The sequence below is a fragment of the Bacillus sp. E214 genome (genome assembly GCF_008087365.1).
Lineage (GTDB): Bacteria > Bacillota > Bacilli > Bacillales > Pradoshiaceae > Pradoshia.
Genome location: NZ_VENN01000004.1, coordinates 115,343 through 173,013 on the forward strand (window position 1 = coordinate 115,343; position 57,671 = coordinate 173,013).

Below are 57,671 nucleotides of genomic sequence, written 5' to 3' on the forward strand. Positions count from 1 at the left end.
GGCTACGGTCTTTATCCACTCGATAAAATCTTTCAAATATACGAGGAAACTCCTTTTCCTCTATGCCAATTCCGGTATCCTCGATAGCAATATAAATTTTATCAGATTCTTCTTTTGCAGTTATTTGTACTTTCCCATATGACGGGGTATAGGAAATCGCGTTACTAACAAGATTAAGGCATACTTGTTTAAGCCTGAATGTATCTGCTTCACACATAATAGGCTTTTTAAAATCCTGGATCTCGAACTGAATATGTTTCTTCGATGCTTTTTTCTCAAGCATGGCATACGTATCGGATAAAACAGGAACAATATCAATTTCCTGTATATCGAGCCGGAAGCCTTGTTGCTCCACTTTTGAAAGCTCCAGTAATTCCTTTATTAAAGCCTGCAGCCTGTCGCTTTCCTTTAAAATAATAGATAAGAAGTGCTCTAATGCCTGCGGATCATGCATGGCTCCATCAAGGAGCGTTTCCGAAAATCCCTTAATAGATGTAACCGGTGTATTCAGTTCATGAGACACATTGGCAACAAATTGTTTCCTTACTGACTCTAATTTCTTTAGCTCAGTGATATCATGGAAAACAAGTAGAATACCCTTCCATTCTCCCTTAGGTCCCATAATTGGTGCACCGTATACCTCAAAATTCTTCCGCTCAATTCCAATCGTCAATACGATTTGTTTCTTTAATTTTTGTTCAGCCATAAAGATCTCTTCAATAATCGCATTAATTTCTTCATGTTTGATCACTTTATAATAGAGTTCAGATAAATATTCTTCTTCCTCTACCTTGAAAAGATCAATATAGGCATGGTTAATCATACTGATAAACCCTTTATCATCGATTAATAACAGGGCGCTACCCATATTTTCAATCAGTGTACTCAATCTGTCTTTTTGGATTTCATGAGCAATTTTCATTTCCTGCAAATTTCGGGCAACAGTATTAATAGAATGATTAAGAATTCCATTTTCATTATTTCTACCGACATAAGAACGGGCCCGATAGTTACCTCTCGTTAATTCCAGAGCAGCTTTTGTAGCACTTTCTATAGGAATCGCAAACTTCTTGATTAACTGAAATACAAACAGGACGATCATCACACAGGCGAATCCCAAACAGCCCAAGAGTATAAACCATACTTTTGTATATAGAGAGGAATCTTCATTTGAAACCAATATGAAATGGCCTGTTTCCCCAGTATCCAACGAATAATCGTCCATATAGTAATAGGATGGCCCTGTTCTGATATCGGATTTCTTTCCTATTTGCTTGTCCGTTCTTATATCTCCCATATATTCTGTAAGGGATGCTGAATCATCCCAGTTTTTCCAGCCCGAAGGCTTGTCTGTTTTATACAGGATACGCCCTTCCTTATTCATGATTAGAAAGGATGAGCGCAAATGATTGTTCAACTTATTAGACTTCATCTCTAAATCATTGCCGTTATCAGCATCACCCAGGTATAGAGTTACCAATTGCCCTTCTTCCTTAAGGTGATTCATTACAGACTTATCATAATAATAAAGAAGTAATTTCCCAATTAACAAACCAAAGCATAGAAGTATAATAATAGTGATGGCTGCTATCTCTGCAGTTATTTTAAGCTTGAACTTTTTCATTGCCTTGGTTCCTCAAGTTTATATCCCAACCCGCGTACGGTTTTAATATAATCAGGCTTTTTCGTATCTTGTTCAATTTTTTCACGCAAGTGACTAATATGAACATCGACAATTCGAGTATCTCCGGCAAAATCATAGTTCCATATCACATTAAGGAGCTGATCTCTTGTCAGAACTCTGGATTTATTCCTCGCAAGATACTCTAACAGCTCAAATTCCTTCGGAGTTAGCTCAAGTAACTCCTCTCTCATATATGCTTCATATCTGTCCGGATATATTTGTAACTCTCCAATTCTCAAATTGCTTGTTTCTTGTTTTTCTAAAGAAGTATCCTGCCCGGAATTTCCCATCCCAGCTCTCCTAAGGAGAGCCTTCACTCTGGCCACAACTTCTCTCGGGCTAAATGGCTTTGTCATATAATCATCTGCTCCCAATTCTAGCCCAAGCACTTTATCAAATTCCTCATCCTTTGCTGTTAACATAAGAATTGGAGTCATAATTTTATTTTGTCTCAAGATTTTACATACCTCAATGCCATCCAGTTTAGGCAGCATCAAATCTAGAATAATGATATCTGGTGACTCAGCTATAGCCATTCTTTTACCTGTCTCACCATCCATTGCTTTAATAACCTGATAGCCGGCTTGTTCCAGATTATAGGTTAGTAAGGTAATAATTGATTGTTCGTCTTCCACTACAAGGACTTTTTTACTCATTGGCCCCTCCTGCTATTTTTTCACTATACTAACCATTATATATGAACATACGCTTTTGGGTAGTCTAGGATACGTCACTAACCGATTGCATTATTTGGGATACCCCCATATAGTCTCTCCTGGAAAATGCAAAAAAAAATCGGAAAGTAATACTCTCCGATTTATATAATAAGACTATTAAGCAAGTACAGACATAACGTTTCGAACTGCTTCAGCAGATTGATCCAATGCTGCTTTTTCTTCATCAAGTAATTCAAGCTCAATTACTTTCTCTATGCCATTTGCCCCCAAAATAGTTGGAACACCTAAGTATATTCCGCTATATCCATATTCACCTTCCAAATAGGCTATTGCAGGAATCACTCTCCGCTGATCCTTTAATACAGCTTCTGCCATTTCTACAAGTGAAGCAGCAGGGGCATAATATGCACTTCCATTACCAAGAAGACTAACAATTTCTCCGCCGCCTTTTCTCGTCCGTTCGACTATTTGCTCTAGACGTTCCTTTGGCAGAAGAGCTTCTAAAGGAATGCCGCCAGCATATGAATATCGAACAAGTGGTACCATATCATCGCCGTGTCCACCCAACACAAAACCTGTTATATCCTTAACTGACAAATTTAATTCCTGAGCGATAAATGTACGGAATCTAGCCGTATCCAATACACCCGATTGACCGATCACACGATTTTTGGGGAATCCGGTTTCCTTAAATACCGTATAGGTCATTGCATCAACTGGATTAGTAAGAACAATAATATAACTGTCAGGAGAATATTTTACAATCTCTTTAGCTACTGAGCGCATAATGTTTTGGTTCGTTTGAACTAGATCATCCCGGCTCATCCCTGGCTTACGCGCAATTCCTGCAGTAATAATAACCAGATCAGAATCCTTTGTATCCTCGTAATTTGATGTTCCAGTAATGGATGCATCAAATCCCATTACAGGGCCTGCTTCTGCCATATCTAAAGCTTTGCCCTTTGTGGGATTTTCCAATTGCGGAATATCAACCAACACTACATCCCCAAGTTCTTTTTGAGCTAAAAGAAACGCGGTCGTTGCTCCTGTAAAACCACTGCCAATGACAGATATTTTTTTTCGGTTAAATACCATTCGAATTTACCCCCAGTTTTTAAAAGGGGTAACCTTTTTCGAGATTACCCCTTTCGTGAATTATTAATCCATATTTTTTATGAGCTCATCAGCAAATTCAGAACATTTCACTTCACTCGCTCCATCCATTAAACGGGCGAAGTCATATGTAACCACTTTTGTTTCTATCGTTTTTTCCATTGATTGTGTAATCAAATTAGCAGCTTCAGTCCAGCCCAGATGCTCAAGCATCAATACACCTGATAGGATTACTGATGAAGGATTCACCTTATCAAGACCAGCATATTTAGGTGCTGTTCCGTGTGTTGCTTCAAAAATTGCATGTCCTGTAACATAGTTGATATTGGCACCAGGCGCAATACCTATTCCACCAACCTGTGCTGCAAGAGCGTCAGAGATATAATCTCCATTTAGATTCATGGTTGCAACTACATCAAATTCTCTTGGTCTTGTTAAGATTTGCTGCAGGAAGATATCTGCAATGGAATCTTTAACAATAATTTTACCAGCTGCCTCTGCATCTGCCTGTGCTTTGTTTGCAGCCTCTGTACCTTCTGCTTCTTTAATGCGGTCATACTGTGCCCAAGTGAATACTTGATCACCGAATTCTTCTTCAGCAACTTCATAACCCCAGTTTTTGAAGGCTCCCTCTGTAAACTTCATGATATTTCCTTTATGAACAAGCGTGAGGGATTTACGTCCTTCTTTAATTATATAATTAAGTGCAGCTCTGACAAGACGTTTTGTGCCTTCTTCAGAAATCGGCTTGATTCCAAGTCCGGAAGTCTCAGGGAAACGGATTTTGGAAACACCCATTTCTTCACGCAGGAAGGTTAATAATTTTTTAACGTCATCAGATCCTTTTGCATATTCAATTCCTGCATAAATGTCTTCTGTATTTTCACGGAAGATAACCATATCCGTGTCCTGTGGTCTTTTAACCGGTGATGGAACTCCATTAAAATAACGAACCGGGCGCAAGCAAGTATATAAATCAAGTTCTTGGCGCAAAGCTACATTTAAAGAACGAATACCTCCGCCAACCGGTGTTGTAAGCGGTCCTTTAATCGCGATTAAATATTCTTTAATAACGTCAAGCGTTTCTTTAGGAAGCCATTCTCCTGTTTGATTAAATGCTTTCTCACCAGCAAGTACTTCTTTCCAAACTATTTCTTTTTCCCCATTGTATGCTTTGTTTACTGCCGCTTCCAACACTCTTGATGCAGCTGCCCAAATATCAGGACCTGTTCCATCCCCTTCAATAAATGGTATAATCGCCTGGTTTGGCACTTGCAGTACTCCATCGACAACTGTGATTTTTTCTCCCATACTCATTCAAATCCCCTCCAACATCAATATACAAGGTTAGTGAAACAGTCCGTTTCAGCTAACCTTTTCTCTAAATCTATAAATTTAAGTATAACTATCCAGAAGTTAATTAACAAATCATCCTACTATTAATTTTCAGATAATTTGACCTCTTATTAACGATTATTAACTGGTATATATTTTTGCATTCCTGGTCCCACATATTCAGCACGCGGGCGAATCAATCGGTTGTTTTCATATTGCTCCAGAATATGGGCAATCCATCCTGACATACGGCTAACCGCAAAGATAGGTGTAAATAAATCATGATCAATCCCCAGACTGTGGTATACAGAAGCAGAATAAAAATCTACATTTGGAGGAAGCGGTTTTTTTGAAGTAACTAGCTCTTCAATTTTGGAAGATATTTCATACCACTTCGGTTCACCCGTTAAGTTCGTGAGTCTTTGGGACATTTCACGAAGATGCTTTGCACGTGGATCTCCTTTTCTGTAGACACGATGTCCAAAGCCCATTATCTTTTCTTTATTTGCTAATTTATTACTTATATAGCTATCAACATTTTCAACAGAGCCTATTTCAGATAGCATTTTCATAACTGCTTCATTAGCCCCGCCATGCAATGGTCCCTTTAAGGCACCAATTGCTGCTGTGACACCCGAATAAATATCCGACAATGTAGCTACACATACACGCGCAGTAAATGTAGATGCATTTAATTCATGGTCCGCATGTAAAACTAATGCTTTGTTAAATGCCTCAATTTCAATCTGTTCAGGTTCTTTGCCATTCAGCATATAAAGAAAATTCTGTGCATAGCCAAAATCTTTACGTGGCGCAATAGGTTCTTCGCCTTTACGAATGCGTGAAAAAGCCGTCACAATGGATAGGATTTTAGCTTGCAAACGTATTGCTTTTCTGAAATTTGCTTCTTCATCCATAATATCGGCTTCCTCATCATATAACCCCAATAAAGATACAGCTGTTCTTAATGCTCCCATTGGATGAATCGTATCAATCGGATACATTTTGAAATGTTCAATCATTTCATTAGGAAGTCCTGCATTTGCAGCAAGTTGATTCTTCAAATCTTCCAATTCTAGCTTGTTGGGTAATCTGCGATGCCATAACAAATAAATAACCTCTTCGAAACTTGCGTTTTCAGCCAAATCATCGATATCATAACCGACATATGTCAATGTGTCATCGATAATAGAACTGATTGAAGATGATGTAGCCACTACTCCTTCAAGACCCTTTGTAACAGACATGGTTTTTCTCTCCTTTGCTAGAAATCTCCCCTATGTTCCTGATTTTGGTTGACGAATTGGGTTACCGCTTCACTGTAATGTATGTATTGCCTATATGCTTTCATCACATTTATATCTCTTACTTGTAAGTAAGCGTTATCATAAGAGCGTAAATTTCACCCAGCATCTCCCTCGTTGAACGATTGCTCAGAATAACAATAGATTTCACAAGAAATTTTTTACAAATCTGTGAAATCTATGCCCTGTTTTCAATTATAAACAATTATTTAAAATTTGTGAAACAAAAACACCTTATAAAAATCCAAAAGTATTTTATCTTAATAATTATCTGAAAAAATCAATAAGCTGCATGGCAAGATATGCAATCCCAGCTCCGATTAATGGACCTACTGCTACCCCATTAAAAAGACCGACAGCTAGGATCGTTCCAAAAACGAGTGCCACCGTAATATGAGGATCACTTACCAAAAGCTGCACACCATTCTTCGCAATTAATGCAACGGCTATTCCAGATAACATAGCAATCCAGGCATACGGCGATTTCATTGCTTCCGTCAGTTGCTTAAACCCTATATGGCCTGTGGCAATCGGCACTAATACAGCAATGGTAATAATCGTAACACCCCAATTAATCCCCTTAGACTGAATATAACTGAACATTTTTCCATCTAAACCGACAATTTTAAATACAAGCAAAAAAAGAACTGCAAATGTAAGGGAACTGTTTTTCGCAAATATCCCTATCGCCAAAAGAATAACTAAAAATATGTATGGACCATACATGATGTTTCATCCTTCCTGTTGAAAATGTATATCAAGTATAAAAAGACTGATAATTTCAAAAAATACCACTTGTGGTTAATATATGAACTTTCTTTTAATGATCTTAAAGAATATAATTAAATTCAGAAAGCCAAATAAAGGAGGCTTATATGAACCTTGAACACCTTTATAGAGTTTTACGCTTCTTAGTCGTTATTATCGGGATTTATCTATCCGTTTATTTACTGCTTATCATAGCTAAATATACATACCCATTTATCATAGGTTTTTCGTTTGCCTACTTGCTTAAACCTTTTGTTACGTTCTTAACGAATAAACTTAAAATACCAAAAAGTTTATCTGTTATTCTCTCTATGCTTGTTACGGTTGCGCTTATTGCTGGTTTGATTACCTTTCTTGTAGCTGAAATGGTTTCCGGGATAACCTATCTGTCAGAAGCATTGCCTGAACATTTAAATACGATGGTAGTATATACACAAAATTACATTACAAATCACTTCATCCCATTCTACGAGAAAATCATATCCTTCTTTAATACTCTTGATACAGGGCAACAGGATACCATTTTGTCAAATATAGAACAGCTAGGGAAAGAAGCTGGTAATACCATTGTGTCGATTCTACAATCGTTTTTAGCTTTTTTGCCTGTTGTTATTGGCTGGCTTCCAAGTGTAGGAACAGGGGCTATCTTTACTTTACTGGCCACATTTTTTATTGCGAAGGAATGGGATAGATTTATTAATTACAGTAAAAAAATGCTACCGAATAAAACCATGTACAATCTTAAGAACGTCATGAAAGAGTTGGAGAAAGCATTATTCGGTTTTATAAGAGCACAGCTGACGTTAATATCAATAACAGCCTTAATTGTTCTGGTTGGTTTATTAATTCTGCGGGTTGATTATGCCATTACAATCGCCCTTATAATTGGATTTGTTGATTTATTGCCCTATCTGGGTACAGGTTTAGTTTTCGTTCCATGGATTATATACGAGTTGATTATCGGCAACTTCGGATTTGCACTTGGTCTTGGTATTTTATATACGGTAGTGATTGTTCAAAGGCAATTCATGGAACCGAAAATCCTTTCCTCAAGCATCGGTCTGGATCCATTGGCTACTTTAGTTGCTATCTTTGTCGGATTTAAGCTAATTGGGTTTTTAGGTTTTATTTTAGGTCCCATTATCTTAGTGATATTGAGTACATTATATAAATTGCATATCCTTCATGATTTAAAAGATTATATTATGGGAGTTCAGCCCCCTCCTCCTAAATAAAAGGAGGAGGCTGCATCCAACGATTTTTCCATCGTCAGAAGCAGCCCCTCATTTATCGAATAATCGTAATCGTTTTGCGTGATTTACTCATATACTTTGTAAGCAGTGCATAGAGGATTGGCTTAAAGGCTTTCCTTGTAAATGGCATTAGCAGCAGGAACCCCACTATATCACTGATAAAACCAGGCAGTAATAACAGGAAGCCTCCAATTAGAATACAGATCCCGCTGTATACTTCTTCACCAGGCATAAATCCTTTACTCATCTGGTCCTTTGCGCGCTGGATGACCTGCAAGCCTTGTTTCTTGGCCAAGAATACTCCGATGATCCCAGTAAAAAAGATGAGGAAAACCGTCCAGCCAATACCCAAATAAGAACCCGACACCAACAAAACAATAATTTCAATAATTGGTATCAGAATGAAAAATATGGTTGAGAGCTTCATTAGGAACCTCCTTATTGCAAAGTGTCTGGCATTTTCCTTTAGTTTAGCATAATTGATAGAAGTGGATAGAAAAAAGAGCTGTTTAAATTAGCAAACAGCTAAGCAAACAGCTCCATCATGTTTATTACAGAATTCCTGTATTACCTTCGTAAATACGGCCGCTTCGGCTATCTACAGTAATAACCTGGTTGTCCTGTAACACTGTTGTAGCATTTTCAAATCCAACAATAACCGGAATACCCTGGCTTAAACCAACTACTGCAGCATGGCTTGTTAAACCGCCTTCTACAGTTACCAATGCTGCGCATTTTTCAATCGCTGGCATCATATCTTTGTCCGTTGCATTTGTAACTAAAATACAACCTTCTTTTGCTTTAGCAATCGCTTCTTCAGCGTTGTTAGCAATAACTACACGGCCTGAAGCAGACTTTCTTCCAATTCCTTGAGCACTTGCTAAAACAGAACCGATCAAGTGGATTTTCATAATATTAGTTGTGCCTGATTCATTCACTGGTACACCCGCTGTGATAATAACCAATTCACCAGGTTTTACTAAGTTTTTCTCAGTTGCTGCTTGAACTGCATTTTCAAGCATATCATCTGTAGTAGTAGTACTAGTTCCTAGAATTGGATATACACCAGATACCAACGCTAATCTTCTCATCACTCTTTCATCAGATGTGATTGCGATGATAGGTGTTTTAGGACGGTAACGGGAAATTACACGTGCTGTTGATCCACTTTGTGTCGGTGTAATAATAGCTGAAACATTTAAGTTTAATGCTGTATGTGCTACAGATTGCCCAATTGCATCAGTTACATTATAATCATGATCTTTACTGCGGGCAGAAAGAATTGCTTTATAATTTAAAGCTGTTTCTGCTTTACTAGCAATGTTGTGCATAGTTTGAACAGCTTCAACTGGATATTGGCCAGCTGCTGTTTCACCTGAAAGCATGATTGCATCTGTTCCATCAAAAATTGCATTCGCTACGTCACTTGCTTCCGCACGAGTTGGACGAGGATTACGTTGCATTGAATCTAACATTTGCGTTGCTGTAATAACCGGTTTACCCACTGTATTGCAGCGTTTAATTAAATCTTTTTGAACAAGAGGTACATCTTCGGCAGGAATTTCAACGCCAAGGTCCCCACGCGCAACCATTAAACCATCAGAAACCGCTAAGATCTCTTCAATATTTTCTACACCTTCGTGGTTTTCGATTTTCGGGATGATTTGGATATGACCTGCATTATGATTTTCAAGCAATTCTCTGATTTCAAGAACGTCCGCTCCTCTTCTTACAAAGGAAGCTGCAATGAAATCAACATCTTCTTGAATACCGAATACGATATCTTCCGCATCTTTTTGTGTAATTCCTGGTAATTTGACAGAAACTCCTGGTACGTTAACACCTTTTTTATTCTTAATCATTCCTGTGTTAAGAACTTTTGTATAGATTTCTTTTTTATCTTTATCTAAACCAGTTACTTCAAGACCAATTAAACCATCATCAACAAGGATTCTGGATCCTTCATGAACATCATCAATTAAGCCTTCATAAGTGATTGAGAATTTCTCCGGAGTACCAAGTACTTCAGTCATAGAAATGGTAACATCTTGACCTGCTACTAATTCGAACCCACCATTTTCCATGTTGTGAGTGCGAATTTCCGGTCCTTTTGTATCAAGTAAAATCCCAACTGTTTTACCAGTTTCTTCTGCAGCCTGGCGAATAGTTTGAATTCTTGCACGGTGCTCTTCATGGCTACCATGAGAAAAGTTTAGACGGGCAACATTCATTCCTGCTTCCATTAATGCTTTTAACTTTTCTAATGATTCACTGGCTGGTCCAATTGTACATACGATTTTTGTTTTACGCACGTTGTATCCTCCTATTTACTATTTCTTAATTAAATTGAAAGCTCCTGAGATAATTCATACATTTTTTTGTCAACCACATGAGGTATCTTTAATGCCTCAATAATGTCATAATCAACCAATTTATTGTTAACGATCCCTACTGCGCGGCCGCCTTTTCCATCAAGGAGCAATTCAACTGCATTAGCAGCCAATCGACTGGCTAATACGCGATCTGTCGCTGTTGGTGATCCACCGCGCTGAACATGTCCTAGAACTGTCACACGCGTTTCGAAGCCAGTGCGTTTCTGGATATCTTCACCGATTTCCATACCACTGCCAACACCTTCAGCAACAATAATAATACTATGTTTCTTTCCTCTATCATGCCCACGCTTCAGCTTATTAATGATATCATTCATATCATAGTTTTCTTCGGGGATAAGAATAGATTCCGCTCCGCCTGCAAGTCCTGCCCATAGTGCAAGATCTCCGGCATTTCTTCCCATTACCTCAATAACGTATGTTCTTTCGTGTGAAGTAGCTGTATCTCTGATTTTATCAATAGAATCAATAACGGTATTCAAGGCAGTATCGAATCCAATTGTGAATTCGGTTCCTGGAATATCATTATCAATCGTGCCCGGTACACCTATACATGGAAATCCATGTTCTGTTAAAGCTTTGGCTCCACGATAAGAACCATCTCCACCTATAACAACAAGTCCTTCAATTCCAAATTTCTTCAATTGTTCTATACCTTGCAATTGAACATCTCTTTCCTTGAATTCCGGACAACGAGCCGTATACAGCATCGTTCCGCCTCTATGTATAATATCTCCTACAGATCCGATCTCAAGCTTTTTTATGTTCCCATTTAAAAGACCTTGGTATCCGTTGTAAATCCCATAAACCTCAATATTATGGTAAATCGCTTTTCTTACAACGGCACGTACTGCGGCATTCATGCCTGGTGAATCTCCCCCACTTGTTAATACACCTATTCTTTTCATGATATCACCCCAAGTTTAGTATTATCTTCATTGAGTACACATCTGTTTATAGCATCTGTATATAGACAGACAGAAACACAATCACGAAATATAGTTGTTTCCGTTTATTCATAATCGCATCCTTATTCTATGATAACAAAATCCTTTCGTAAAGCCCTTTGTACCAAGGAATTTTATATGAAAACGCTATCACATTGAGAGATTCTCATTATTATCAAGGGATTAAAAAAAATTGTACATCGTGTGTATTTTTCCCTATTGAACAAAAAAGAAACGTACATTTTCATGTACGTTTAATGATTCTTTACAAATTGAGTCGAAAATCCGTACTTGCCAATATTTTTATATTTTTCATATCTTTTATTGACTAGCTCTTCCTCACTCATATTTTTTAATGTATCAAGCGAATTTTTTAATATTTTATCAATCTCTTCAGCCTGATCTTTAACCGAGCGATGAGCACCGCCAAGTACTTCAGGAATAATTTGATCTATAATGCCTAACTCTTTTAAATCTGGTGCCGTAATTTTCATGGATTCCGCTGCCTTCTTTGCCATGGATGCATCTTTCCAGAGGATGGATGCAGCTCCTTCAGGAGAAATAACTGAGTAAGTTGAATTTTCAAGCATATGAATATGGTCTCCCACACCAAGTGCTAAAGCTCCGCCACTTCCTCCTTCTCCAATTACTATACAAACGATTGGCACCTTTAAACCGGCCATTTCGAATAAATTTCTAGCAATAGCTTCACTTTGACCTCTTTCTTCTGCCGCTTTACCAGGATAGGCTCCCTTTGTATCAATAAAACAAATAATTGGCCTCCTGAATTTTTCCGCTTGCTTCATGAGTCGTAAAGCTTTTCTATATCCTTCTGGATGAGGCATGCCAAAATTCCGTCGTATATTATCCTTTGTATCCTTACCTCGCTGATGACCAATAACAGTCACCGGCATCCCATGATACTTAGCTATGCCGCCCACTATTGCTTCATCATCACCAAAAAGTCGATCCCCATGACATTCAAAGAACGATGTAAATAAGTGTTCTATGTAATCGCAGGTTGTAGGGCGTAATGAGTGCCGGGCTATTTCAACTCGATCCCAAGGCTTAATATCTAGATACAGCTCTTTTTCCAATTGGCCCAAGCGTTCCTCCAGCTTATTAATTTCCTCTGTAAACTCTCCATCAGAGTGTGAAGTCATTTTCTTTAATTCATCTATTTTTTTTTGTAAATCCTGTATTGGTTTTTCAAATGACAATTCACCCGGCATTATTTACTCCCCCCTGATGTATGAATATCGATAATTGCAGCCAGTGTATCTTTCATTTTATTTCTCGGCACTACTGCATCCAGTTGACCATGTTTTAGAAGGAATTCAGCAGTTTGAAAATCTTCCGGTAACTTTTCATGGATTGTTTGCTCGATTATTCGACGGCCGGCAAATCCAATTAAAGCTTTAGGTTCTGCAAGGTTATAATCTCCGAGAGAAGCAAAACTCGCTGATACCCCACCGGTAGTTGGATGAGTCATAACCGATATAATCAAACCGCTATGCTCACTGAAACGTTTTAAGGCTGCACTTGTTTTTGCCATTTGCATGAGACTTATAACTCCCTCTTGCATTCTGGCTCCTCCGGATGCGGTAAATATAATAAAAGGTGCCTTTAATTCATCAGCTTTTTCAATGGCCCGGGTTATCTTTTCACCAACTACAGAGCCCATACTGCCCATACGAAATGTAGAATCCATTACAGCAATCACAGTGGTATGACCACTAATTCGACCTATTCCTGTTACTACAGCTTCATTTTGTTTTGTCTTATTTCGATCTCTATCGAGCTTTTCTGTATAATCGGGAAAGTTCAGTGGATTTTCCGATATCATCCCCCGATCGTACTCCTCAAAAGACCCTTTATCCATTAAATTGCTTAAACGTTCAACTGCACTCATCGGGTGGTGATAACCACATTTAGGACAAACTTTATCATTTTTTAATATTTCTTTAGAGTATTTAATAGTTTTACAAGACGGACATTTCATCATAATTCCTTCAGGCACATCTTGATTTGCTTTATCAGAAGGAATGGTTGCATACTTTTTCTTTTTTGTACGAGAAAACATGTCTTTCAACAAAACTCTCGATCCCCTTTCGTAATACAGTACATCAATGGTTCATAAATAAACCTTACTGATTTTCTCATCAGCCAGTGATTACCGAAACCACCTTGTCCATTATACCTGCCATCCCATCAGATATATACAGACTATGGTAATAGGACAAACTACTTGCAAATTATTGAAGTCCTATCTTATCTACATACAAGAAACACATCTTTGAAAAATCATATCCTTACCGACCAATAGGACAAATCATATGCATCTTCATTAACCCTTATGTCTTAGTAAATCTATAAACCTTAATTGCAAGCAATGGAAAGTTTATAAAATTGGCCTTATATAGTTTACAAAACGTACCTATATAAGGCCAATATACTACAGATATCTATTATTCACTTTTCGCAGTAGCTCTGATTTTTGTATCATATATTTCAAGTGCTTGATCTTTTTCCCCGTTTTCCATTAAAGCAGCTAAAATAATATATTGCTTTCGGTCTTGAATGGAGAATTCATAGCCAGATGCTTTACAGTAACTGTTTACCGTTTTCCAAATTCTTTCCATCAATCGATTGTCAGTCAAACTGGCTAATTGAGAGAAGTAAGCCTCGTCCGTAAATGAGTTGGTTCTAGCCCAATTATATAGATCTTTAATAGTCTCAGGATTTTTACGGTTGTATTCGGACATTATACGTATACAATCTTTTTCTAACAACAATTTCACTTCAATCAAATCTTCTTTTGTTTTACCTTCTAAAATGAAAAATGAGCCAAGTAATTCAACAAGCTTATGCTCTTGAAAATCATGAATGAATGTTCCTTCTCCTCTTCTTGTTTCAATCAATCCCAAAAGCTCCAACGCTCTTAAAGCTTCTCTGACTGAGGAACGGCCAACATTTAAGCGGTCAGACAGCTCCCGTTCAGAGGGGATTTTATCACCTGGAACAAGATGATCCTCTTCAATCATTCTTTGCAGCTTGCGAACTATTTCTAAATATACTTTTGGCTGTCCTTCAGTTTGTAATTCCATCTGTCATCACTCACTTTTTCCAATGGATGATAGTAATTCTGTCTTCTTTCTGATTTCTTCCGGATCAACTTTTAATCTTGCAACCCCTGTTTCCATCGCCGCTTTTGCTACTGCAGCAGCTACTGCCGGAGCAACTCGCGGGTCAAAAGGAGCAGGGATTACATAATCCGTTTGCAGCTCTTCATCTGTAATTAGATTTGCAATCGCCTCAACGGCTGCAACTTTCATTTTCTCATTAATATGAGTTGCTCTTACATCCAGAGCCCCTCGAAAAATTCCCGGAAAGGCTAAAACATTGTTTACCTGGTTGGGGAAATCGGATCTACCAGTTCCTACGACTGCCGCACCTGCTTCTTTAGCCAATTCCGGCATAATTTCGGGAACTGGATTGGCCATCGCAAAAATGACTGGATCTGAGGCCATTGATTTAATCATTTCAGGAGTTAGCGCGCCTGCAACCGAAACACCGATAAAAACATCTGCATCTTTAATGACGTCCTCAAGACTGCCTTCCAAATGATCACGATTTGTATATTTAGCCACCTCTGCTTTTACAGCATTCATACCATATGGGCGTTCTTCATAAATCGCACCCTTGCTATCACACATAATTAAATCGCGTACACCAAAGTGATATAGTAGCTTAATAATGGCAATACCGGCAGCACCAGCGCCATTTGCAACCACTTTAATCTCAGACATTTTCTTATTGGAAAGCTTCAAGGCATTAACAAGACCTGCAACCGTTACAATTGCTGTACCGTGCTGATCGTCATGGAAAACAGGGATATTCGTTTCTTTTTTCAATCTTTCTTCAATGACAAAACAATTTGGAGCCGCAATATCTTCTAAATTAATTCCGCCAAAAGTTGGTTCAAGTAATTTTACTGTCTCCACAATTTTATCTACGTCGTTCGTATTTAGACAGATTGGAAAAGCATCGACTCCTGCAAACCCCTTAAATAATAATGCTTTTCCTTCCATCACAGGGAGGGCAGCTTCCGGACCAATATTGCCGAGTCCAAGCACTGCTGTACCATCTGATACTACGGCTACCATATTGCCCTTGAAAGTATATTCATATACTGTTTCCGGTTTATCATGTATAGCTTTACACGGTTCAGCTACACCTGGAGAATATGCCAGGCTTAAATCGTGTGCATTCCGCAGAGGTACCTTGGCCACTGTTTCCAATTTCCCCTTATTTAAACGGTGCATATGCAACGCTTCTTCTCTTAAAGTCAATTACCCACACCCCACTTTTTATCATACGATACATTTTATCCCACTTCTGGTATGACCAAAATTATACTGTAAATATATCACAATATTCTGTCTTGTACATAGTTAATCTTCTTTAATCAGGACATTTCCTTCTCCTATAATTCTTTCTAAATCTTTCAGTAGGGCGGGAGTAGGGTTCACCCAGTTTTCCTTGGATAATTGAATAGTTTTTGTATCTTTTTCGTAATATATATACACCTTTGTGTTCCCACGATATTGAATCAAAACATTACGAATAGCTGTTAAGGTTTTATTGGTTTGAACATTTGGAGCAACCTTAATATAGACGGATTTAAAAAGTTCCTTTATTTTCGGTATATCATTCTCTAAATCATAAAGATTTTGTGTGATAAATTGTTTCTTCCCATTGCGCTCCTCCAGCTTTCCTTCTATTAAAACTAAATTTCCTTCTTTTAAAATGGATGAATATTGCTTGTACACATTTGGAAAAGTAACCCCTTCCATATCACCCGTTTCATCACTTAGAAGCAGAAAAGCCATATTTTCGCCTTTCTTTGTACGGATCAGTTTAACAGATTGAATATAAGCACCAACAAATCCTGTTGAATTCAGTGGAAAATTGGACAGAGGAAGTGCTCCTGCATGTTTTAATAAAGGTCTTGAACCGCTGATTGGGTGGTCGGATAAATATAAGCCGAGAACTTCTTTTTCTTTTTGTAACTTTTTGTCCGTTGGCATCGGGTCGACTACTACATATTTCGGTTTAATGAACATATCATCAGCATCAAAAAAACCAACTTCTCCTGAATCAGGACGAACCAATTCAGCATGCTCCAGTGCCACATCTATGCTTGCCAAAATACTTGCACGATCCATTTTAAACTCGTCAAATGCACCCGCGTAACATAAATTTTCCAATACTTTTCTATTTATGATACGGGAAGGAATACGTATACAAACATCAAATAGATCTTCAAATGGGCCATTCTTACGAGCTGCAACCAGTTCTTTTAAGACGGAAGCTCCAATGCCCTTCACAGCTGCCAGACTGTAACGCACCCCTTTATCTCCTTCAAGAATAAACGGGAAATGACTTTTATTGATTGATGGCGGATAGACTATATAATCTTTTGACTTTAATTCCTGAACGTATTGAGCTATTTTATCATCGTTGCCAATTACAGATGTCATCAACCCTGCCATAAAGCTGCGCAAATAATTTGCCTTTAAATAGGCTAACTGATATGCAATTAGGCTGTAAGCGACTGCATGACTCCTATTAAACCCATAATTTGCGAACCGGACGATTAAGTCATATACTTCATTTGCCGTATGCTGTTCGTGCCCTCTAGCCATAGCCCCTTTTACAAAATGAGCTCTTTGTTCATCGAGAACGTCTTTTTTCTTCTTACTTACAGCTCTTCTCAGCAAATCAGCTTCTCCTAAGCTGAAACCGGCCATTGTCGAAGCAATCTGGATAATTTGTTCCTGATACACAATGATCCCGTAGGTAGGCTTCAGAATTGTTTCCAATTCAGTAATAGGAAAAGTAATAGGTTCAATTCCATGTTTACGATTTATGAATGTCGGGATATTATCCATAGGGCCCGGCCTATACAGGGCATTGACCGCTACCAAATCCTCAAAAACAGTGGGTTTTAGCTTTTTAAGGACATTTTGCATGCCAGCTGATTCAAACTGAAAAATCCCCGAGGTTAGTCCCTTACTTAATAACTCAAATGTGGCCGTGTCATCCAATGGAATCTGACTTAACTGAATCTTCTTACCCGATGAACGATTTACCTGTCTCACAATCTGATCAAGCAAAGTTAAATTTCGGAGTCCGAGAAAATCCATTTTCAAAAGACCAATTTCTTCTAAAATTTCCATCGGGAACTGGGTCAAATAAACACCCTCATGCCCTTCCTGAATCGGAATTAAATCGGTCAGCGGTTGATCGGTAATAATTACCCCTGCGGCATGTATGGATGTATGTCTTGGAAGCCCTTCCCACTTCTTGGCGATTTCAAAAATCCGCTTATGAAGTGCAGATTCTGCAATCCATGTACGGAAACGGCTGGATTCAGATTGCGCCAATTGTATGGTCAGTCCGTTAATAGGAGGAAGCGAACGAGATAGCTGGTCCAACTCCTTCGTGTTCAATCCACAAACTCTGCCCGCATCCCGCAAAGCGGCCTTTGCTCCAAATGTACCAAAGGTTATAATTTGTGCCACATGAATGGGTCCATATTTCTTTGCTACGTACCGTATCATTTCTTCTCTGCGATTGTCTGGAAAGTCGATATCTATATCAGGCATCGTAATCCTTTCCGGATTCAGAAACCTTTCAAACAATAGATTGTATTCAATAGGATCGACATTGGTAATTCCAAGCACATAAGCAACCATCGAACCTGCAGCAGATCCACGTCCAGGACCTGTTAATATCCCTTGTTTATTAGCATGATTCATAAAGTCCCAGACAATCAGGAAATAGTCACTGAACCCCATATCAGCAATTACAGTTAATTCATATTCCAATCGTTCAAAGTGCTTTTTATCGGGAGTTGGATAACGCTTGGCAAATCCTTTTTTGCAAATCTCTATCAAATATTGATGTGCGGACAAATCATTGGGAACGGGATACTTTGGAAGTAATTTTTGATTAAACTCTAAGTTTACACAGCATTCTTTGGCTATTTGAATCGTATTTTCAAGAGCAGCCACATCGGATGAGTACCACTCCATCATTTCAGAACGGCTCGCAAAATGCTTCCTTTCATTCTCAGACAACTCGATTTTATCCAATTCTTCTATCTTTATATTATCTTTTAAACAAGTCAATGCTTGATAAGCCAGTGAATCTTCTGGCTTCAAATAACAAATATGGTGAGCTGCAACAAGCTGGGTGTTCGTTTTGTCAGCCAGTTGTTTGATCTTCGCCCTCTCCATTCCTTCCGTAGACGGTTTAGGCAATGAAAGATAAAAAGATTGATTACCAAACAAGGTTTTATATTTCAAGAGGACTTTTTCTGCAGCTTGCTCATTGTGGAAAAGTGTACTTTCAATTTCACCTTCTATTCCCGGTGTAATGGCAATGAGGCCTCTTGCATATCCTTTCAACCATCTGAATGGCAAACCATCAGGAGACTTCGTTTGAATTGCACTCGATATTTTCATTAGGTTATGATATCCTTCATTATTTTTAGCCAGCAAAATAAGAGGATAACTTTTATGCTCTTCATCATCAAATATATCTGCAGTCAAACCTATGATTGGCTTGATTCCCTGTTCCATGCATTCCTTGTAAAAAGACACAGCCCCATACATAACATTTCGATCTGTTAATGCGATACTGCTGAAACCATTATTCTTTGCCAAGGTAACGATATCCCTGATTGATAACGTACTCTCCAGAAGACTATACGCGCTATATACATGAAGATGGATTAATGACATTCTTTCGTCACATCCTTGTTATCATTTTTGTATTTAGGAGAAATTCTCTCTTATTCTCTATTATAGAAGTCCAATGCTCAAAAAGAAAATATGTTCGATGCAAGTTGAAAAACTTTTTAGCCTAATTACATATTACTCATCCCTCCCTCATATATATGTAAAAAACAAAAAGGACGAGGTAAATGAACCAGGCTTTCTTACCAGCATTTATAAACAGTTTCTTCATTTCATTTGGCGTACTGCTTGGCGGATCTTTGATCGGTGGACTGGCTGCTTTCATAACAGGTCAACCCCCATTAACTCAAGTGTTTCGCCTATCCGAGGGTTTAAGAATTTGGGCTATTGTCGCAGCTATTGGCGGAACTTTCGATGCGGTCTATTCATTTGAACGAGGAATCTTTCATGGTGCGACAAAAGATTTATTCAAACAAATCCTGATTATTATTTCAGCCCTTGGAGGAGCTCAAGCCGGCGCTCTCATTATCCAATGGCTGACACAGGAGCAGTTAAATCCATGAGAATCCCTCCATATTATCGAAATCCCTTATGGCAACGCTTTTTCGCAGGAGTTATTATAGGGGCGATCATAAGCTGGGGGCTTTTTTTGTATATGTTCGGTGATCTGCAGGAAAAGCAAATTCAGTTAATAGAAACACAGCAGGATGCTATTAAAGATTTACACGATGAGCTTGAAATATGGCAAAATGAATACGAAATTTTAAATAAAAAAAATGAGAGTAAATTACTCGTACAGGAAGTAACCGTTCATATTACAAACTATAAAAAATACAGATTGGATCCACTCAGTATTTTTGAGGTAGAGCAAAGTATTAAGAAAGATTTCGAAAGCTTATTAGGTAAGGATTTGGAAAGTGTGAGTCATGGAAAAGAACTCCTTAAAAGAGCAATTATTAATAAGAATATCAAATTAAACGGCAGGCACTATCAATTGGAAGTCCAGGAATTAATTCTATACACGCATATCGAAATTTCATTGTCGCTCAAACAAATTTAAGAACAGCCGGGTACTCCTCTGGGTACCTGGCTGTTCCACTTAATTATTTGGATCCATAGTTGGAACAAACCTGTACGAGATCTGCAAGGACATTATTCATGTCCTCCCAATTGTAAATGGTTGCGCCAGATGCTAAGGGATGCCCGCCTCCATTATATTTCATAGCTACACCATTAATAACAGGGCCTTTTGATCTGAGACGAACTCGAATTTCATCATTTTCTTCAATGAAAAATACCCATGCCTTGATTCCCTTTACAGATCCCAAAGTACTGACAAGTGAAGATGCTCCGGAGGATTTTACACCAAATCGTTCCATGACTTCCTTCGTAATTACGACTACCCCAACTCCTGAATCAATTATTTTAAAGTTTTCAAAAACATAGCCATTCAAACGAACGACCGCTTCATCAACATCATACATACCATCGTATATATCCGTGCGATTAAATCCGTACTGAATAAGCTCGCCGGCATACAGAAATGTTTTATCGGTAGTACTTGGATATAAAAATCTACCCGTATCACCTACGATTCCTGCATATAATAATCGCGCTGCCTCCTGATTCATTCGTAATCCTTTATCCTTACCGTACTCATATAATTCATAAATCATTTCACTGCAAGAGCTTGCTGATGTATCAACCCACAAAAAATCTCCGTAAGGATCCTCATTTGGATGATGATCTATTTTAATCAAAAGATCCCCCCTCGTATACCGTTGATCACAGACCCTTTCCTGATTGGCTGTATCACAAACAATCACTAATGCTCCTTCATATGCTTCATCCGGAATCACATCAAGTCGCTTTAGAAAATGTAAAGATTCCTCTTCTTGACCAACCATGAATACTTGTTTTTCTGGAAAGGAATATTTAATGATTTCTCCCAATCCACATTGTGATCCATATGCATCAGGGTCTGGCCGAACATGTCTGTGCAGAATAATCGTATTGTATTTTTTGATTGCATCTATAATCTGTTCCTTCATCACTTTTCTCCCTTTATCTTTTGTATTTTTTATGTATGGTCATGCATATGATACCCGCAACCAAGGATAAGGAATCGAATTCCAAATTGGTACAATATTTCAATATCTTGTACAATATAGGCATACAACCCAATTGGAGGCACAGTGCATGATAATATTTGTATTTTTAATTGTAATGTCTTTTTCGTTTTTTATTTACTATAAGACAAAATACTTCAGAACCAAGTTACCTATGCAAAGAGCATATCTGTCCGGTAAATCATCCATCTCTTTAGGTGTATTTGTTGCTCTTTTCGGTCTTAATCAGCTATTCCTTTTTCATACAACTGTCACCTATATCGTCGCTGCTATTTTTATCATAGTTGGCGGATGGAGTATATATGGCGGTGTAAGAATGTATAAATATTATGCTCCCCTTGCTGAGGAAGAATATCAGGCGGCACTAAAATAATCGTATCATAATCATTACGTGAATATGCAAAATTGCCTTTATAGCTCCTATAAAGGCAATTTTTTATCGTTAACTACGCTCCAATAACTGGCAGGTCATCATGGCCTTACCGACCAATTTTCCTTCATTGAAGACTTCTATATCTACTTTTCCAAACTTCCGTCCAATTTCCAGTACCTTTGGTACAATTTCGAGTTTGCTCTCAAGCTGAACAGGCTTTAAGAAATAGATCGTCATATTCTCTACAACTAAATCACCGCGTTTATATCCTCGCAGCACTCTATTCGTTGCTTCAATTACCATAGCTGTAAATACACCATACGAGATCGTTCCCAAGTAATTAGTCATCTGAGGTGTCACCTCACACTGATAACTATCATTACCCTGAACAGCCGTCATTTGATTGGCGATGACATCATCAATCGTCTCACCGACCTGTGGTTGCCGCTGGCTCATTTGCAATGCCTTTAAAACATCTTGTCTGCTTATAATTCCAATTAAAAGATTGCGGTTATCAATGACTGGCAAGAGCTCAATACCCTCCCAAACCATCATATGAGCGGCAGATGCTACACTCGTCTTTTCACCTACAAAGATAGGATTTTTAGTCATAACTTTATCAATCTGTACGGAAGCATCAACCCCAAGAATATCCCTAGATGTAACCATTCCCTGCAGGCGCAAATTATCATCTACCACCGGAAAACGGCTATGCTTTGTCGCTTTATTCAGTTCAGTCCAACGTTCAACTGTATTTCCTGCTTTCAGTACTTCTGTTTTCTCAATTGGAATAAGAATATCTTCGACAAGTAAAATCTCTTTTTTAATCAGCTGATCATAGATTGCTCTATTAATCATTGTTGCAACAGTAAAGGTATCGTAAGACGTAGAGATCACAGGCATTTGCAATTCATCCGCAAGTTTTTTAACTGAATCCGCTGTATCAAATCCACCGGTGATGAGCACAGCTGCCCCTGTGGTTAATGCAAGTTCATGTGCTTTCACACGGTTCCCGACAATCAAAAGATTGCCTGCCTCTGTGTAACGCATCATCGCCTCAAGCTCCATAGCCCCTATGACAAATTTATTCAGAGTTTTATGAAGCCCTGATCTACCACCGAGGACCTGTCCATCAACGATATTAACAACCTCAGCAAATGTCAGTTTTTCTATGTTTTCTTTTTTCTTCCGTTCAATACGAATGGTTCCAACTCTTTCAATCGTACTGACATACCCTTTATTTTCAGCTTCTTTAATTGCTCGATAGGCGGTTCCCTCACTGACGGTCAGTGCTTTTGCAATTTGCCGTACAGAGATTTTTTGGCCAATCGGTAGTTCATCAATATATGCCAATATTTGTTCATGCTTAGTAGCCAAACTATTCACCCTTTTTCGTTATCCATTATTACTATTATAATGGGAAACGTTCCAATCAATCAATGTGACCTTTTATATTGTCTGGAAATATGGGGATTTTTTGTACCTTTTGACTGCGCAATTGTTCGTTTATTACCCACACTGTACAAAATAGCTGAAAGGTTCCCTCCCAAAACACTAAATGCGAGCGCAAGCCATGCGAATGAAAAAATGGTTTCTTCCATATTACCTTCAAATGATAGATATGGAAGTGCCCATAATAACATCGCCAGGCCAATTACCAAACTGATACCACAACGAATTTTCATAGATTTATCCCTCCTATAAGATAAATATATGAATAAACGAAAAAAAAAGAAGTACACATAAAACTAACAGGTTCGGTTTTAAGAACAAAATTAATTATGGATACATGCAGAAGTTAATTCAATTCACATTGAATTTGCTCATTTTTGCGTGCAATAAAGGATTTTTTCAGTTGAATTCTAAGTGTTTTAGAAATTTATGTTAAACTATTTTAGTGATTGATTAGTAAATTATTCCATTAAGAGGGAAGCGTATGAAAAAGTACTTGGTTACATTGATTGTATTGATTACTTTAAGTATGGGTGGCTATTTTCTTATTGGACTATTAAACGTAACACCACCTTCACCAACCATAACTGTTGAAGATAAAAATGTAGAGACCGCGCAAGGCTCATATTGCTGGAATGGACTCATAAATGCTGGTTGTGTTGATATGCCTTCTCCTCCAGAAATTATTAAAGATCACGAATTCAAACCTGTGGTTGCATCACCTGAATCCGAATTGAACATAGAATTCAAAAACACACCGCAAGAAAATACATTAAATGTAAATCAATGGCTTACCAATGAAAAAACAGCGAATGTACATATTCGGGATAATAAGATCGTATTGCCAAAAGAAAAAGGGATATATGTTTACGATGTATCGGCAAGATGGGAAAAGGGCGACTCAAGTTATGCTTTTGTAATAGAAATCCGCTAGTTAAAATAAATCACGTTAAAAAGCATCGGCATAGTACCGATGCTTTTCTTGGTTACACTATGAAAAATGGTTAGATTTTAATGCTAATTCTAGTATTAATTATTCTGATATTTAGCATTTTCTAAAAACCAATCCGTTCACATAAAACTCTATTTTTATAATTCAATAGATTCTCCCGGTTTCAGAACCCGAACGAGTTCTGAATCACATAAGGAAGCAAAATAATATGGATCCTGCTTAATCGGTGGGAACGTATTATAGTGAATTGGAACAACTTGTTTAGGGTGCAGGAATTCTGCAGCCAGCGCAGCATCTTCTGGCCCCATCGTGAAATTATCTCCAATCGGCAGGAATGCTAAATCAATCGGATGACGGTCACCAATCAACTTCATATCTGAGAATAAGCCTGTATCTCCGGCATGGTAAATCGTTTTACCTTCCGCTGTAATCAACAACCCTGCAGGCATCCCTCCATAAATTAATTGGCCATTATCCTCAAACCCCGTTCCGTGAAAAGCTTGGGTTAATTTCACTTTTCCAAAATCAAACTCATAAGCTCCACCGATGGACATGCCATGTGTTTTTACACCTTTCCATCCCAAGTATGTACTTAATTCAAAATTACAGATTACCAGCGCATCATGTTTTTTGGCCAACTGAACCGTATCACCCAAATGATCATCATGTCCATGTGTAATTAAAATATAATCCGGATTTACATCCTCCACTGTTAAATCTGTCAATTCATTTCCCGTAATAAATGGATCAATCAGCAATTGTTTTCCCTCTGTTTCGATTTTCACTACGGAATGGCCATGAAAAGATACTTTCATCTCCTTCAGTCCTTTCATTGTTTTTTCAATAAATACCCGTTAAATTAAGTTTTCTAACAATTTACATTATCCTGCATAATTGATACTCTACTTTCATAGTAACATTTACATAAAATATTATGGAGGTCCAATATGAGTAACTTAAATCACTTGGCAAATTGGCTTACCGAAAAACAGGCTGATGCTGCTTTTATCACGTCTACAGAAAATGTTTTTTACCTAAGTGGGTTCTATAGCGATCCTCATGAACGCTTATTGGCAGTAATTACTTTCCCTACTGAAGAACCTATTTTAATTTGCCCGCAAATGGAGGTTTCAGACGCAAAACAGGCTGGCTGGGGGTATGAAGTGCTTGGCATTTCTGATACCCAAAATCCATGGGAAGTTATTAAAGAAACACTGAAAAAAAGAAACATTTCTATTCAAACTCTGGCAGTGGAAAAAGAACATTTAACTATGGAACGACTTGAAGGACTTAATTCAATTTTAAACCAGCCGACATATATATCGGCGGAAGAAAAAATGCGTCAACTGCGTATGATTAAAAGTCCATCTGAATTAAAAATCATTAAAGAAGCTTGCCGTCTTGCTGACTATGCCATAAAAATCGGAACTGAAGAAATTGCAGAGGGTAAAACAGAAATGGAAATCCTGGCTGCTTTGGAGTATCAATTGAAAAGAGAAGGCGTATCCGAAATGTCCTTTGCAACAATGGTGCTAACTGGTGAAAACGCCGCTTCCCCTCATGGAGTTCCTGGACAAACGAAAGTCAAAAAAGGTGACCTGGTTCTATTCGACTTAGGTGTTGTGGTAGATGGATATTGTTCTGATATTACACGTACAGTTGCTTTCGGACAAATTAATGAAGAACAAAGGGAAATTTACAACACTGTTCTTGAGGCTCAAATTGCTGCAGTTGAAGCATGCCGACCTGGAAAAACTTGTGCCGAAATAGATTTAACAGCACGTAATATTATTAGAAATAAGGGATATGGTGACTATTTCCCTCATCGTCTTGGTCATGGCCTTGGAATTAGCGTTCACGAATATCCTTCCTTGACCGAAATCAATACACTGTCTCTTCAGGAAGGAATGGTCTTTACGATTGAGCCGGGTATTTATGTCCCTGGCAAAGCCGGCGTTCGCATAGAGGATGATCTATATGTGACTGAAAACGGGGTAGAAATTCTTACTAAATTCCCGAAAGAACTAGTAACTATTTAAGAGCACTATATAATAAACCAACAGACAGCGGGGATGAACTGCCCCTTAAAAGTTAGACACCAATCTAACTTTTAAGGGGTGTTTTTATTATGTATTAAAAAAGAATACTAATCGGATTGAGAGACATTATCTTTCTTGAATCATTAAGTATTTCAAAATAATATTCAATAAATTAAGATATTCGTTATTGTATTATTTATAATATTTATAATTCATTTCAAAATATGTTCATATAATATTCCGACTTTTCGTGTAATTTATAGTATAATATAAATATACTTAAAGGAGGAGATTAATATGGCATTAACCTATAATAATATCCTTGTGGCAGTTGACGGTTCACAGGAGGCAGAATGGGCTTTCAAAAAAGCTATTGACGTAGCAAAAAGAAATGACGCTAGGTTAGTTTTAGCTCATGTTGTCGACAACCGTACATTTGCTGCAGTTGAGGCATACAGCATTTCTATTTCTGAGAGCGCTGAGCAATATGCAAAAGACCTTTTAGAGGAATATAAACAAATTGCTCTTGATGCTGGTGTTAGAGATGTAGCTCTATCTATTGAGTTTGGATCTCCAAAAGTAAAAATTCCTAAAGATATCGCTAAATCTTTTAATGTTGACTTAATTATTTGTGGCGCAACCGGTTTAAATGCTGTTGAGCGTTTCTTTATCGGAAGCGTATCTGAACATATTATTCGTTATGCAAAATGCGACGTAATGGTTATTCGTTCCGATGATAAACCTGTGGATCAAGCTGCAGCAAAGTAAGTATACACGTAATTAACAATAAAAATCCCATGCGCCGCGCACATGGGATTTTTATTGTATGAGGCTCTTATTCCACTAAACTCTTTGCTTTATCAATAGCCAGTCTTACCTGATTAAAGCCAGTACCACCAGAGCTGTTTCTTCTTCTCACAGCCTCTTCCGGTTTCAAAGCTTCATAGATATCTTCCTCAATTAGATTGGATGCTTCTTTTAATTTTTCTAATGGAAGATCGAGTAGATAGTACCCCTTTTGTATACAATATAGAACTAATTTACCGACAATTTCATGCGCTTCACGAAAAGGGATTCCCTTAGCTGCCAAGTAATCAGCCAACTCGGTCGCATTTGAAAAATCGTTATAAACTGCTTCCTTCATCACATTTGTATGAACCTTCATAGTCTCTATCATTCCATTAAAAATTTTCAAAGATCCTTTTAGTGTGATAACCGTGTCAAACATGCCTTCTTTGTCCTCTTGCATGTCTTTATTGTAAGCCAGTGGCAAGCCCTTTAAGAGAGTTAATAACCCAAAGGCATTTCCATACACACGTCCGGTTTTACCGCGAATCAACTCTGCCATATCCGGATTTTTCTTTTGTGGCATAATACTTGATCCTGTTGAAAACGTATCATCCAATTCGATAAACCTATACTCTTGGCTGGACCACAAAATAATTTCTTCACTGAATCTGGATAGATGCATCATGATCAATGATGCATTATTCAAAAACTCTGCGATGAAGTCACGATCACTTACAGCATCTAAGCTATTTTCATAGATTCCATCAAACCCCATCAGCTGAGCAGTCAATTCCCGATTAATTGGGAATGTTGTACCAGCCAACGCGCCTGCTCCAAGAGGCGAGAGATTAATCCTTTTCAGGCTGTCCTGTAAACGTTCTTTATCTCGCTGAAGCATCCAAAAATAGGCCATAAAGTGATGCCCTAATGAAATAGGCTGGGCTCTTTGTAAATGAGTATATCCCGGAACAACTGTCTCGATATGCCTTTCGGCCACCTGAATCAGCGTGTTTTGGAATTCTGTAATTCCGCCGATGATTTCATTGACCTGGGAACGTAAATATAAATGCATGTCCGTTGCCACCTGATCATTACGGCTTCTGGCAGTATGCAATTTACCTCCAACCGGCCCAATTTCATCAATAAGTAATTTTTCCAAATTTAAATGGATATCTTCAAAATCTACAGAAAAAGAGAGCTCTCCTTTTTCCGCCTTTTCTTTTAAAGAGTACAATCCATTCTTAATTAACTCGACTTCCTCTTTCGAGAGAATCTCACAGGCTCCAAGCATTGTCACATGAGCAAGGCTTCCTTCGAGGTCTTCCATCACTAATTCTTGATCAAACGCGATGGAGGCGCCAAAGGAATCAATCCATTCTTCGGCAGTTTTCGTAAATCTGCCTCCCCACAGTTTTTTCACACTGTCACCTTCTTTTGATTGTGAACCTGACTGTTTACTTTTGTAGGCAGTCCCCATAGATTGATAAATCCAACCGCACTCGCATGGTCAAATTCGTCAGCTGAAGTATAGGTTGCCAGGTTTTCATTATAAAGAGAGTATTCAGACTTTCTACCTTCCACAATAGCATGACCTTTAAATAATTTCACACGTACTACGCCAGTCACAAAGCTTTGAGATTGTTTCAAAAAGGCAATCAAAGCATCTTTCAGCGGTGAAAACCATAGGCCCTCATAAATGAGTTCAGTTAATTTCTTCTCAATTACAGGCTTAAAATGTGCCAATTCTTTAACCATTGTTAGGTCTTCCAGTTCTTTGTGCGCTTTAATTAAAGTTAATGCACCAGGACACTCGTATACTTCCCTTGACTTAATTCCAACCAAACGGTTCTCCACATGATCAATTCTGCCAACACCATGTTTACCAGCAAGATTATTAAGATTCTGGATTAATGCGGCTAAAGGAGATTCAACTCCATTTAATGCAACAGGTACTCCTTCTTTAAACGTAATCTCAATAATATCTGGTGTATCAGGAGTATGTTCAAGAGCTGTTGTTAAATCATACGCTCCCTCCGGAGGGGCTGCCCAGGGATCCTCAAGAACTCCGCATTCATTACTGCGTCCCCATAAATTTTGGTCAATTGAGTATGGGCTATCTAAATTAATCGGTACAGGAATATTATTTTGTTTTGCATATTCAATCTCTTCCTCGCGAGACCAGCTCCAGTCTCTAACCGGTGCAAGTACCTTCAAGTTAGGGTTCAAAGCTTGAATTGATACTTCAAAACGTACTTGATCATTCCCTTTTCCTGTACAGCCATGTGCCACAGCAACAGCATTTTCTTTTTCCGCTACTTCAACAAGTTTTTTTGCAATCAATGGTCGGGATAAAGCAGAAATCAATGGATATTTCCCCTCATACATTGCATGCGCCTGAAGAGCAACTAACGCATAATCATTAGCAAATTCTTCTCTGGCATCTATTACATAGGAAGAACAGGCACCAACCTTAATAGCCTTCTCTTTTATAAAATCTAAATCTTTGCCTTCGCCTACATCCAGGCAGCATGCTACCACGTCATACCCCTTTTGTTTTAACCAGGAAATAGCAACTGATGTATCTAATCCTCCTGAATAGGCAAGTACTACTTTATTTTTATTCATGAACGTTCCCCTCCGATGTATATTTATTCAAATAAAAATGTTTTTATGCAATTAGAATATGTTATTCACTTTACCAACATTATGTGACTTTTTCAAGTATTTCCTGAAAATTTATTTTATGCTGAATCATTGTAACTTTCCGCTATTATAAATTACAAAAGAAATTCGTATATATTAGCCAGATTGTGTAAACTATTTGTATGAATGAACATTGGGAGTGAATTAAAATGGAGGATTTTTTCATATACGATGAACGTCTGGGTATACCGATTCCTCACCTGAAATTGGACTTTGCTGTCTACCCTCCTATTGTACAAAAAGCCATCCTAAACCGTTGGGAACAAATTAGAGGGGAGATCCCAGAGCGTATACAGGATATTGAACGGATTATTAATCATAAATTAAATCAGTTAAATGATGAAGATGATTTTGAGGTTTCATGTACTCTAAATTACGAAATTGCTGAACATGCCTCAATCATAAATGATTTATGGATTTGGTACAGAACTGAACAGGATTTAACAGGAAAAAAACATTTATAATTTGTGGTCTATTATCAAAAAAACCGCCCATTATTGTGGGCGGTTCATTCTATATTATTCATAAATTATGCAATTTAATCTTCCCTTACTTCCCGATGAAATGTACATGCTCTGGAAAGTTAATTTCTCCAATACTAATTTACAAACTTTTTTAGAACCGGGTATTTTAAATAAATCAGTTGAAATCTGCTGAAGACCTATATCAGTTACAACCATATCCATTCGAGAGCTTACTCCCTATATGTAGCTACACACGGTTGATACATCTATCAAAGGTTCTCTTTTTCACTTAAGTAACGATATTTATAAAATTTATCTGCAAAATCCGTAACTTTTTTTGTTAGACGATAATTAGCACCTGAACCGATAGCCATGCTTAGAATTGGTATTCCCTTAAATACCTTTTTCCTAAAGAAATATATAGCCATCACCTTCATCATTTGTTTAATAGGCTGATCAAACCAAAAAACATTGCTCAACTCATCTTCCCCTTCATAGAAATAAGAAGGTGAATGATCCAAATCCTCCATTAAGGTCTCCCAGAAATACTTTTGCATACGTTCTGGCATTGTACCAGCATGGAATACCTTTAGTGAAAGCATAATTTCATATGGGGTGTTCATTTCAAAACCATATGAAATTCCAATCAGCTGAATACTCCTTAAATTGATCACCATTTGAGCCGGCAAATCCGCTGCTAAAGCCACCCCTCCATTTACAGCCGAAATACCTCCCTGAACGAGAGAATACATCCGATGTCTGGCCACTTGCTGTTCAGCGATATAGGCCAACTGATCAATGGAAAGCTCTTTTAAGTCTTTTAGTGTTGATATATTTTCATCAAAAACGCGGGCATTTGTAAGTATACGATTCCTTGCATCAAGTTGGAATTGAGACTCATGAATCATGGAGTGCAGGTGAAATAACCAATTATCCATTTTTGAGAAAAACTCCTGTTGTGTACTCTCCGGCAACAGCGTGAACATATTCTCTATCCACCGATCATAATATGTTTCAAAATCGGTTGGCTCACTTGCCTTCATCTCCGCTTCCCACTCTTTTATTTCCATCCAAATTTCCTGATCCCGTTTCGTCAACGCCATATAATGATCACCTCTTTAAATGGTCTGATACAAAAAGTATATCACATATCGTACCAATTCCTATATTCTCGAAAATAGCTGTACAGAAGTCCTATGAATGAACAGATATAAGAATAACGCAAGATAACATCATCCATTTGAATACTCCTGAGTGAATTTAATAGCACTAAACACAAAAAAGGAATTCAGACTAGGAGCTATAAAGCTCTAGTCCGAATTCCTTTTATCATTAAACTAAAATTATGCAAGTTATTAATGTGTTAAACGTACCACATCACGGGCAATCATTACTTCTTCATCAGTTGGGATAATGATAACTTTAACTGGTGAATATGGATGGTTCACAAATTGCTCTTTTCCACGTACATTGTTTAAAGCTGGATCCCAATATACGCCCATGAATTCTAAACCTTTTAATACACGCGCACGGATTTCAGAACTATTTTCACCAATACCAGCTGTGAAGATAATTGCATCTACCCCGTTCATTTTCGCTGCGTAGGATCCAATATATTTGTGAATACCATCAGCAAATTTAGAGATAGCCAATTCAGCGCGCTCGTTACCTTCTTCAGCCGCTTGTTCAATATCACGTAAGTCGCTGGAGAAACCGGAAACACCAAGCATACCGGATTTTTTATTAAGAATATTGATTACATCATCAGCTGTTTTACCTGTTTTAGCCATTAAGAATGGGATTAAGGCAGGGTCTAAGCTTCCGGATCTTGTTCCCATTGTTAAACCTTCCAATGGAGTGAATCCCATAGTTGTATCGATAGATTTTCCGCCTTCAATTGCAGTAATACTTGCTCCATTACCTAAGTGGCAGGAGATTAAACGCAATTGCTCAAGAGGACGTTTTAATAGCTCAGCTGCACGCTCGGATACATATTTATGAGAAGTTCCGTGGAAACCATATTTACGGATTCCGTATTCTTTATAATAGTCGTATGGCAAGCTGTACAGATAAGAGCTTTCAGGCATTGTTTGGTGGAATGCTGTATCGAAAACAGCAACCGCTGGTACGTTTGGCAATACTTCACGAAAAGCTCTGATACCAGTTGCGTTCGCACGATTGTGAAGCGGCGCTAATTCAGCCAAGTCTTCAATTTGCTCCAATACTTCATCCGTAATAACAGCAGAATCCTTAAAGATTTCTCCGCCATGTACGATTCTGTGTCCAATTCCTTCAATTTCTTCAAGGGAATTGATGATTTTATATTCAGTAAGCTTTTCAAGCAAAAGCTTTACAGCAACGGAATGGTCAGGTATTTCTGTAACCATCGTTTTCTTTTCTCCATTTACTGTAATTGTAAAAATGGAGTCTTGAAGTCCGATTCTTTCTACAATCCCTTTAGTGATTACAGTTTCCTCAGGCATCTCAAATAATTGAAATTTCAAAGAGGAACTCCCAGCATTAATCGCGATTATTTTTGACATATATTCTCTGCTCCTTACATTTATGAATAGCATCGATGTTACACGGTAACTGCTTATTTTATATGTTCTCGATTCCAATTAAAACATTGAACAAGCGTTCTCGCAAGCCGAAATTACTTTGTTACCGTTTTCACAATAATATTATTTTATTTAAACAATTCTAACTTGTCAAAAAATTTATATAACGGTAATAAAACTTTCTTTTACTTTTCTTCTTCTATCCATGCATCAATTTTACTTAACATGGAAGCTGTAGCTGCCCTGTCAGATAGCTTCGGCATATTGACGAGCAAAACCTGCTTTGGTGCTTTTATATCTTTCCCTTTTTTCTGCAGGATAAGAATACTTTTAGCCGATTGCTTCGATTGGAATAAACTTTCAGGCAGCTGAATCATCCCCTGAATATATCCCTCTTCGTTAATAAATTGATGAAGAGCCTTTGCTTCAACTGTGTTGAAAAGATCATTAGGAATCAGGAAAAATAGATATGCCCCTTCTTTTGAATACGTGAAGCTTTGTTCAATTAATAAATGATGGGCATATGACATACCATTTTCAGATTTCACTTTAAAATCGGCCGCTCTCTGATCGTTTGGATAATAGCCTACCGGTAAATCACAAACTACTGCATCTGCAGGGTTAATAAACAACGGCTGCAGGCTATCCTGATGTAAAAATTGGATAGGATGGCCGATGAGATTAGCTCCACAATAGGCGAGTCGAATTAAAGTTTCATCGACCTCAACACCTGTAGCATCTAGCTCCTTTTTATCCAGTGAATTTAAAATAGAAAACAGAAGGTTACCTGTTCCGACTGCCAAATCAGTAATCGTTAACGTATCTTGATTTTTGGTGAATTTTTCGAGCAGATAAGCAAATAGAAATCCCAAGGCATCCGGAGTCATTTGATGATTTGCCTGAACATTAGATCTGCTGGATTTCAATACTGCCAATTGCCAACCTTTACGGATATCTTCTTTACTAAACTGCTCCAAAGGTTTATCCTGATAGCTATTTTTTAAACGTTTGACTGCCAGTTCACTCAATTCTTCCTGAAGAACGGCATTATGGAACCAATTTTCTCCTGTTTCAGCGATGGCTTCCAACTCTGTAATCCCTAGTTCGTCCTGTATTATAGTTGCGGTAGATGTTATCAATTCGTATATAGATTCAACATTTGTTGTGATCATTTTAAGTTCCTCCAGCTTTTATGCATTTTACTTTCCCCATTGTAGTATTACGTTTCATAAAGGACAAGTCTAATCATTCAAAAAAATACGTTCATTAAAAACGCCCCTTAAACGTTAGAAAAGCCTGTCTAACTTTAAGGGGCAGAAACTTTATATAGAGCTTTTTACTTTGCAGCTTTTGCTGCTTCAAGCGCTGCTTCATATTGCGGATGCGTAGTGCCTTCCGGTACATATTCCACATATGTCACTTTATTATTGCTGTCAACTACAAAAACAGCACGTGCCAATAAACGTAATTCTTTCATTAGTACTCCGTAAGCCTCTCCAAAAGAAGCGTCTCGGTGATCAGAAACCGTTATGACGTTTTCTAAACCTGCTGCTGCACACCAGCGTTTTTGAGCAAAAGGAAGATCCATACTTACTGTCATTACAACAACATCCCCTGCTTTTGCTGCCTCTTCATTGAATTTTCTTGTTTGAGTATCACAAACGCCTGTATCCAAAGAAGGTACGACACTAATAATTCTTACTTTTCCATCTGTATCTTTCAATGTTACTGGGGATAAATCATTAGCCAACACTGTAAAATCAGGTGCAGTGTCACCTACTTTTACTTCCTTACCAATCAATGTAACCGGATTACCTTTAAATGTTACTGTTGCCACACCAATTCCTCCTTATATTCCGATATATTCTCTACATTCTTAAGTATAGAGATATACATACTCTTTGTAAAAAAATAACCACATTCGCATGGAATGTGGTTATGATAAAACTTTACTAACAATCACATAAAGCTATTCCCTGATTCATTGGAAGAGGAATCTGAAGCATCCTGAGAATTAGAGTTATTTTTTTTATTGTTTTTCCCTACCTTCGAAATCATTGATTCTACCTTATCCATAGCAATCGGAGCTGAATCAAGAATTTTTTCGATTAGATGTGTACTCTCATTAAGATGAAGCATTTTTACACCATGTGCATTAACAATTAGAAACGCAATCGGTGTGATTGAAACACCACCTGCAGCTCCTCCGCCGAATGGATGACGCTTCTCCTCGCCAGTACCCTGGCTTCCTCCACGGCTAATTTGATAGTCACTGCCTCCAGCTGCATAGCCAAATCCAACCTTTGACACAGTCATTATCACACTGCCATCAGGAGTTTCTACGGGATCACCAATAATCGTATTAACATCAATCATACTTTTTAAGTTTTCCATTGCTGAATTCATAAGACCTTCAATTGGATGATTGGACATTTTATAACCTCCTGCATAGTTTTGCTTTATTCAAATTTTCATTTCCTATTCCCTTAGCATTAAACGTGCCAGCTTCCAACCTGCAACTATAGTTTTTGCCATTCGGACACGGGCTATGCATTCGATTTTCGTTTCAAATGGTTTCTTGACTGAGAAATATGGGATAATATCGATTTTAGGAGGTATCATTAATGAAAAATACTGACTGATGATACCAATAGCTCCGCCAGTTAAACCCCATAATGCTCCGGTTGCCACTGCTGTTGTTGATGCTTCACCTGTACCGTAATGAATTTCCATTTGCAAATCTGTCATTTGTATTTTAGAGGTGAATTTTTTTACAGTTTCTTGATAACTCCTCAATTGTGAAAGCATTTCCTTCAGATTCTGAAAGGCAGCTTGAACACCATCCATAGATAAAGATTCATCAGCAGAGGATTCACTTTGGTTTGATTGATTTTGTTGCCGATAAGTACTTTCTCGATAAGAAGAAGGCTGATATTTTTCGTCAGACAGCTGTACTACTTTAGAATAGTGGATAAGGCCCCTCCATAATTGAACCTTTATAATTGCCTTATTCTTTTCCTGAGTGTGATGATATTCAATATGTATCGTTACTTTCGAAAGCAAAAAGACGGATATAAGGATTAGCACAACTATACAAATCAGTAATAAAAGCTTCATCGTTTATATCCTCCCGAGTACGTCATCAAACAAACAGTATGGTCAATCATAACTGAATCTAAACTTCTCATTGACTTTTTTAACGTCGAGATAGCAAAAAGACCCCTTCTAACAGAAGGAGTCCTTTATAACCTGTATTTATTTACCGCGCTCTTCCAACACAACAACTGTATCACTGAACATATCATGAAAGCCCTGTTTCTTTGGATTAAATGCAATAACGATATAACCGAGCATAAGTACAGCGGAGATATATCGGCCAATCCATTCTCTAAAAATTACTGTTTTCCAATCCAAAGGCGTTCCATCCAATGATACCACTCTAAGACCCATAATCATTTTTCCTAGAGATTGGGCTAAAAATTTGGAAGTAAGAATGAAATACCCGAAAAATACTATCGAATCAACTATGGTATAAGCTGAGAAGATACCCGTATTATCCATAGAAATATCAAACAGTCTGAATATCGGATTGATAAATAATCGACTTATGCTGCCAATTACTATAAGATCGATGAGATAAGCCCAGAATCTCATCCAAAATCCTGCACGCAGATGGTTTGGAATAGAGTCAGGAGGCTGTATCTGTTCGTCTAAAGTCAGTTCTTCTTGATAATCTTCCATTTTCCACCCTCCTTAATTCGCAGAATATAGATACATCATCCGTGGCGATTGATTTTCAGTCATTAGGCTTTTGATCGTGCTTACCTCATCATTCACGCCTGCCCATTGCTGCATTTTCATCGAAAATAATGAGCTTAGGCTATCTGATCCAACTAAACGAACCACTTGTGCACCTTTTAGATTTTCACTTTTTTTCATATCGGCAATTACATCCTCTAAATAACCAAGCTCATCAATTAAATTAATCTCCTTTGCTTGACGGCCATCGTAGATACGCCCATCAGCAATTTTTCTTACTTCATCCTCAGGCATACTGCGCCCTTCCGCAATGACCTTCACGAATTGATCATAGGAGCTGGTAACCATCGATTGAAGAATTTCCTTTTCATCCTCTGTCACTTCTCTAAATGGATTCATAAGATCCTTAAATTTACCGCTTTTAATAGTGACCATGTCGATTCCATACTTTTCAGCTAACCCTTCAAAGTTATAGCTTTGCATAATGACTCCGAGTGACCCTGTCATTGTTTCCGGACTGGCAAATATCTTGTCGGCCGGTGTTGAAATATAATAACCTCCAGATGCAGCCTGTGAACCCATTGATACATATATTGGTTTCTTTGTTTCCTTTTTAATTTGCATTAACTTATTATGTATTTCCGCACTTTCTACGACACCGCCACCTGGGCTGTTGACGCGTAAAATAATTCCTTTGACCGTATCATTGTCCTTAATGGCATTCAATCTTTCCATAAAGGATCGGTGATTATAGGCTTCAGCCGTAAAATAACTTTCTTCCTCACCTGTGTCCTGAATGACTCCTTCTACATCCATGACAACAATTTGACTGTTCACATCCCCTTCTTCAATGATATCCTCCTCAAATAATGTATCCTCAAACAAATTTGTCATAGCAGACTCTTCACTTGAAAATGTTGAGATAGCATTCATAAGAACGGATACAAAAAATATCACCGCTGCTATTCCAAGTGCCAACCATCTTTTTTTACTCATACAAATTGTCCCCCAATCACGCTTTAAGTAGTTTTAATGTTCTTATTATTCATGATAGAATTATTATAGCACCTTATTTTGGTAAACCTATAATCAGGAGTACCAATACTAACCTACAAGGAGGGAACAAAATGGGGGAACGCAGAAATATCTTTTTTTATTACAAGCAAGGTCAAGAAATGGTGGATCAGGTCAATAAATTAAAGGATAATGCAAGCAACTACGGATTCGAACTTGTAGATGAACATAAAGATGCTAATATTATCGTTAGTGTAGGAGATGACGGAACATTTCTTCAGGCAGTACGTAAGACAGGCTTCAGAGAGGATTGCCTGTATGCAGGCATTTCATTAAACAAGCAATTAAATATGTATTGTGATTTCTACATAAATGATACGGAAAATATGGTGGAAGCAGTCACAAAGCCCGTCATTGAAGTAAGAAAATATCCTACAATTGAAGTAACGGTTGATAACCAAATAAGTTTTGATTGCTTAAATGAATGCACATTCCGTTCTGCTTTAATTAAAACAATGGCTATCGATGTTCACATTGATGACATATTATTTGAAACATTCCGTGGGGATGGGATGATAATTTCTACACCTACTGGAAGTACTGCCTACAACAAATCGGTCAACGGTGCAGTTGTAGACCCTTTGCTTGACTGTATGCAGGTGAGCGAAATAGCATCGATGAATAATAATCATTATCGTACGCTTGGTGCTTCATTTATTTTGGCTCCAGATCGTACTCTTTCTCTTCAAGTATTAGATAATGAAAACGATTACCCGATTATCGGGATGGATAATGAAGCGATGAGTATTCATCTTACCGAACGATTGGATATTAAACTGAGCGGAAGATATATCAAGACGGTAAAGTTACGTAATAATTCTTTTTGGGAAAAAGTCCACAGGACATTCCTTTAAATTTTCATACGAAGGAAACAAAAAAGATGATTCCGCTGGTCGGAATCATCTTTTTTTGACGAAAGAGGATTTTGTTTACGCCTTATATACTTCTTTCTCCTTATTTCTTAATTCGACACGCATTATTTTGCCGCTGATTGTTTTCGGCAAATCTTCCACAAAAGTAATTTTTCTTGGATATTTATAAGGGGCTGTAAGCTCTTTAACATGGTTCTGCAAGGTTTGCACCAATTGAGGATCATTGGCATCAACGCTATCTTGTAAGACTACGAACGCTTTTACGATTTGCCCTCTTACCTCATCCGGACTCCCTACTACAGCGCACTCCTTCACATATGGATGTTTAACAAGTGCATCCTCCACTTCAAATGGCCCAATGGTATAACCCGAACTGATAATAATATCGTCACCGCGTCCTTCAAACCAAAAATACCCGTCCTCATCTTTTTTAGCTTTATCTCCTGTAATATAAAAATCGCCTCTAAACTGCATTGCTGTCCGTTCCGGATCCTTATAGTAATTTTTAAACAACGCGGGAGTTTTAATGTGGACAGCTATATCGCCTACTTCGCCAGGTTGGCAAATCTGCCCCTCCTCATTAATAATTTCTACGTTATTTCCAGGGGTTGGTTTCCCCATGGAACCCGGCTTCACATCCATCCCCTTCATGATACCGACCAGAAGGGTATTTTCTGTTTGCCCGTATCCATCACGAACGGTGACCCCAAAATAGTTTTGAAACGTATCGATCACTTCTCTATTAAGCGGCTCACCTGCTGAAACGGCACTATGTAGGCTTCCCAGGCTATATTGATCGAGGCTGTCTACCTTCGCCATCAATCGATATTCCGTAGGGGTACAGCATAAAACAGTAATTGAATGCTGATCAATTAATTTTAAATATTTCTCTGCTTCAAACTTTCCGTGATATACAAACCCAGTAGCTCCCGATCCAAGAACAGATAAAAAGGGACTCCAAATCCACTTTTGCCATCCAGGTCCGGCTGTAGCCCATACAACATCATCTTCACCTATTGATAACCAGTTTGAGGCAGCTGTTCTGAGATGTGCATAGGCCCAGCTATGAGTGTGGACAACTCCCTTTGGTTGCCCTGTTGTACCTGAAGTATAGGATAAAAAGGCCATATCATCTCCCATGGTTTTCACCATTTGTAACTCTTCTGAAGCGTCTTTCATTCGTTCATCCAGTTGAATCCACCCATCTTCATTTCCATTTATAACAAATGATTTCAGTGAATACTCCGATATAATTTCTGTAAATAAAGAGGTATGAGGCTTATGAACAATTACCGCTTTTGCTTCTGCATGCTTGCTTCGATAAACAAGATCTTTTTCTCGAAGCATTTCAGAACATGGTATGACCACTGTACCTATTTTTAAAGCAGCTAAGTAAATCACATACGCTTCAATAAAGCGAGGAATCATGACGAGAATTTTATCCCCCTCCCTCAACCCTTCCTCTAACAAAATATTGCCAACTCTATTCACCCTTTTAATCAATTCTCCATACGTAATTTTTTGTGTTTCCCCGTATTCATTTTCCCAAATCAAAGCGATTTTGGTTTCGTTCTTACTGTTATTTTCTACCTCGCTGACTAGATTATATTGTTCTGGTGCGATCAGGTTCTGTTGATTCATATCCTTCTCCTCCCTTAAAACAAATAATGTTAATCAAACTCTATTATACATTGTTTTACAAATAATGGATTAAGAGAGTGGAAAAAGATTAGCTCTTACAATGGCTTTCAACATACAAAAAAAAGAAAGCGGACTAAAAATCCGCTTTCTTGTAGCCATGTTATTTAATTATCTGGAGAATCCTCCACCCAATTGTTGTTCAGCCATTTGAACAAGACGCTTAGTAATCTCTCCTCCAACAGAACCGTTAGCACGAGAAGTTGTTTCTGCTCCAAGTTGTACACCGAACTCAGAAGCGATTTCATATTTCATTTGGTCAAGAGCTTGTTCAACTCCTGGTACCAAAAGATTGTTTGAGTTATTTGACATGTGTTTTTCACCTCCTTGTGATAATAGAGTGTGTAAAAACACATATCTTCATTCCGGATTTAAAATGGTAATTGTTCACAAATAAATTTAGAATAAATCCTCTGTTTCCGATTCTTTCTCCTTACCTGTGAAAACTAACATTTCTGTTTTATCCAATGCCTCTTTAATTAAAGGTTCAAAATCGACATAGCTCTCATAATGACCGACTTTTTCTCTTTTTGGCTTAGTTTTGGGATTAGCTGGTGTAAACACCGTACAGCAATCCTCAAAAGGACGTATGGATATCTCATGAGTATCAATTTTCTCTGCAATTTCAATAATATCTGTTTTATCCATTGCTATAAGCGGCCTCAGAATTGGTGTATTTGTAACCTCATTAATTGTAAACATGCTTTCCATCGTCTGGCTGGCTACTTGGCCTAAACTTTCACCAGTCACAATCGCGAGCGCATTTTGTTTTTCTCTGATTGCATCAGTAATTCGCAGCATCAATCTGCGTGTGGTTGTCATTGTGTAGTTATCAGGTATTTGCTTTTGAATCAATTTTTGAATTTCGGTAAATGGCACAACATGCAGTACCATACGTCCATTGACTTCTGCCAGCTTATTCGCTAAATCAATTACCTTTTGTTTCGAGCGTTCGCTTGTGAAGGGAGGACTGTAGAAATGTACACATTCAATCTCTACTCCCCTTTTCATCGTTAAATATCCCGCAACCGGGCTATCAATCCCTCCAGAAAGCATGAGCATTGCTGAGCCGCTGCTTCCTATTGGCAATCCGCCAGCTCCAATAATTTTTTCACCCGTAATATAAGCAGCATCCTGGCGTACTTCGACTCTCAATTTCAAATCTGGATTGTGAACATCGACCGTTAAACCGTCTACATGCTGCAAGCAATATCCCCCTACCAAGCCATTTAAATCATATGTTGAATAGGGATAGGTTTTATCAGCACGCTTAGCATCAATTTTAAACGTACGAATTTTTGTTGTTAAATGATTTATATAAAACAAAGCTGATTCCTGAATGGCTGAGATTTCTTTATCAACCTTTAAAGCCGGACTTATCGAAGAAATGCCATATATTTTTTTGAGAATATCCATAATCGGCTTGTAATCTGCACCTTGTAAGTGAACATACATTCTCTCATGCTGCGCCTCAATACGAACCTCCGGATAATCTGACAATGCTTTTTTTATATTTTTACGTAATTGAACAATAAAGCCTTTACGATTCCTTTTCTTCAATGTAATCTCACCATAGCGGATTACGATATGATCAAATCTTATCATTTCTTTCTTACCTCACTTAACATTTGGATTGCTCTTTCAATTTCCTTAAGTGCCTGCTCTATTTCTTCCTTCGAATGATCATAATCTAAGCTTATTCGTATGGAACTGCCGGCTATTTGCTCATTTTTTCCCATAGCGAGAAGTGTTTGGCTAACCGTTTTTTTCTTTGATGAACAAGCACTGTTTGTTGAGACATAGATTCCAAACTCACCCAAAGTATGAACGAATGTTTCTGATTTAAGTCCCGGAATTGAAAAATTAATAATATGTGGAGCTGCATGTTCTATAGGTGAATTGATGACAACATTCTCCATTTTGGATAGCTCTTGACGTATCAGAGTACGGTACTCGTTCATTCTTCTACTGCCGTCCCTGCTCTTTTCGATTGCCAATCTCATTGCTTTTGCCAAAGATACGGCCCCAGCCAAGCTTTCCGTCCCACTGCGCATGCCTCTTTCTTGGTTTCCCCCGGCAATTAACGGTGAAAGTGTAATTCCCTCTCTGGCAAATAGAATTCCGGTGCCTTTTAATCCATGGAATTTATGTCCTGATAAAGAATATAAATCGATATGAGCATCACGTAAAGAGAGTTCGACTTTACCAAAGCCCTGAACCCCATCTACATGAAAATGTATTTTAGGATAACTCTTCAAAAAATGTCCTATTTCATAAATTGGTTGTACAGTTCCCACTTCGTTATTAACATGCATAACTGACACCAATATTGTATCTTCTCGGATTGCTTCCTTAACTTGCTCAATTTCAACTCTGCCATCTTGATTAACAGGCAAGTAGGTTACGTCATAGCCAAGTTCCTTTAGCTGTTCAAACGGTCTTTTTACGGAAGGATGCTCGATTGAGGTGGTAATAATATGCTTCCCTCTGTTTCGATAATTTTCTGCTATTCCTTTTATGGCCAGATTATTGCTTTCAGACCCTCCTGAAGTAAAGATAATCTCTGTAGCCTTTACTCCCAGAAGACCCGCGACCTGTTCTCTAGCCTGTGCTAACAGTTTTTCTGACTTCCCTCCGAAGCCATGTAAAGAGGATGGATTCCCCCAGAAATCGGCAGTAACCTTTGTGAAGGAATCAATCACTTCCTTATAGGGTTTTGTTGTCGCGCTATTATCTAAATAAATCATGCTTTTTCCCCTTCCTATCAATAAGAAAATGTAGCATATCCTGTCCTGTTTATAAAGTAATTTTCTCTTATGCCTCTATCTTATGCTGGATTAAACAAAGAAAAAAACCAGACTGGTAAGTCCAGACTGGTCTATACATTGCTATGTTCAAGATACTCTTGGATTTTTTTTAACGAACCCGGTTCAACTTTTTCAATTGCCTCAGCTGCATGCTCTAAAGCATCTTGGTATTGATAATTGCGGAATTGCTTTTCTGCTTCGGTCAGGGCAATAGCAACTGAAGGGAATTTGCTTCTATATCGATTGCCGTATTGAATAACCTTCTCGGCCATCATTACTTGTTCAGTCAATTCAACAGTAGCCTCCTGAACACGACTAACCGCAACACTTGCAATATCCAGATGGTGCATGACTGCATTCATATTCAATGGTTTTTCTTCCAATTTCTCTTTTACTTCTTCAATGCTTTCTTTTGCTTGTATAACCATTAATTCATAAGAAGTTGGAAGACCCGGTAAATTGCTTCCTTTGATGATTCGTAAGGATTCCGTCATGCTTTGATGCAACTTCCTTATCGTTTCTCTTGATTCCAATTCATCCTTACGCAGAGTATTTAATTTCTCTTCAAATTCTTTTTGTAAGTCTTTCAGTTCATCCAATTTGGATTCAAGCTCAACGATGTCCTCTTTTAATACCGTATAAGCTGTCTCTCTTTCGTATATTTTCTCTTTAAGCATTTCCCATTTTGATTTCAATGTAATCAGTGTTTTATCAAGATTAGAACGTGCATCAAGTTCCTTCTCCGGCATTTGATAGATTTGTTTCACCAATTCTGTCTCTTCATCTAGTCTCTCAAGCTGATCAATTGATTTATCTAGCTTTTGCTGATACAAATCCTTAACTGATAAAACATACTGACGTGCCACAACCTCTTTTTCCAACAAATCATAATAGGATTGAATGGATTCGTTTAATTCCTCGATTCCTTTTGCAGCTTCTTCGGTGTTTATGTCAACAATATATTCCTTATATTTTTCTAGATTTTCTTCCATTTTTTCAATTTCATTTTCAAAAAACATATGACTTAACGGATATCCTTGCTCACACATTTCCGCATATCCCATTTTAAGTTCATGCAAAAGTCCCGGTATATGTATTTGGCAATGCCCAATTAAATCAGGAATCAAATCCAATTTTTCTTTCAGGTTTTGCAATTTAGCCTGGATGCCCAGTACTTGCTCTCTAGCCTCTAAGTAATCACCTGATTCTGTTTGGTTATTGAATGTGTCAAAATCCAGAGCAAGCTTATCAAATTCCTCTTCCAATTTACCCGCAGCTTCACCAAATGAATGACGGTGTGCCAATAAACGTTTCTTCTGTTCACGATAAGCTAATAAAAGCTCTTCAACTAATTTTTTATTTTGCTCCTCGCTGCCCACCAATTCATTTAATTCATGCAGCATCGCTGAAAGTGTAATTTCGATTTCTTCAATAATATGCTCAATCTTCTTTTGAACCTGCACTGATTTATTAAATCGGTACTTGTCAGCATATTCTTCTGCATCAAACAGCAGGGTCTCAACATCGGCAAGGCGATCCGTTTGGATTGTATCCCATTCGTTACGCCATCTTTCAAACATTCTCTCTGTTTGACCAGTCATATTCAAACTTTTTACCCTGGCTAATTCTTCTGCTATCGGCCTGTTCATGATGTCAATTTTTTTCTCTGCAAGTCTATCTATTTCTTTGTAGTGTTTCTTCCTTGCCAATATTCCAATAATAAAGGCAATAAAGATAATCACCAATATCCCTATTACATACTCCATATGAAGCCTCCTATTCAAAACGAGACAGATAATATATATAAATAAGTTCAATATCAATGATTTAATGATAACATGGTATAAAGTATTTTTAACTAATAAAATCTACTTTTTCTACAAAAAATTATTCAATGCCCTCTTTTAATGTCCAGAAAATATATTTTATTTAAAATATTTGTCGAAAAGGAGGCTTTCTCGATGAAATTTAAGGACGGACATGTACATACCCCATATTGTCCGCACGGAACAGATGAACCCGTTTTTGCTTATATTGAAAAAGCGATAGCGCTGGGGTACGAAGAAATCACCTTTACCGAACACGCTCCTTTACCAAAAGGGTTTATTGATCCGGCTCCAACACGGGATAGTTCCATACAAATGGATCAGTTATTCACATATATAGAGGAAATAAGGCGTTGTAAAGAGAAGTATAAGGCGAAGGTTGCTATTAATATTGGTTTGGAAGTGGATTATATAGATGGCTGGGAACAGGAAACAACAGAATTCCTGAATGAAATTGGCCCTTATTTGGATGACTCGATTCTGTCGGTTCACTTTTTAAAGAATCAAAACGACTGGTATTGCCTGGATTATAGTGAAACAGAATTCGGTCATATGATAGAACAATACCAATCTGTTGATCAACTATATAAGGCTTATTACCATACCCTTCAAAAATCGATTATAAGTGATTTGGGGACATTTAAGCCCAAACGGGTAGGCCATATTTCTCTAATTACAAAATTCCAGAAAAAGTATCCAAGCAATGCCCCATTAGAATCCTATTTACTACCAATACTTTCATTAATAAAAGAACGTGGGTATGAACTGGATTTAAACACGGCCGGCCTTTTTAAACCCTTGTGCGGTGAGACGTACCCTCCCATCCCCTTTATTCAGGCAGCCATAAAAATGGGGATCCCTCTCTGTTATGGATCTGACGCTCACCATCCGGAAGATCTTGGAAGAGGATTAGATGTACTAAAAACAAAAATCTTAACAAACGAATAATCGCTTAGCATCCAGTCAGATGGGGACAGGGCAAACACGCTCCTCAAATAAGCAGTCATTAAGAAATCGTTCAATCTCTAACTGATACTTGTTTATAAAATACAATTCGTTCGTAAATAATTGCCAAACCTCACTGAAGTATTGGGCCTGAATAAAGGGTTCATTCAGTAATGCTTTTAGCTTCATGACAAACATAGATGGATTAATCTTTTTTAATTCACCGCAATCCATACCAGCATCAAGGAATAAATTAATATAAAATTTTTCTTTCGATAAATAGGTTGTATAGATTTCTCTGTTCAGGCTTGAGTCTACTGATATTTCTCTTAATACAAGACGTGTTAAGAGGAACTTTTCTCTGTAATAATGCAAGCAAAATTTGGTATACTTTAAGACACATTCTTTCGGACCAATGAGTGGGAGTTGTTCAGCGATATTTTCAATACCGCTTATATAGCCTTCGAAGAAATCTGTAAAACAATATTCAAGGAGACCTTGCTTATGCTGAAAGTGATAAGCTATATTTGCTGAATTACCTCCGGCACGGCCAGCGATATCTCTGATTGAAGTTGCTGAATAACCTTTCATATAGAATAAATAGACAGCAGCTTCAAAAATATCATCTTTTTTATTCGATAGTTTATCCATAAATTTATCTTCCCCCTTTATGATTAACATTCTCTAGGAATGTCAGATGACAAAGTGAAACCTTGCTCGGCGGGGAGTTCTTTCATCCAACACCGAGTATTCGTTGAACCAATCGGGGATATTGCGCTAAGACCTACACAGAACCGTAATAGAAGTGAAGTCTTCGTGCTAATTTGAAAGGAATAAAAGCCGTTCTAGCATAAGCTGTGCGTTCACATGTATTTTCTCTTATACATGAAGTAGTTCTTCTTTTTAGAGACTTATCCTTCTATAACTTCTCGACAAAAAAGACAGTACTGACTATGGTTAGAGGTTATTCTCTATTGAGGGTAACAATGAAAGGAGAATGATGATGTTTCAAGTCGGAAAATATAAAAAAACGAAACCAGAAAACTATCAAATGGTTAGCAAACAGCTGGAAGCCCTAATAGATGGTGAAACAAATTTAATTGCCAATTTGAGCAATGCTTCTGCCCTTTTAAATCAATTTTTGGACGACGTGAACTGGGTAGGATTCTACCTATATGAAGAGGAGCAACTGATACTTGGACCATTTCAAGGTCTCCCAGCCTGCATTCGAATTCCTTTAGGCAAGGGAGTATGCGGAACAGCGGCAGAAAAAAGAGAAATAATCAGGGTAATGGACGTACATCAATTCCCTGGACACATCGCCTGTGATGCTGCCACTCAATCAGAAATCGTTTTGCCGATTCTGAAGGATGGCCGTCTGATTGGTGTACTTGATATAGACAGTCCATCAAAGAATCGTTTTGACAAAGAAGATGAACATGGATTAAAACAATTTGTTGATATACTTGTCCAATCAATTTAAAAAACAAAAGGCTAAGCCAAAAATGAGCTTAGCCCTTTTGTATTAACAGGATACAATCACCTGATTTTTACCTGATCGCTTAGCTGTATACAGGGCATCATCTGCCCGCTTGAAAAGGTTTTTAATCGTATTGTTATTTTTCTGATTGGATTCCCAATACGATACACCGCAAGAAATGGTAACCGGAGGATTTGTTTCTTTTCTTACTTTTTCAACAAGTCTTTCCGCAACTGCTTTACCAGCCTCTATCGGTGCCTTTGGAAGGAAAATAGCCAGTTCTTCCCCGCCCCACCTTGTACCTATATCGGTGTCTCTAATACTATTTTTAATTAAATCAGCTACCTGAATAAGGACCTCGTCTCCCTTTTGGTGCCCATATGTATCATTTGTCAGCTTGAAATTATCTATATCTATTAATATAAACGTTCCCTCAGTTTCAGAATTTATCAGTTCAAGCATTCTTCCTTCAAGATAATTTCTCGAATATAGACCTGTTAAATAATCAGTTATGACCATCTTTTCAAGCTCTTCTCTTAATATTGAGTTCACAAATGCCATCGAAGAATGATGAATAAGAGACTGCATTAATTTAAACATATCAAATGTAAAATGATACGGTACTCGATGAAGAACAATACAAAAACCATCCATCTTTCCACTATGTATCATAGGGAAAGCCATAAGGGATTTATAAGGGCCATCCTGCCCGACTTTATCCGAATCCATATCCCCAATATATAAAGCCTCCCGATCCTGCTCTAAGCTGCCTTTGACATATTGGATGTAGTGTTTAGAAGTCTCTTCAGTGAAAAAAGGTGAACTTCCCGGGACAAGTTTTGTCTGTCCATTCCTAATCATAAAAAAGCCTACTTCGTCTGCGAGGAATGATTTATTTATTTGTTGCTTCATATAACTAACTGTTTCACTAAGCCTCAAGGTAGAATTTAGACGATGCGATGTTTCATTAATCAGACGTAAATCCGCAATTAAGCGTTTGGATTGTTCATATAATTGGGCATTCTCCAGTGCCCCGCCTGCCGTATTCGCGAGGAGAGAGATGAATTCGATTTCCGTATCAGGAAATATGACTGCTTCAGGTGCAATAACTTGTAAAACCCCATAAACACCCTGCTTGCCTAATAAAGGCGCATACAACACAGAATTTTTCACTTCCATTGAATCCTCAAATTGAACACGACCGGAAACATATGCCTGCATGGCAGATAAATTTTCCCCATCCATTTCCAAACTTTTAATTGGAAGATTTAATGTGTTATCGCTATCCTGAGACATTAGCAAATAGTAAACAAAGGACGGATATACTTCACGCAGGGTTTCTATTACCTCCGCCAAAACGGAATGCATATTCATAGAGGAATGAAACTCTGTCGTAATCCGTTGCAATAGTTTATATCGTTTCTCTTCCTTTTTTCGTTCTGAAATTGCAATTGCCTTGTGCAGTAATTCTCCTATCACTGTCCTCAATTCAGATAAATCAATTCTATTATCATTTTTCAACTCTTTATTTTCAGAAAGAACTACAAATAGTCCCAGTAATTCTCCTTCATGATATAAAGGAATTCCCAAGGGGTATAATGTATCAGTTAATGATACACAGGCTTCCGTACATAAATCTTTCATTGAGGAGTTTAGTAAAGCATCAAGTGAAATGGTGCTAGCAAACTGATTTTGGAGTTCTGTTTTCGAAGCCGCTTTTTCCAGATAGAGCTTTTGTTTCCAAGGATCATTATAATAACAGGCAATCTCATCCACCCTTAATAATTCCAATAAGAAGTCGACCATTTTATCTGTAAATCTATCTAAAAAGAGTTCATTATCATCTTTAATCATACATTCAACAAATAGACTTTTTAAATTTGTTTCCCAGCTCAGATTTAATTGATTATCTACCATCACATTAATCAACACCTGTTGTCATATTTTATTTCGTATTTTTTATAAATTTAGATTGATTTTTAAAAAAATAATACTTTATACCTGCATTTTACCAATATATGCTAAAATAATCATTACTTTCTTTCAATATAATTACATTTTTTATTTAAACCTGTGAAGGAAGCATCATATTGTAACGATTCCATTTAAGAGAATCCCTTGACTTATATAACAATAAATTATACAATATTCTTTGTGTAAAATATCGCAGCTTATGTTCACATCTTTATTCGTTCATTTCATTCCTCTACCATGAGGTGTATCTTGTAACCCGCTGCTGCTAGGGCGAAGGTACATGAAAATGAAATGGCAGTAATGTTTGTAAACATCAGTTTTTATTTTACAAAAATAAAAACATTCAAGGAGGAGTCTTCTTATGGCTCGTTATACAGGTCCAAGCTGGAAACTATCCCGTCGTTTAGGAATTTCCCTAAGCGGTACAGGTAAAGAATTAGAAAAGCGTCCTTACGCACCAGGACAACACGGTCCTAACCAACGCAAAAAGCTTTCCGAATACGGTTTGCAATTGCAAGAAAAACAAAAACTTCGTCACATGTACGGTGTGAACGAACGTCAATTCCGCACAATGTTCGATCGTGCTGCTAAAATGCCTGGTAAACAAGGTGAAAACTTCATGATTCTTCTTGATTCTCGCCTTGATAACATTGTTTACCGTTTAGGTTTAGCTCGTACTCGTCGTCAAGCTCGTCAGCTTGTAAACCACGGACACATCTTGGTTGATGGACGTCGCGTTGACATCCCATCTTACCGTTTAGCTCCTGGTCAAGTAATCGGAGTACGTGAAAAATCCCGTAACCTTGATATCATCAAGGAAGCTATGGAAGTAAACAACTTCGTACCTGACTACCTAACTTTCGATGCTGACAAGTTAGAAGGTACATTCACTCGCTTACCTGAGCGTTCTGAATTACCAGCTGAAATTAACGAAGCTCTTATCGTTGAGTTCTACTCTCGTTAATTAATACGCTTTGTAAATAGCGTATTCAAAAACCCTGGAAACCTTGTTTCCAGGGTTTTTATTTGTGTAGAAAATATATAATTACTAAACTTATAATCAGACTCGAAATATTATTTATAGGAATTATGAAGCAAATGACACTTAATTCTCTCTTTGTTTTTGGAAAAACGAAGACCAGGCAATACCTTAAAAATTTACCATGACATCATCTGTAAACACCATTAAACGGGACTCCAAACCTAAAACGGATCTTAGGTTTTTCATCCTAACAAGATCTGTTTTGGTGTACTTAACATAACTGTGGACATATCTATTAAATCAATTTCTTTTGGAATACTTTTCAATCACCTAAAGTAAAAGCCAGCATCAAACTCACTAAAAATCGGAAATTAAATCCCCTCTAACTTTATCTACAAATAGAAATTAGTCACCTCTTCAGATGTATTATAAAAGAACTATATTGTCGATCAAATTTATCATTCACTTATTAGACAGTACAGTAGAATAACGGTTTGTTACCTCCTTCATTTCAAGACTATCCCAACTATTAGAGTAACTGATACTTATACCAATCTATACATATTGTAGTAGGCGAGAAAATGAAAAATGAAAAAAATAAAAATCAGAAAAAATATAATAGTTTATTTAATATTTTATTAACAAACTAATCAAAAATTGTGATAATATAGTTAATTGTGTAAATTATTACTAACAAAGAGGAGGGGAATTTGTTGGCTTCTTAATTTTAATGAGGAATACCAACAACTAAGATGAAAAAATATATTGCTGGAATTTTAACTGTTTTCTTAAGTTTTACTGTACTATTTTTAACGAATAGTAATCAGGTTGAGGCTGCTTCCAAAACGATGTACGTAACTGCAGACAATTTAAATGTGAGGGAGAAAGCATCATCATCGTCAAAAATTATTACGGCCGTAAAGAAAAATACAAAATTGATTGTAACTAAAAAGAGCGGTAACTGGGGATATGTCAAAGTTAACAAAAAAAATGGATGGGTATCAATAAATTATTTAACATCCAAGGCTCCCGTAACAAATAAAACAATGTACACTACTGAAAAAACAACCCTGAAAAAGCTAGCAAAAAATAACTCCGGCACGCTGAAAACGATTAACAAAGAGGCAACAATAATTGTTTATTCAACTACTTCCGATAAATATGCCAAAGCAAAGTACGGTGGAAAAACGGGATGGATTTTAAAATCTAAAGTGAAAGATTCGAAGACAGTTACAACAACTTCAAAAGCAGCAATAAAATATAAAACAATTAAACAAAATGACAATACTTTAGCAAAAGGCACTACGAAAGTCGTCCAAAAAGGAAGCAACGGAAATCAAACGATCATATACAAGAAAACGTTTAAAAATGGAAAGCTAATTAGCACAAAAAAAATATCGTCTAAAGTAACAAAAAAAGCAGTGAATCAAATTATTAAAGTAGGTACTAAAGAAACTAAAGCATCTAATTATGCAACCGAGGTTCTTCGATTGGTTAACCAAGAACGCGCAAAAGTAAATATAGCACCTTTGAAAAATTTAAATAGTCTTTCGAAAGTTGCCGAAGTTAAATCAAAAGATATGCGTGATAACAATTATTTCAATCATACAAGCCCCACATACGGGTCTCCGGGAGAAATGGTAAAAAAATTCAATATTTCTTTCACGATGCTTGGTGAAAATATTGCAGCTGGACAAATTACTCCTGCATCTGTAGTGAACAGTTGGATGAATAGCCCAGGGCACAAAGCGAATATTCTCGATGCACGTTATACCCATATCGGAATTGGGTATGCCGAAGGTGGTTCATGGAAACATTATTGGACACAATTATTTTTAAAACAGTAAGTAAAAATACTTAATATTCATTTCAATTTTATTTCTTTCAACCATTTATAATAAAGCACAATAAGAAAAAATATCTTACTATACATTAAAAGGGCTGCCTAACCGAGACAGCCCTTTCTTCTTTCTATCATGCGTACTTAATAAGCGTGTATTTCTTTTTACCGCGGCGAATTACCGTGAATTGTCCTTCTAGCTTATCATCCTCTGTCATCGTATGAGCGAGGTCTGTGACTCTTTCACCGTTGATGTAGATCGCACCATTTGTGATATCCTCACGCGCCTGACGTTTAGAAGGAGAAATTTTTGCATTTACTAGTAAATCTACCAAGAGCAGTTCCTCATTGCTGCCCACTTCAAAGCTTGGTACATCCTTGAAGCCCTGGCGAATTTCTTCTACAGATAATTGCTTAATATCACCGCTGAATAAAGCTTTAGAAATATTGATTGCTTGTTGTAAAGCTTCTTTACCATGAACAAGTTTCGTTACTTCCTCAGCAAGCGCCTTCTGAGCTGCCCGTTTTTCCGGAGCTTCAGCAACCTCTTTCTCAAGCGCTTCGATTTCTTCTTTGCTTAAGAATGTAAAGTATTTAATGTATTTAATAACATCACGGTCATCTGTATTAATCCAGAACTGGTAGAACTCATATGGAGACGTTTTTTCACGATCTAACCATACCGCTCCGCCTTCTGTTTTACCAAACTTAGTTCCATCTGATTTTGTAACTAATGGAACCGTTAAACCAAAGGCTTTTGCATCTTCCTTCGTTTTACGAATTAATTCCAGACCTGCGGTAATATTTCCCCATTGATCACTTCCGCCGATTTGTAAACGGCAGCCTTGAGTTTCGTATAACTTCAGGAAATCAAGAGATTGCATGATCATGTAACTGAATTCAGTAAACGAGATACCAGACTCAATACGGGATTGTACAGAATCTTTAGCAAGCATGTAGTTGAGTCCAAAATGTTTCCCAATATCCCGAAGGAACGTAATTAAGTTCATGTTGCCAATCCAGTCATAGTTATTAGCCATGATTGCTTTATTCTCACCAGTTTCGAAGTCGAGGAAACGGGAAAGCTGATCTTTAATACGTGCAGTCCATTGGTGAACAACATCCTCTGTATTTAACGTCCGCTCAGCTTTTTTACCACTTGGGTCTCCTATCATACCTGTCGCTCCGCCGACTAATGGGATTGGCTGATGTCCTGCTAACTGGAATCGTTTCAGGATTAAAATAGGTAACAAGTGACCAATATGCAAGCTATCGGCAGTCGGATCGAAGCCAGCATATAGTTTCACGCTTTCTTCCTGTAATAATTTTTCCAATCCCTCTTCATCTGTAAATTGATTCACGAGACCTCTAAAACGTAAATCATCTAAAATATTCATCCTTCTCCACCTCTTACTGTTTAGATTAGATTAAAATAAAATAAAAAACGCCCCTTCATCTAAATGAAGGGACGATTACTATCGCGGTACCACCCAACTTGCGAAACGTATAACTGTCTCGCCGCTTATCCTTTTAACGGAAAGGTTCCGGCATTCGCTACACAGCTTTACATAAAGCATTCCCGAATGCTGCTCGAGGAGGTAATTCATCATTTCGCTTGTACCGGTTTACACCACCCACCGGCTCTCTTAAACATTGGCGAACTAACTACTGAAATCCTGTTATCGCATCAAATATATAATATTGGTTATGCTTTTTTTACCATAATAACAAACTGTTTGTCAAACCCAATAATTGTATTGTTTCGCTAATATAGAGAAACTATACCTACCTGAAACACTTGCTTATGCTATAATGTATGTGATTTGTTGGGGGAGTGAATGAATGAAAGATATTTTTATAAAACTTAAAGAAAGGCTTGCACCATTGTGGGACTTTGTAAACAAACCCGTTGTACAGCGAAGAGCACGTATTTCCTATCAGGTTATCTGGAATAATCTATTAATCTTCTTAATTGTATCTGTCATCGGGATTGCTTTTGCTGGCGGAGTTGGAGCTGGTTACTTTGCATCTATGGTAAAAGACGAACCAATCAGGAGCAAGGAACAGCTTAAATCAAGTGTGTCCAGTTATGAAGAAACATCTGAGATTTATTTTGCAAGCAATGTATATATGGGGAAAATGCGTTCTGATCTTGAACGTAAAGCAGTGAAACTGGAAAATGTTTCGGATTACGTTAAGACAGCATTAATTTCCACAGAAGATTCCTATTTTTATGAGCATAAGGGTGTTGTACCAAAAGCCATCATTCGAGCTTTACTTCAGGAAGTGACAAATTCTTCTGTCCAATCAGGAGGAAGCACACTGACACAACAATTAATAAAACAACAAATCTTAACGAATGAGGTTTCCTTTGATCGTAAGGCGAAGGAAATCCTGCTGGCATTACGCCTTGAAAAATTCATGAAAAAAGATGAGATTTTAGAAGCTTATCTGAATGTCTCACCGTTTGGCAGAAATTCCTCCGGCCGTAATATTGCCGGTGTCCAGGCTGCAGCGGATGGCATTTTCGGGGTAGATGCCAAAGATTTAACTCTGCCACAGGCTGCCTTTATTGCGGGATTACCAAAGAATCCATACCTTTATACACCATTTACACAATCCGGTGAAGTGAAGGAGGACCTTTCCCCAGGTATCAATCGTATGAAAACAGTTCTTAAAAGAATGTATACCAACGATGCCATTACAAAGGAAGAATATGATAAAGCATTAAAATATGATATTAAGAAAGACCTTGCAAAGAAACAAACATATCCTACTGAAAAGTATCCATACTTAACATATGAAGTAGAAAAAAGAGCAATTGAAATCATGATGCCAATATTGGCAAAGAACGATGGGCTTTCAAGCAAGGATTTAGAAAAAGACGATGACCTATATAAGCAATACTATACTCTGGCTGATCAGGCCATCCGACAAAATGGCTATCAAATTCATACAACCATAAACAAAAAAATGTATGACAATATGCAAAAAGTCACTAAAAATTACCCTTATTATCAGGGTACCCGCCAGGTGGAGAAAAAGAATCCGGATACAGGAGAAACCTATATAGAGAATGAACCAATTGAAGTTGGCGCCATGCTAATTGAAAACTCTACCGGAAAAATACTCAGCTTCGTTGGAGGCCGTGATTTTAAACGGGAGCAGCTTAATCATGCTACATCAGCTGTACGTTCAAATGGTTCAACAATGAAGCCACTACTTGTATATGCACCAGCAATGGAGTACGGAGTTTCCTATCCAGGCAAAACTTTGGTCAATGCACCTGTGAACATTCGCGGTTGGAGTCCAGGAAACTATGCTGGCGGCGGAATTACCGGTATAACCTCTGCACGTGAAGCATTAAAGAGATCCTATAATATACCGGCAGCGGTTCAATATGCGGAAATTATAAATCGCAACCCAGTAAAATATCTTGAAAAAATGGGCTTCACCTCTTTAGAAAAGCAAGATTATACAAACCTTTCCACGTCTTTGGGTGCATTAGCCAGAGGCGTAACCGTAGAAGAGAATACGAATGCCTATGCAACATTTGCAAATGGTGGACAATTCGTAGATAGCTATATGATCGAAAAAATAGTAGATTCTAATGGAAAGACCATTTACCAACATAAAAAAGCGAAGACGGATGTATTCAGTCCACAAACAGCTTATTTAACAATTGATATGATGAGGGATGTCATCACCTCTGGAACAGCAGCAGGTTTAAACAGTAAATTGAAGTTTTCAGCCGACTGGGCCGGCAAAACCGGCACTAGCCAGAACTTTCATGATGCCTGGATGGTCGCGACCAATCCAAATGTCACATTTGGAGTTTGGATGGGATATGATTCAAATGCATCTGTGGATACATATGGAATGAGTTATTCACAGCGAAATCAAACATTATGGGCACAATTAATTAATTCAGCTTATGATGTTGCACCAAACTTAGTCGGGACTTCGAAGCGACACCAAATGCCAGGTGGAATTGTATCCAGATCCTATTGCACATTGACCGGTTCCCTGGCATCCAAATCATGTATAGATGCAGGACTCGCAAAATCCGATTATTTCAATGCCAAATATCTTCCTTCATCTGAGAACGGCAATTTGGCAACATCAAGCGAAAGATATGTGTTCATAAATGGTAAGAAATATGTGGCACTGGGGTCTACTCCAGAGGAATTCACAGAAACCGGTCTTGTGATCAATGCCGACTTTTCTAACATTACAGGAGCAAAATACCTTATTGATAAATCATCTATTACGCCAAAAGGCTCTGAATTTGAAGGGGCAGCTATCGGAGCTTCGAAAATGAATGATAACGGGAAAGTACCTGGAGCACCGGCAGTTACTTCAAAGGAGAAAGTCATCAACTGGAAATCTTCTGGTGACTTTGACATAGTTGGATATCGTGTTTATAGAAATGGTGCTAAAGTAGCCAGTATCAAAGCTGACAATACACTCAGCTATAAAACAGATGGAAATGGAAAGTACTACATTACTGCAGTGGATATAGCTGGTAATGAATCTGCTCCATCCTCTATTATCGAATATAAACCAGTTCCTAAGCCGGAACCTAAGCCTAAAGAAGTAAAAAAAGAGAAGGCAGAAGATAAAAAAGAAGAGAAGAAAGATCCAAAAGAAGAGAAGAAAGATCCAAAAGAAGAGAAGAAAGATCCAAAAGAAGAGAAGAAAGATCCAAAAGAAGATGAAAAACCAGTTCATGCCGAAGAACAAGAGCATGATGAAAATACAGAGGAATAAAAAAGAGGCTGTTCCAGGTCGGCATCACACTCGACTATCGGAACAGCCTTTCTCTATATCTATCAATCAACTATTTTTTGCAATCCCCGATATATATAGGATTACTAGAATCCCTTCATATATATTGAATAAGAAAATCTCTGTCCTCAGGATATGTTAACTTCAGTGTTTTTAATTCCTCAAGGTCTTTCCAGGCAATATCATAAATAAGACCGTCCGGATCCCGAATATTTCTTTCACCACCCACAATCCTCACTATATAGTAGCGAACTTCAGCAGTAATATTGTGTGTTTCATATATTACCCTTTTTACCTTAACTTCTTCAACAATTTCTGTTAAATATCCCGTTTCTTCTTCCATCTCTCTAATACAGCACTGTTCAAAACTTTCATCTACTTCTTTACCGCCCGATGGAATAGACCATAATTTTTTCTCTTCAGGTTTCCCCTGCAGAACCATTAACAATTGACCATTGTCATTGATACATAGACCTGAAGAACCAAACCATTCTTTCACTTTATCAAGCCCCTTTTAAACTACAATCTTTAATTTCTATATAGCAAAATGATTTGTTACTTTTCTTCATCATTTAATAAAAATAACTCAACAATTCCTATGCATTTCCAGTATGTATTTGTCCCATTACTTCTTAAAGAGGCTTTTCTTGGGACCTGTGTAAGGATAAATAAAAAAAGAAGCAGATCAACAGAGGATGACATGGAATTTAATAGTATTAAAAATTTTATTGGTGTGGTTAAAATACCCAATGCACCTAATAACAGAGGGAGTACGATTGAAATAATTATAAAAGGAGCAAGTGTAATGATGATATATCTAGCTTTAGGAATTTCATCTTCTGTTATAACAAACGCGCCGACCCATGTGAATCCCATATAGGTATTTTTTGATTTAATAAAATTGGGTATGAACAACAAATGAAT

The 57,671-nt window shown here is 37.6% G+C and carries 53 protein-coding genes and 1 other annotated feature (2 of these 54 running past the window's edge); of the genes, 14 read left to right on the forward strand and 39 right to left on the reverse strand.

All coding sequences use genetic code 11. The features are described from left to right. The 6 genes from pnpS to FHY47_RS14520 all read right to left on the reverse strand — a co-directional run. Nucleotides 1–1,624, reverse strand: the 5' portion of a protein-coding gene (pnpS, locus tag FHY47_RS14495) for a two-component system histidine kinase PnpS (protein ID WP_066108890.1). 146 nt of this gene lie to the left of the window's left edge; 1,624 of the gene's 1,770 nt are visible here — the first part of the coding sequence; its start codon is at nt 1,622–1,624; its stop codon lies off the left edge, out of view. Next, the gene (locus tag FHY47_RS14500) at nt 1,621–2,340 is read right to left on the reverse strand and encodes a response regulator transcription factor (protein WP_066108894.1); all 720 of its coding nucleotides are present in this window, start codon (nt 2,338–2,340) and stop codon (nt 1,621–1,623) included. The genes pnpS and FHY47_RS14500 overlap by 4 nt, the downstream gene beginning before the upstream one ends. A 177-nt stretch (nt 2,341–2,517) precedes the next feature. Beyond that, entirely contained in the window at nt 2,518–3,456 is a 939-nt protein-coding gene (gene mdh / locus FHY47_RS14505; protein WP_066108897.1) for a malate dehydrogenase, read from the reverse strand. Nucleotides 3,457–3,519: 63 nt separating this feature from the next. After that, a complete protein-coding gene (icd, locus tag FHY47_RS14510) occupies nt 3,520–4,791 on the reverse strand; it encodes an NADP-dependent isocitrate dehydrogenase (RefSeq protein ID WP_066108900.1) in 1,272 nt (423 codons plus the stop codon). A gap of 149 nt (nt 4,792–4,940) precedes the next feature. Continuing rightward, on the reverse strand, nt 4,941–6,056 hold the full coding sequence (gene citZ, locus FHY47_RS14515) for a citrate synthase (protein WP_066108903.1): 1,116 nt from the start codon (nt 6,054–6,056) through the stop codon (nt 4,941–4,943). A gap of 324 nt (nt 6,057–6,380) precedes the next feature. After that, nucleotides 6,381–6,839, reverse strand: coding sequence for a DUF441 domain-containing protein (locus FHY47_RS14520; RefSeq protein ID WP_066108905.1), 459 nt, complete (start codon nt 6,837–6,839; stop codon nt 6,381–6,383). Between the two features lie 149 nt (nt 6,840–6,988). On the opposite strand from FHY47_RS14520, the gene ytvI reads away from it, so the two are divergent. Then, entirely contained in the window at nt 6,989–8,116 is a 1,128-nt protein-coding gene (ytvI, locus tag FHY47_RS14525; protein WP_148631000.1) for a sporulation integral membrane protein YtvI, read from the forward strand. Nucleotides 8,117–8,168: 52 nt separating this feature from the next. Here the strand turns inward: ytvI and FHY47_RS14530 are convergent, their stop codons facing one another. From FHY47_RS14530 to dnaE, 8 genes are all read right to left on the reverse strand, one after another. Continuing rightward, nucleotides 8,169–8,561 carry an FxsA family protein gene (locus FHY47_RS14530; RefSeq protein ID WP_139892802.1) on the reverse strand — a complete coding sequence of 131 codons (393 nt, stop codon included), beginning with the start codon at nt 8,559–8,561 and terminating at the stop codon, nt 8,169–8,171. 124 nt (nt 8,562–8,685) lie between these two features. Beyond that, entirely contained in the window at nt 8,686–10,446 is a 1,761-nt protein-coding gene (gene pyk, locus FHY47_RS14535; protein WP_066108914.1) for a pyruvate kinase, read from the reverse strand. Between the two features lie 29 nt (nt 10,447–10,475). After that, nucleotides 10,476–11,435: a 6-phosphofructokinase gene (gene pfkA, locus FHY47_RS14540; RefSeq protein ID WP_066108917.1), complete on the reverse strand. Its 960-nt coding sequence runs from the start codon at nt 11,433–11,435 to the stop codon at nt 10,476–10,478. A 293-nt stretch (nt 11,436–11,728) separates the two neighbouring features. After that, on the reverse strand, nt 11,729–12,706 hold the full coding sequence (gene accA / locus FHY47_RS14545; protein WP_066108919.1) for an acetyl-CoA carboxylase carboxyl transferase subunit alpha: 978 nt from the start codon (nt 12,704–12,706) through the stop codon (nt 11,729–11,731). Then, entirely contained in the window at nt 12,706–13,569 is an 864-nt protein-coding gene (accD, locus tag FHY47_RS14550) for an acetyl-CoA carboxylase, carboxyltransferase subunit beta (RefSeq protein ID WP_148631002.1), read from the reverse strand. The genes accA and accD overlap by 1 nt, the downstream gene beginning before the upstream one ends. Before the next feature lie 373 nt (nt 13,570–13,942). Then, nucleotides 13,943–14,581 (reverse strand): FadR/GntR family transcriptional regulator, encoded by a 639-nt coding sequence (locus FHY47_RS14555; RefSeq protein WP_066108923.1) that lies wholly within the window; start codon nt 14,579–14,581, stop codon nt 13,943–13,945. A gap of 6 nt (nt 14,582–14,587) precedes the next feature. Further along, nucleotides 14,588–15,826 (reverse strand): NADP-dependent malic enzyme, encoded by a 1,239-nt coding sequence (gene ystJ / locus FHY47_RS14560; protein ID WP_066108928.1) that lies wholly within the window; start codon nt 15,824–15,826, stop codon nt 14,588–14,590. 102 nt (nt 15,827–15,928) lie between these two features. Continuing rightward, nucleotides 15,929–19,285 carry a DNA polymerase III subunit alpha gene (gene dnaE, locus FHY47_RS14565; protein ID WP_148631004.1) on the reverse strand — a complete coding sequence of 1,119 codons (3,357 nt, stop codon included), beginning with the start codon at nt 19,283–19,285 and terminating at the stop codon, nt 15,929–15,931. 182 nt (nt 19,286–19,467) lie between these two features. On the opposite strand from dnaE, the gene ytrH reads away from it, so the two are divergent. Next, nucleotides 19,468–19,803 carry a sporulation membrane protein YtrH gene (gene ytrH / locus FHY47_RS14570; protein ID WP_066108934.1) on the forward strand — a complete coding sequence of 112 codons (336 nt, stop codon included), beginning with the start codon at nt 19,468–19,470 and terminating at the stop codon, nt 19,801–19,803. Then, nucleotides 19,800–20,300: a sporulation membrane protein YtrI gene (gene ytrI / locus FHY47_RS14575; RefSeq protein WP_066108937.1), complete on the forward strand. Its 501-nt coding sequence runs from the start codon at nt 19,800–19,802 to the stop codon at nt 20,298–20,300. Before ytrH ends, ytrI begins: the two co-directional genes overlap by 4 nt. A gap of 43 nt (nt 20,301–20,343) precedes the next feature. On the opposite strand, the gene FHY47_RS14580 is transcribed toward ytrI, so the two are convergent. Continuing rightward, the gene (locus FHY47_RS14580) at nt 20,344–21,291 is read right to left on the reverse strand and encodes a DHH family phosphoesterase (RefSeq protein ID WP_066108940.1); all 948 of its coding nucleotides are present in this window, start codon (nt 21,289–21,291) and stop codon (nt 20,344–20,346) included. 148 nt (nt 21,292–21,439) lie between these two features. Between FHY47_RS14580 and FHY47_RS14585 the strand changes: the two genes are divergently transcribed. Continuing rightward, the gene (locus FHY47_RS14585; RefSeq protein ID WP_066108943.1) at nt 21,440–21,742 is read left to right on the forward strand and encodes a YtpI family protein; all 303 of its coding nucleotides are present in this window, start codon (nt 21,440–21,442) and stop codon (nt 21,740–21,742) included. Between the two features lie 69 nt (nt 21,743–21,811). Here FHY47_RS14585 and FHY47_RS14590 read toward each other — a convergent pair whose 3' ends face one another. Then, nucleotides 21,812–23,119 (reverse strand): CBS domain-containing protein, encoded by a 1,308-nt coding sequence (locus FHY47_RS14590; RefSeq protein WP_066108946.1) that lies wholly within the window; start codon nt 23,117–23,119, stop codon nt 21,812–21,814. Nucleotides 23,120–23,178: 59 nt separating this feature from the next. Next, nucleotides 23,179–23,427, reverse strand: coding sequence for a hypothetical protein (locus FHY47_RS14595; protein ID WP_066108949.1), 249 nt, complete (start codon nt 23,425–23,427; stop codon nt 23,179–23,181). A gap of 251 nt (nt 23,428–23,678) precedes the next feature. On the opposite strand from FHY47_RS14595, the gene FHY47_RS14600 reads away from it, so the two are divergent. Beyond that, nucleotides 23,679–24,128 (forward strand): hypothetical protein, encoded by a 450-nt coding sequence (locus FHY47_RS14600; RefSeq protein ID WP_066108952.1) that lies wholly within the window; start codon nt 23,679–23,681, stop codon nt 24,126–24,128. 155 nt (nt 24,129–24,283) lie between these two features. Here FHY47_RS14600 and FHY47_RS14605 read toward each other — a convergent pair whose 3' ends face one another. Then, a complete protein-coding gene (locus tag FHY47_RS14605) occupies nt 24,284–24,961 on the reverse strand; it encodes a metal-dependent hydrolase (RefSeq protein WP_066108955.1) in 678 nt (225 codons plus the stop codon). A 132-nt stretch (nt 24,962–25,093) separates the two neighbouring features. On the opposite strand from FHY47_RS14605, the gene FHY47_RS14610 reads away from it, so the two are divergent. After that, nucleotides 25,094–26,185 (forward strand): M24 family metallopeptidase, encoded by a 1,092-nt coding sequence (locus FHY47_RS14610; RefSeq protein ID WP_066108958.1) that lies wholly within the window; start codon nt 25,094–25,096, stop codon nt 26,183–26,185. Between the two features lie 297 nt (nt 26,186–26,482). Continuing rightward, nucleotides 26,483–26,953, forward strand: coding sequence for a universal stress protein (locus FHY47_RS14615; protein ID WP_066108961.1), 471 nt, complete (start codon nt 26,483–26,485; stop codon nt 26,951–26,953). Nucleotides 26,954–27,020: 67 nt separating this feature from the next. Here the strand turns inward: FHY47_RS14615 and argH are convergent, their stop codons facing one another. After that, entirely contained in the window at nt 27,021–28,394 is a 1,374-nt protein-coding gene (gene argH, locus FHY47_RS14620; RefSeq protein WP_139892799.1) for an argininosuccinate lyase, read from the reverse strand. Then, a complete protein-coding gene (locus FHY47_RS14625) occupies nt 28,391–29,599 on the reverse strand; it encodes an argininosuccinate synthase (protein WP_066108966.1) in 1,209 nt (402 codons plus the stop codon). Before FHY47_RS14625 ends, argH begins: the two co-directional genes overlap by 4 nt. A 227-nt stretch (nt 29,600–29,826) precedes the next feature. On the opposite strand from FHY47_RS14625, the gene FHY47_RS14630 reads away from it, so the two are divergent. Then, on the forward strand, nt 29,827–30,141 hold the full coding sequence (locus tag FHY47_RS14630) for a hypothetical protein (RefSeq protein WP_066108968.1): 315 nt from the start codon (nt 29,827–29,829) through the stop codon (nt 30,139–30,141). 54 nt (nt 30,142–30,195) lie between these two features. On the opposite strand, the gene FHY47_RS19005 is transcribed toward FHY47_RS14630, so the two are convergent. From FHY47_RS19005 to sppA, 9 genes are all read right to left on the reverse strand, one after another. Next, nucleotides 30,196–30,363 (reverse strand): hypothetical protein, encoded by a 168-nt coding sequence (locus FHY47_RS19005; RefSeq protein WP_175354317.1) that lies wholly within the window; start codon nt 30,361–30,363, stop codon nt 30,196–30,198. Nucleotides 30,364–30,410: 47 nt separating this feature from the next. Next, the gene (locus tag FHY47_RS14635; protein WP_066108971.1) at nt 30,411–31,244 is read right to left on the reverse strand and encodes an EcsC family protein; all 834 of its coding nucleotides are present in this window, start codon (nt 31,242–31,244) and stop codon (nt 30,411–30,413) included. Between the two features lie 252 nt (nt 31,245–31,496). Further along, on the reverse strand, nt 31,497–32,684 hold the full coding sequence (locus FHY47_RS14640; RefSeq protein ID WP_066108974.1) for an acetate kinase: 1,188 nt from the start codon (nt 32,682–32,684) through the stop codon (nt 31,497–31,499). A 203-nt stretch (nt 32,685–32,887) separates the two neighbouring features. Beyond that, nucleotides 32,888–33,874 (reverse strand): class I SAM-dependent methyltransferase, encoded by a 987-nt coding sequence (locus FHY47_RS14645; protein WP_139892796.1) that lies wholly within the window; start codon nt 33,872–33,874, stop codon nt 32,888–32,890. 164 nt (nt 33,875–34,038) lie between these two features. After that, nucleotides 34,039–34,539 carry a thiol peroxidase gene (gene tpx, locus FHY47_RS14650; RefSeq protein WP_066108980.1) on the reverse strand — a complete coding sequence of 167 codons (501 nt, stop codon included), beginning with the start codon at nt 34,537–34,539 and terminating at the stop codon, nt 34,039–34,041. A gap of 122 nt (nt 34,540–34,661) precedes the next feature. Further along, nucleotides 34,662–35,135 carry a GerW family sporulation protein gene (gene ytfJ, locus FHY47_RS14655; protein ID WP_066108985.1) on the reverse strand — a complete coding sequence of 158 codons (474 nt, stop codon included), beginning with the start codon at nt 35,133–35,135 and terminating at the stop codon, nt 34,662–34,664. A gap of 45 nt (nt 35,136–35,180) precedes the next feature. Beyond that, nucleotides 35,181–35,819, reverse strand: a complete 639-nt coding sequence (locus FHY47_RS14660; protein WP_066108988.1) for a DUF2953 domain-containing protein — start codon at nt 35,817–35,819, stop codon at nt 35,181–35,183. Nucleotides 35,820–35,957: 138 nt separating this feature from the next. Further along, nucleotides 35,958–36,443 (reverse strand): RDD family protein, encoded by a 486-nt coding sequence (locus FHY47_RS14665; protein WP_077248180.1) that lies wholly within the window; start codon nt 36,441–36,443, stop codon nt 35,958–35,960. A gap of 12 nt (nt 36,444–36,455) precedes the next feature. Next, nucleotides 36,456–37,457, reverse strand: coding sequence for a signal peptide peptidase SppA (sppA, locus tag FHY47_RS14670; protein ID WP_066108993.1), 1,002 nt, complete (start codon nt 37,455–37,457; stop codon nt 36,456–36,458). 131 nt (nt 37,458–37,588) lie between these two features. Between sppA and FHY47_RS14675 the strand changes: the two genes are divergently transcribed. Further along, on the forward strand, nt 37,589–38,389 hold the full coding sequence (locus tag FHY47_RS14675; RefSeq protein ID WP_066108994.1) for an NAD kinase: 801 nt from the start codon (nt 37,589–37,591) through the stop codon (nt 38,387–38,389). Between the two features lie 75 nt (nt 38,390–38,464). Here FHY47_RS14675 and mbcS read toward each other — a convergent pair whose 3' ends face one another. The 5 genes from mbcS to ezrA all read right to left on the reverse strand — a co-directional run bounded on the left by mbcS (nt 38,465) and on the right by ezrA (nt 44,678). Further along, nucleotides 38,465–40,048 (reverse strand): acyl-CoA synthetase MbcS, encoded by a 1,584-nt coding sequence (mbcS, locus tag FHY47_RS14680; protein ID WP_148631007.1) that lies wholly within the window; start codon nt 40,046–40,048, stop codon nt 38,465–38,467. Nucleotides 40,049–40,216: 168 nt separating this feature from the next. Then, nucleotides 40,217–40,417, reverse strand: a complete 201-nt coding sequence (locus tag FHY47_RS14685; protein WP_066109002.1) for an alpha/beta-type small acid-soluble spore protein — start codon at nt 40,415–40,417, stop codon at nt 40,217–40,219. A gap of 87 nt (nt 40,418–40,504) precedes the next feature. Then, entirely contained in the window at nt 40,505–41,707 is a 1,203-nt protein-coding gene (gene thiI / locus FHY47_RS14690; protein ID WP_066109256.1) for a tRNA uracil 4-sulfurtransferase ThiI, read from the reverse strand. Further along, nucleotides 41,707–42,852 carry a cysteine desulfurase family protein gene (locus tag FHY47_RS14695; protein WP_148631010.1) on the reverse strand — a complete coding sequence of 382 codons (1,146 nt, stop codon included), beginning with the start codon at nt 42,850–42,852 and terminating at the stop codon, nt 41,707–41,709. Before FHY47_RS14695 ends, thiI begins: the two co-directional genes overlap by 1 nt. Nucleotides 42,853–42,983: 131 nt before the next feature. Next, nucleotides 42,984–44,678 carry a septation ring formation regulator EzrA gene (gene ezrA, locus FHY47_RS14700; protein ID WP_148631012.1) on the reverse strand — a complete coding sequence of 565 codons (1,695 nt, stop codon included), beginning with the start codon at nt 44,676–44,678 and terminating at the stop codon, nt 42,984–42,986. Nucleotides 44,679–44,873: 195 nt separating this feature from the next. On the opposite strand from ezrA, the gene hisJ reads away from it, so the two are divergent. Next, entirely contained in the window at nt 44,874–45,686 is an 813-nt protein-coding gene (gene hisJ / locus FHY47_RS14705) for a histidinol-phosphatase HisJ (RefSeq protein ID WP_139892792.1), read from the forward strand. A 15-nt stretch (nt 45,687–45,701) separates the two neighbouring features. On the opposite strand, the gene refZ is transcribed toward hisJ, so the two are convergent. Beyond that, nucleotides 45,702–46,334 (reverse strand): forespore capture DNA-binding protein RefZ, encoded by a 633-nt coding sequence (gene refZ, locus FHY47_RS14710; protein ID WP_066109013.1) that lies wholly within the window; start codon nt 46,332–46,334, stop codon nt 45,702–45,704. 352 nt (nt 46,335–46,686) lie between these two features. On the opposite strand from refZ, the gene FHY47_RS14715 reads away from it, so the two are divergent. Beyond that, nucleotides 46,687–47,166, forward strand: a complete 480-nt coding sequence (locus tag FHY47_RS14715; RefSeq protein WP_066109018.1) for a GAF domain-containing protein — start codon at nt 46,687–46,689, stop codon at nt 47,164–47,166. A gap of 42 nt (nt 47,167–47,208) precedes the next feature. Here FHY47_RS14715 and FHY47_RS14720 read toward each other — a convergent pair whose 3' ends face one another. Beyond that, nucleotides 47,209–49,080, reverse strand: a complete 1,872-nt coding sequence (locus tag FHY47_RS14720) for a sensor domain-containing diguanylate cyclase (RefSeq protein ID WP_148631044.1) — start codon at nt 49,078–49,080, stop codon at nt 47,209–47,211. A gap of 418 nt (nt 49,081–49,498) precedes the next feature. On the opposite strand from FHY47_RS14720, the gene rpsD reads away from it, so the two are divergent. Continuing rightward, nucleotides 49,499–50,101 (forward strand): 30S ribosomal protein S4, encoded by a 603-nt coding sequence (rpsD, locus tag FHY47_RS14725; RefSeq protein WP_066109019.1) that lies wholly within the window; start codon nt 49,499–49,501, stop codon nt 50,099–50,101. A 770-nt stretch (nt 50,102–50,871) separates the two neighbouring features. Further along, the gene (locus FHY47_RS19460; RefSeq protein ID WP_148631014.1) at nt 50,872–51,966 is read left to right on the forward strand and encodes a CAP domain-containing protein; all 1,095 of its coding nucleotides are present in this window, start codon (nt 50,872–50,874) and stop codon (nt 51,964–51,966) included. A 127-nt stretch (nt 51,967–52,093) separates the two neighbouring features. Here FHY47_RS19460 and tyrS read toward each other — a convergent pair whose 3' ends face one another. Then, nucleotides 52,094–53,356, reverse strand: a complete 1,263-nt coding sequence (tyrS, locus tag FHY47_RS14735) for a tyrosine--tRNA ligase (RefSeq protein WP_139892790.1) — start codon at nt 53,354–53,356, stop codon at nt 52,094–52,096. Between the two features lie 64 nt (nt 53,357–53,420). Then, nucleotides 53,421–53,651: a binding site (T-box leader), on the reverse strand. A 150-nt stretch (nt 53,652–53,801) separates the two neighbouring features. Here tyrS and FHY47_RS14740 point away from each other — a divergent pair. Next, entirely contained in the window at nt 53,802–56,729 is a 2,928-nt protein-coding gene (locus FHY47_RS14740; RefSeq protein ID WP_148631017.1) for a transglycosylase domain-containing protein, read from the forward strand. Nucleotides 56,730–56,844: 115 nt separating this feature from the next. Here FHY47_RS14740 and FHY47_RS14745 read toward each other — a convergent pair whose 3' ends face one another. Continuing rightward, entirely contained in the window at nt 56,845–57,246 is a 402-nt protein-coding gene (locus tag FHY47_RS14745; protein WP_148631019.1) for an NUDIX hydrolase, read from the reverse strand. A 56-nt stretch (nt 57,247–57,302) separates the two neighbouring features. Then, nucleotides 57,303–57,671 carry the 3' portion of a DUF3267 domain-containing protein gene (locus FHY47_RS14750; protein ID WP_148631021.1) on the reverse strand. The gene runs 174 nt beyond the window's last position, so only the last 369 of its 543 coding nucleotides appear in the window; its start codon lies beyond the right edge, outside the window; its stop codon occupies nt 57,303–57,305.

Bases quoted from the DNA above. Each gene is read 5' to 3' on its own strand.
- FHY47_RS14500 (WP_066108894.1), bottom strand. From the start codon at position 2,340: ATGAGTAAAAAAGTCCTTGTAGTGGAAGACGAACAATCAATTATTACC.
- mdh (WP_066108897.1), bottom strand. From the start codon at position 3,456: ATGGTATTTAACCGAAAAAAAATATCTGTCATTGGCAGTGGTTTTACA.
- icd (WP_066108900.1), bottom strand. From the start codon at position 4,791: ATGAGTATGGGAGAAAAAATCACAGTTGTCGATGGAGTACTGCAAGTG.
- citZ (WP_066108903.1), bottom strand. From the start codon at position 6,056: ATGTCTGTTACAAAGGGTCTTGAAGGAGTAGTGGCTACATCATCTTCA.
- FHY47_RS14520 (WP_066108905.1), bottom strand. From the start codon at position 6,839: ATGTATGGTCCATACATATTTTTAGTTATTCTTTTGGCGATAGGGATA.
- ytvI (WP_148631000.1), top strand. From the start codon at position 6,989: ATGAACCTTGAACACCTTTATAGAGTTTTACGCTTCTTAGTCGTTATT.
- FHY47_RS14530 (WP_139892802.1), bottom strand. From the start codon at position 8,561: ATGAAGCTCTCAACCATATTTTTCATTCTGATACCAATTATTGAAATT.
- pfkA (WP_066108917.1), bottom strand. From the start codon at position 11,435: ATGAAAAGAATAGGTGTATTAACAAGTGGGGGAGATTCACCAGGCATG.
- accA (WP_066108919.1), bottom strand. From the start codon at position 12,706: ATGCCGGGTGAATTGTCATTTGAAAAACCAATACAGGATTTACAAAAA.
- FHY47_RS14555 (WP_066108923.1), bottom strand. From the start codon at position 14,581: ATGGAATTACAAACTGAAGGACAGCCAAAAGTATATTTAGAAATAGTT.
- dnaE (WP_148631004.1), bottom strand. From the start codon at position 19,285: ATGTCATTAATCCATCTTCATGTATATAGCGCGTATAGTCTTCTGGAG.
- ytrH (WP_066108934.1), top strand. From the start codon at position 19,468: ATGAACCAGGCTTTCTTACCAGCATTTATAAACAGTTTCTTCATTTCA.
- ytrI (WP_066108937.1), top strand. From the start codon at position 19,800: ATGAGAATCCCTCCATATTATCGAAATCCCTTATGGCAACGCTTTTTC.
- FHY47_RS14580 (WP_066108940.1), bottom strand. From the start codon at position 21,291: ATGAAGGAACAGATTATAGATGCAATCAAAAAATACAATACGATTATT.
- FHY47_RS14585 (WP_066108943.1), top strand. From the start codon at position 21,440: ATGATAATATTTGTATTTTTAATTGTAATGTCTTTTTCGTTTTTTATT.
- FHY47_RS14595 (WP_066108949.1), bottom strand. From the start codon at position 23,427: ATGAAAATTCGTTGTGGTATCAGTTTGGTAATTGGCCTGGCGATGTTA.
- FHY47_RS14600 (WP_066108952.1), top strand. From the start codon at position 23,679: ATGAAAAAGTACTTGGTTACATTGATTGTATTGATTACTTTAAGTATG.
- FHY47_RS14605 (WP_066108955.1), bottom strand. From the start codon at position 24,961: ATGAAAGTATCTTTTCATGGCCATTCCGTAGTGAAAATCGAAACAGAG.
- FHY47_RS14610 (WP_066108958.1), top strand. From the start codon at position 25,094: ATGAGTAACTTAAATCACTTGGCAAATTGGCTTACCGAAAAACAGGCT.
- FHY47_RS14615 (WP_066108961.1), top strand. From the start codon at position 26,483: ATGGCATTAACCTATAATAATATCCTTGTGGCAGTTGACGGTTCACAG.
- FHY47_RS14625 (WP_066108966.1), bottom strand. From the start codon at position 29,599: ATGAATAAAAATAAAGTAGTACTTGCCTATTCAGGAGGATTAGATACA.
- FHY47_RS14630 (WP_066108968.1), top strand. From the start codon at position 29,827: ATGGAGGATTTTTTCATATACGATGAACGTCTGGGTATACCGATTCCT.
- FHY47_RS19005 (WP_175354317.1), bottom strand. From the start codon at position 30,363: ATGGATATGGTTGTAACTGATATAGGTCTTCAGCAGATTTCAACTGAT.
- FHY47_RS14635 (WP_066108971.1), bottom strand. From the start codon at position 31,244: ATGGCGTTGACGAAACGGGATCAGGAAATTTGGATGGAAATAAAAGAG.
- FHY47_RS14640 (WP_066108974.1), bottom strand. From the start codon at position 32,684: ATGTCAAAAATAATCGCGATTAATGCTGGGAGTTCCTCTTTGAAATTT.
- FHY47_RS14645 (WP_139892796.1), bottom strand. From the start codon at position 33,874: ATGATCACAACAAATGTTGAATCTATATACGAATTGATAACATCTACC.
- ytfJ (WP_066108985.1), bottom strand. From the start codon at position 35,135: ATGTCCAATCATCCAATTGAAGGTCTTATGAATTCAGCAATGGAAAAC.
- FHY47_RS14660 (WP_066108988.1), bottom strand. From the start codon at position 35,819: ATGAAGCTTTTATTACTGATTTGTATAGTTGTGCTAATCCTTATATCC.
- FHY47_RS14665 (WP_077248180.1), bottom strand. From the start codon at position 36,443: ATGGAAGATTATCAAGAAGAACTGACTTTAGACGAACAGATACAGCCT.
- sppA (WP_066108993.1), bottom strand. From the start codon at position 37,457: ATGAGTAAAAAAAGATGGTTGGCACTTGGAATAGCAGCGGTGATATTT.
- FHY47_RS14675 (WP_066108994.1), top strand. From the start codon at position 37,589: ATGGGGGAACGCAGAAATATCTTTTTTTATTACAAGCAAGGTCAAGAA.
- mbcS (WP_148631007.1), bottom strand. From the start codon at position 40,048: ATGAATCAACAGAACCTGATCGCACCAGAACAATATAATCTAGTCAGC.
- FHY47_RS14685 (WP_066109002.1), bottom strand. From the start codon at position 40,417: ATGTCAAATAACTCAAACAATCTTTTGGTACCAGGAGTTGAACAAGCT.
- FHY47_RS14695 (WP_148631010.1), bottom strand. From the start codon at position 42,852: ATGATTTATTTAGATAATAGCGCGACAACAAAACCCTATAAGGAAGTG.
- ezrA (WP_148631012.1), bottom strand. From the start codon at position 44,678: ATGGAGTATGTAATAGGGATATTGGTGATTATCTTTATTGCCTTTATT.
- hisJ (WP_139892792.1), top strand. From the start codon at position 44,874: ATGAAATTTAAGGACGGACATGTACATACCCCATATTGTCCGCACGGA.
- refZ (WP_066109013.1), bottom strand. From the start codon at position 46,334: ATGGATAAACTATCGAATAAAAAAGATGATATTTTTGAAGCTGCTGTC.
- FHY47_RS14715 (WP_066109018.1), top strand. From the start codon at position 46,687: ATGTTTCAAGTCGGAAAATATAAAAAAACGAAACCAGAAAACTATCAA.
- FHY47_RS14720 (WP_148631044.1), bottom strand. From the start codon at position 49,080: ATGGTAGATAATCAATTAAATCTGAGCTGGGAAACAAATTTAAAAAGT.
- rpsD (WP_066109019.1), top strand. From the start codon at position 49,499: ATGGCTCGTTATACAGGTCCAAGCTGGAAACTATCCCGTCGTTTAGGA.
- FHY47_RS19460 (WP_148631014.1), top strand. From the start codon at position 50,872: ATGAAAAAATATATTGCTGGAATTTTAACTGTTTTCTTAAGTTTTACT.
- tyrS (WP_139892790.1), bottom strand. From the start codon at position 53,356: ATGAATATTTTAGATGATTTACGTTTTAGAGGTCTCGTGAATCAATTT.
- FHY47_RS14740 (WP_148631017.1), top strand. From the start codon at position 53,802: ATGAAAGATATTTTTATAAAACTTAAAGAAAGGCTTGCACCATTGTGG.